The sequence below is a fragment of the Chryseobacterium shigense genome (assembly GCF_900156575.1).
GTDB classification, from domain to species: Bacteria; Bacteroidota; Bacteroidia; order Flavobacteriales; family Weeksellaceae; genus Chryseobacterium; species Chryseobacterium shigense.
The window spans coordinates 576,713-634,383 of sequence record NZ_FTNY01000004.1 but is presented as its reverse complement, the minus strand read 5'-3'; the positions used below and the strand labels follow the sequence as shown (position 1 = coordinate 634,383).

Here is a 57,671-nt window from a genome sequence, read left to right as displayed (position 1 = left end):
AATCGCCTAATATTATTTTAGATGATGCCGATTTTAAGGATGCTATTCCTCAGGCTGTTTATGGCGCTTATATGAATAGCGGGCAGGCTTGTATTGCTCCCACCCGTTTATTAGTTCCTCAATCGAGATTAGCGGAGGTGAATGAATTGGCAAAAGAGGCTGCACGTCAGGTTGTAGTTGGAAATCCGGCGAGCGAAAACACGAATGTTGGTCCAATGGTTTCTGAGCGACAGTATGAACGTGTGCAAAGTTATATAGAAGTAGGAATTCACGAGGGAGCAGACCTTTTGGTGGGAGGTATGGGAAAACCTGAAGGCCTTGAAAAAGGCAATTTTGTAAAAGCTACTATTTTCACGAATGTCAGAAATGATATGCGTATTGCACAGGAAGAAATTTTTGGGCCGGTTTTATCTATTATCTCTTACGAAAACGAAGAAGAAGCCATTGCCATTGCTAATGATACTCCTTATGGATTGGCGGCTTACGTTACTTCTTCCGACGAGAAGCGTGCCTTAAGGGTTGCTTCTCAGATTGAAGCAGGAAGAGTTTGTGTGAATGGATTTAAGCATGATGCCTTAGCACCATTCGGAGGATTTAAACAGTCCGGAATTGGGAGGGAATTCGGATCGTTTGGTCTGGAAGAATATCTGGAACCCAAATCAATTCTGATCTAAATAATTATTAAAAATAGTATATTGAACAGTCAAGTCAGAGCCGCTCTGACTTGACTTTAATTGCAATGAAGAATGTCTGAAAATATAGATTATATCAATTATTCCTGCTACTTTACTGTTTTTCGTGAAGGGGAGCAGTTTGTTTCCTATAATGCTTTATCAATGGTGATTTCCGGTGAAATGGAACTTAATGATGGGGCTCAGCGACAAATATTTCGCAGTGGAGATATCTATCTGGTGAGGAAAAATCAATTATTGAAATTTTTAAAAAAGCCCGGTGAAGAAGCAGAATTTAAATCATTGTCCCTCAGATTTGATGACGACCTACTCAAGACAATGAGCTCGGAAGAGGAATTTGTTCTCCCTGAAAAATTAAAAATGCCTTCCTTTATTGAGGTCTCCGAAGTAAATCACCTGAAATATTTCATGGAGTCTTTACTGCAATACAAGGACTTGCTGGAAAATAAATCTCCTGAACTGGCTTTATTAAAACAAAAAGAAGCCTTAATTCTTTTATTTGAACATGATCAGTCGTTGAAAAATATGCTGTTCGATATTGCAAATCCTTATAAAATAGATCTTGAAAACTTTATGCAGAAGAATTATCATTTTAATGTAAAACTGGACCGTTTTGCTTATCTGACAGGAAGAAGTTTAGCCACCTTCAAACGCGATTTTGAAAAAATATTTGGCACTGCCCCTAGAAAGTGGCTGCTCGAAAAGAGACTTCAGCAAGCGCATTATCTTTTAAAAAAAGGAAGAAAAGCGAGTGATATTTATCTGGATCTTGGTTTTGAAGATCTTTCTCATTTTTCATTTGCTTTTAAAAAGCAGTATGGTTTGCCACCTAGCATTCTTTCTATATAATGTTGATCGTAATATAATAGGATAAAGGCAAAGTTAGAGGCTGCGGAAATAGAGTATTAATTTAATAACGATTTTAAAAAAAAGAGAGTCTGTGTTTTACAGACTCTCTTTTTTGTGGAGTTGGAGGGATTCGAACCCTCGTCCAAACAAGCAATACATAAGATTTCTACATGCTTATTCTACCATTGATTTTCGACTGAAGGCAGAGGGCAGACACCCAACATTCAGCTTATCTTCTAAGGTTTTCGAGTTTCAGCCGAAGCGTCTGAAACCTTATTTCTACATTCCTATATCTCAGGATCAAACGCCGTAGAACGGAGCATTTGTGAGATATCTTGCTTCCTTACTATCTTCGGGAAAGCGCTTGAATCTTACTTTATTCGGATTAAGCTGCAAGAGCGAACTCTTCGTTGCCAGTTAAAGTTGTGTAGCAAGGGATTTAAGAGATCGCGCTACGGTTCTCTGCATGCTTACTTACCCATTGATCTTGCTGTCGAAACCAGTCAACCCCATGAATTAAGTAGATGCAAAGATAAAGTTTTTTGTTTATATACCGTTCATAATATAGACTACTTTTGGGAATTATGCTGACGTGGGAAAGTCTGGCAATGTTTTCTCAAATGAAATATTGGCTAATTGATTGATTTTAAGGAATTAAAATGAATATTGGTTTGTGGAGTATTGGCGACTTATCCACATTGTAAAGTTTTTTTGTGGATAAGTTATTTACATTTTTTTAATTAAATCGGAGTTAAATTTTGAGGTTTCATAAAAAATGTCTAGTTTTGCAACCCAAAATGAGATGTAAAGTATGTTAATAATTCCAGTAAAAGATGGTGAATCCATCGACAGAGCATTAAAAAAATATAAAAGAAAATTTGATAAAACGGGTACAGTTCGTCAATTAAGATCTAGACAAGCGTTTATTAAGCCTTCTGTAACTTTAAGACAATCTAGACTGAAAGCCGCTTATAAACAAAGAGGGCTTAGCAAGGAAGAGCAGGCTTAAGAATTTTTCTTAACCACATAATAATTCACTTCTTAAATATTCTTATATTTGAGAGGTGAATTTTTGTTTTTACACCTTATGTAATGTTGAATAAATATTTAGAATATTTGCAGTTCGAAAAGAGGTATTCACCTCACACCGTTACAAGCTACAAAAAAGATCTTGAGGACTTTTCTCATTTCTATCTCAAAACAGAATCTTCCGAAGATATTTCCCGGGCAGATAAAAAAGTCATCAGAAATTTTATCGTGGAATTAAGCGAAAATAATATTTCAAAAAGAAGCATCAACCGAAAATTATCATCGCTCCGAAGTTTTTATTTATTTCTTTTAAAAATAGGGGAGATTAAAGTTTCTCCCACCGAGAGTATTGCTTCTCTTAAGTTTTATGCTGAAAAACAGATTCCTATCTCACAGGAAGAAATGCAGACCCTGAGCGACGACGTCCTTTCCGGGAACCAGGATACCCTTGAAAAATGTATTATTGAAGTATTATATCAGACCGGAATCCGTAAAGCCGAGCTTTGTGGCCTGATGTTTGAGTATGTTAATTTAGACGGAAACGAGCTAAGAGTAATAGGAAAAGGAAATAAGGAACGTTTTATTCCCATCTCCGAAGAACTCTCGGATCTGCTTAGAAGTTATCTTGAAATAAGGAAACCTGAAAACGGGCATCAGGCATATTTTTTGGTCAACAAAAAGGGTAAAAAACTCTCAGAAAAATTTGTTTATGTGGTAGTTAATAAGTACCTTAGTCTTGTAACAACTAAAGAAAAAAGAAGTCCTCACATCCTTAGGCATAGCTTTGCTACGCATGTTTTGGATAATGGGGCGGAGATCTCCAAAGTAAAGAAGATATTAGGGCATTCCAGTCTTGCAAGTACTCAAGTCTATACGAATGCCAATATTGAACAATTGAAAAAAGTGTTTAATCAGGCTCATCCTAGAGCATCTAAAAAAGAAGAATTATGAAGATCACAGTTCAATCAATTGGTTTAACACCACACGAACCATTAGAATCACACATTGACAAAAAAGTAAGCAAATTGGAAACCTTTTATGATAAAATTCATGAGTGCAAGGTTTTCTTAAAAGTAGAAAATACCTCGGATCGAAGTAACAAAACTGCTGAACTTATTTTGGCCGTTCCGGGAGACGATATCGTAGTAAAAAAGACATCTGAAACTTTTGAAGAAAGTTTAGACCTTTGTGTTGATACAGCTAAAAAGCTACTAATCAAGAAAAAAGAGATGGCGTAGAAAAAAAAGATAAAAAAAGTCATAAAAAAGTTTGAGAATTCAAAAAAACCGTTCTATATTTGCACTCGCAAAAAGGGAACAGCGTTCTTTTGAATTCTTTTTAATTATGCCTCCATAGCTCAGCTGGCCAGAGCACGTGATTTGTAATCTCGGGGTCGTGGGTTCGAATCCCTCTGGAGGCTCATTTAATATAAACTTTTGGGAAGATTCCAGAGTGGCTAAATGGGACTGACTGTAACTCAGTTGCTTCGGCTTCGCAGGTTCGAATCCTGCTCTTCCCACTATTTTATATTAAAAAAAGTCTTGCAGGTTTCAAGAAGTTTTCTTAGATTTGCAGACCGTTACCAATGATTTTGGAAACAAAATTGCGGAAGTAGCTCAGTTGGTAGAGCGTCAGCCTTCCAAGCTGAATGTCGCGAGTTCGACCCTCGTCTTCCGCTCAAAAAATCAGACTCAAAAAGAATGATTTTTTTAAAATAAATGAAAAGCTCAGAGTAGAATTTTCTCAAAAGCTTTCAGGCGTGAAATTAAAATTGCCTCCATAGCTCAGTTGGCTAGAGCAGCTGATTTGTAATCAGCAGGTCGTGGGTTCGAGTCCCTCTGGAGGCTCAATTTTAATATAAACTTTTGGGAAGATTCCAGAGTGGCTAAATGGGACTGACTGTAACTCAGTTGCTTCGGCTTCGCAGGTTCGAATCCTGCTCTTCCCACTATTTTATATTAAAAAAAGTCTTGTAGATTTAAAAGAATTTTTCTAGATTTGCAAAGCGTTTACCAATAGTTTTGGAAACAAAATTGCGGAAGTAGCTCAGTTGGTAGAGCGTCAGCCTTCCAAGCTGAATGTCGCGAGTTCGACCCTCGTCTTCCGCTCAAAAAAAAATCACGCTGATTAGTGTGATTTTTTTAGTTAGTGCCGACTTAGCTCAGCGGTAGAGTGCTTCCTTGGTAAGGAAGAGGTCACGGGTTCAAGTCCCGTAGTTGGCTCTCAAATTTCCCGAATTTCTTTCGGGATTTTTTTTTATCCCAAATGTAGATTTAAAAAAAAGAAGAATCCATACAGGAGCTTTGCGTAAACACAACAAGTTCTTTTTCCTTACAAATGCTTGCGATCTCAGACAAACCGGAATGATAAAATCCGGGAGAAAGTATTCTTCGAAATTAAGCTCCGAATTTTGTAATCCCCCTTGCCGTTAACCCATAATCATAAAATTTTCGTTAAATTCGTATCAAATATATTTTTGATGAATATTCTTTTATTGGAAGATGACCTTATTCTCTCTGCAGAACTCTGCAGGTTTTTAGAGTCAAACAACTTTACCTGTGACAAAATCTATGATGGTGAAACCTTTCTCCGTCAGATTAAAAACAATACCTATGACCTGTATCTACTGGATATTAATGTTCCCAAAATAAACGGACTTGATGTTTGCCAGACCATCCGTTCTTTCGATAAGAATACACCCATCATCATTATTTCGGCTTACGGAGATATTTCTGATAAAAAAGATGCATTCACACGGCTTGCCGATGACTATCTGGTAAAACCTTTTCAGTTTGAAGAACTCTTGCTGAGAATGAATTCACTGCTGAGAAGAAAATCACCCTCCGATACTGCTGATCAGGATATCATCAGGGTAGATGACCTGATTATCAACAAAACTGAACAAAAAGTCTATAGGGCAGGCAATGAGATAGCCCTTACCCTGAAAGAATTTCAACTGCTGGTTTATCTTGCCGAAGCGCAGGGAAGAACCGTTTCCAAACAACAGATTACCGAACATGTATGGGAGCATAATTTCAATACGAATACCAATACGGTAGAAGTCTACATCAATTTTTTGAGAAAAAAAATCGATAAAGATTTTAAACTCAAACTGATTCATACGCGTTCCGGTTTTGGATATTACCTAAGTACATTGTAGATGTCTTTAAAGAGAAAGATAGCATTAACGATTAGTATAGCCTTTTCCCTGCTTTTTGCAATGGTGATGGCAGTGATCTATATGTCCTTTAATGATTTTAGAAGAGATGAATTTAAAGAAAGATTCAGGCAGCGTCTGGAATTTACCTCTCACTTCATTTCCAAGTCTAAAGACTTTGAAGAAGAAGCACCCGTCTTTTTTAATGAAAACTCAGATAATATCCTTCTCAATGAAACCATCCTGATTTTTAACAGCGATAAAGAACTAATCTACAGCACCATCAAAGACCGGAATGTTACCTGGGATAGTGCCCTTCTCAAAGAGCTGGATGAAAAGAAGATTATATACACTGAGAAAACGGTTCCTGAAATCTACGCAGCCCTTCGGAATATCAATGGCGAAAATTATTATATTCTCACCAGTGCTTTTGATACCAACGGAAAATCAAAACTGGAATATCTTAAGTATCTTTTGATTACAGCTTATGTGATGAGTACCCTTTTGATCGGCTTTTTCAGTTACTATTTTATGGGGCAGTTTTTGCGTCCTTTAGAAGATCTGAATACTGAAATTTCAGAGGTTACAGCCCATAAACTAACCAAGCAGATTCCGGTCCAGGAGTCTAATGATGAAATCAATGTCTTAGCTAAATCCTTTAATACCATGATCGCGAGGTTGGATGATGTCTTTCAGTCGCAAAAAGATTTTACAGCAAGTGCCTCTCATGAAATCAGAACGCCTATTACAAGAATGGCATTTCAGCTTGAAAACCTGATCAAATTCGAACAACATTCTCCGGAAACCCTGATTTCTTTAAAGCAGATCCAGCGTGATGTTTATCAGTTATCTGATCTCACCAATTCTCTTTTGCTGCTTACCAAATTCGACAAAGAGAACATTCAGAGTATTTATGAGGAAGTGAGAATTGATGAAGTGATCTTTGAAGCCTTCGAAGCGGTAGAAAAAAGTTATCCTACCCTGAAGCTGGATTTCCTCATTTCTGAAGATACCTCAGAAAACGGACTTCTGACCATAGGAGGTATTCATTCTCTCCTGGTAATTGTCTTTATTAATCTCTTTAAAAATGCTGCCGTATATTCTGACGATACGGAAGTGGATGTTTTAATCACGGAAAACAACGAGCAGCTTACGGTGGATGTGATGTCCCACGGAAATACAATTCCTGAAGAAGAGCAGGCAAAACTATTTGAAGCTTTTATGAGAGGAAATAATTCTCAAAATATTTCAGGGTCCGGTCTCGGTCTAAGGATTGTCAAAAGGATCCTTGAATACCATGGAGCCATCATCATCTATTCTTCCCCGGCTGAAAATCTCAACAAATTCAGTGTGACTTTTACTAAATAGTCCTGATTATCAATTACCTGTTTTTTTGGCAATACTTTTACCAGAGCGAATAGTATATTATTTTTAAACAATAGTTTAAGAATAACCCTTTTACGGGATTGCTAACTGCCAATTAATGTTAATTTTTAGTTAAACCAGAAATTAAATTTAACATAAAAATTCAACACTCAGGGATAAAAAACTGAATAATAACCCAATTAAAACTTTTGAAAATCATAGTATTCATGGGAAATTTAATTTTTTTTTAATGGTTCTTTAAGTTCGTTTTAATCGTATAAAAGCAATTTTGTATTTTAAAAAGAAAATAATGAACAAAATTGCAGGGCTGTTGATTGCCATTTCCTCATTCATGGCAGGGCAGCAGCAAATGTCGCTTTCAGACTGTGAAGAGGCATTTCAAAAAAACAATCTCCAGCTGCTTGCAGAGCAGTACAATATCAATATGGCTGATGCAGATATTCTGCAGGCTAAGATTTGGGAGCTCCCACAGTTGAGCGGGCAAATCAATGCCTATAATCCTGAAGGCAAAAAGGTTTTTGATATAGGAAGCGCTAAAGGAGCTCAGATTACCCAGCTTATCTATATGGGTGGGAAAAAGAAAAATGAAATCGCTTTCTCGAAATCAAACAAAGAGCTTGCCCAGCTTCAGTTTTCACAACTTCTGGTAGATCTTAGAACCCAGCTTCATGCTACTTATTTCAATCTGTATTACGAGAAATTGAAACTCGGGAACACCAATAAGCAGCTTGGCTATATGAACGATCTGCTCAGTGCTTACCGTGTTCAGTCTGCCAAAGGAAACGTTTCTCTAAAGGATGAAGTCAGACTACAGAGTTTAGTCATTCAGCTTAATAATGACAAACTGGGGATCAATAAGAATATTCTGGAATTTGAGCAGAATTTAAAAGTACTTACCGGAATCTCCGATGATATAGAACCACAGCTTTCTGATGCCGATGCCAAAGAAATTCTTGCTGCACAACCTTTCGGAGACGAAAATGAATTAAAGAAAAAGGCACTGGAAAATAATTCCGACTATCTCTATTTTCTAAAACTAATTGACAACAGTAAACTGTATTCCCAGTGGCAGAAATCCCTTAATGTTCCGGATCTGAATGTAGGCGCCGGATGGGACCAGAATGGGGGAACCTTTAAAAATGAAGTGAATCTTATGTTGGGAATTCCTTTGCCGTTATGGAAGTCCAATCAAGGAAATGTGGAAAAAGCCAATTATGCGATTCAGCAAAACCAGAAAAATGCAGAATACCAGAAACTAAATCTTGAAACTAAAGTTCAGGCTGCTTATAAAACATGGAAAAGTCAATATGATCAGCTTGCAGAAATTAAAGCCACAGATCTTAGCAATATGGAACTGGTGTATGACGGAATGCTGAAAAATTTCAGAAAAGGGAACGTCAACCTCATAGAGTTTACAGATTTTATGGACAGCTACCGGGAAACAGCGCTCCAGATCTACGATATGAAGAATGAGATCATGCAGTCTGCAGAACAACTTAATCAACTAATACAAACGAAAATCTTCTATTAAGCAATGAAAAAATATATAATCCCTGTACTGATAGCCCTGTCTTTGTTGTCATGTGCAAAAAAAGAAGAAGAAAAAGCGCCACAGGCCAAAAAAGGTTTTGAACTCAGCAACACCATGCTCAACTCTATCTCTTTAGCTAAAGCAGAGAGAAAAAACATAGAAGACCAATATAGTTTTTATGGAAAAATTTCTGCAGACAAGAACAGCTATATTGATGTTTATCCATTGGTAGGCGGAAATGTTTTGAGCGTAAACGCTGAACTTGGAGATTATGTGAAAAAAGGGCAGGTGCTGGCCACCATCAGAAGTACGGAGCTGGCTGAAGTTCAAAAAGATGTAAGTGATGCAAAGACCGATATGGTAGTGGCTCAAAATAACTTACGCGTTGCCAAAGAAATGTACGAAGGCAAACTGAATACAGAAAGGGAAGTCCTTGAGGCCAAAAGCGTATTGCAGAAAGCCCAGGACCAGATGCAGAGAGCCACGGCAGTAAGTACAGTTTACAATGTGAAGAAAGGAAATATTTACAGTGTGGTAGCCCCCATCAGCGGATATATTGTTCAGAAGAATATTAATAAAGATATGCAGCTGAGAAGTGACAGAAGCGAAAATATTTTTGATGTAGCCAACACGACAAATGTATGGGCGATCATGAACGTTAATGAAGCTGATATCGAAAAAATAAGCCTCGGAATGAAAGCACAGGTTTCCACGCTGTCTTATCCGGATAAAATTTTTGACGGAAGAATTGATAAAATATTCAAAATCATCGATCCGGAAACCAACTCCATGCAGGCAAGAGTCGTATTGGATAATGCAAACGGTCTTTTGATTCCGGAAAGTAAAGCAACCATTAAAGTGTCAAGTTCCGAAAACAATACAGCACTTACCGTACCATCAAAAGCAGTGATTTTTGATGACAACAGAAGTTTTGTGGTGGTTTTCAAATCCAGAACCGATATAAAAGTTAAAGAAATAAAAATAGTAAAGCAGGTAGGGGAGATCACCTACATCGCAGATGGATTGTCCGAAGGAGAACAAGTAATTACCAACAATCAGTTGCTGATTTATCGATCTCTGAACAGTTAACAGTTGTCTACAATGAATTAAATGTATTGGGTTCTGCTGAGTAGAACGACTTTGCAAACTTAAGTTAGGTTCACTAATAAATCTATTTTGCGCTTCCGGCGTTTGAAATTTTCACCATCAAATCCAATATTTCTTTCAACGGCTTTTTTAGGTCACCAATTTAATCTATCATGAATAAATTCATTAAAAATATAATTGCTTTCTCGCTAAAAAACAAAGCATTTACCTTTATCTGGGTAGCTATTTTGGCCATTGCAGGTTTTATAAGCTTCAAAAATATGCCCATTGAAGCCTTCCCCGATGTGACCAATACCCAGATTGTTATTATAACCCAATGGAATGGACGAAGTGCAGAAGAAGTAGAACGTTTTGTCACGACCCCTATCGAATTGGCCATGAGTCCGGTTCAGAAGAAAACAAGTGTGAGAAGTACCACGATGTTTGGTCTCTCTATTGTTAAAATTCTTTTTGACGACGGGGTGGATGATACTTTTGCCAGAAATCAGGTCAATAACCAATTAAGAACCGTAAGCCTTCCTGATGAGGTGGATCCGGAAGTTCAGCCACCCTACGGGCCTACCGGGGAAATTTTCAGATATACACTGGAAAGTAAAACAAAAGATTCCAGAGAGCTGTTAACCCTGCAAAACTGGGTGATCGACCGGGCGCTGAGAGGAGTTCCGGGCGTAGCAGACATCAATGTTTTCGGAGGACAGGATAAAGTTTTTGAACTAAGTATCGATCCGAGAGCTTTGGATAAATATAATCTTACTCCTCTTCAGGTCTATGACGCTGTAACGAAAAGTAATTTAAATGTAGGGGGTGACGTTATTGAAAAAAATGGTCAGGCTTATGTGGTAAGAGGAATAGGTCTTGTAAAATCTGTTGCAGACATTGGAAATATTACCATTCAGAATGACAGTGGAAATCCTGTATTGGTAAGATATGTAGCAGATGTTCATGAAAGTTCCATGCCTAGAGTTGGGCAGGCAGGCCTTAATAAACATGAGGATACCGTAGAAGGAATCGTTGTGATGAGGAAAGGGGAAAACCCACGTGAAGTTCTCGTTGGGGTAAAAGCCAAGATTAAAGAACTTAATGAAAAAATACTTCCGAAAGATGTCAAAATGGTCACATTCTACGACCGGGACAACCTGATGGACTTTACAACTCATACTGTAATGCACAACCTGATTGAAGGAATCATCCTCGTTACAGTAATCGTTTTGATCTTTATGGCAGACTGGAGAACGACATTTATTGTTTCTATTATCATTCCTTTATCATTGCTGTTTGCATTTTTATGTTTAAAACTGGCCGGGATGAGTGCGAACCTGCTTTCATTGGGAGCGGTAGATTTCGGGATTATTATAGACGGAGCCGTCGTCATGGTGGAAGGGCTCTTTGTGATGCTCGACCATAAAGCCCTTAAATATGGAACAGAAAAGTTTAATAAACTTTCAAAAGGAGGCTGGATCAAACAGACCGGAACAGGTTTAGGAAAAGCCATCTTCTTTTCAAAATTAATCATTATCACCTCGCTGATCCCTATTTTCTCTTTCCAGAAAGTAGAAGGTAAAATGTTCTCACCATTGGCATTTACATTAGGATTTGCCTTAATAGGAGCATTGATTTTTACACTCACCCTGGTTCCTGTTCTATCCCATCTTCTACTCAATAAGAATGTTAGGGAAAAGAACAATCCATTTGTGAATTTCTGGGACAGAATTGTATTGAAAGGATTCAACTATACTTTTAAACATAAAAAAATGAGTTTAATTGTTGCGGTATCTTTTATGATGGTAACCTTATTTTCAGGAAAATTCTTAGGAACAGAATTCCTGCCGCAGCTGAATGAAGGCTCATTATGGATCACTGCAGAAATGCCGATGAGTTCATCACTAAAAGAATCCTTGAAAACAGCTGACCTTCTAAAAAAAGACATCATGAGCTTTTCTGAGGTGACTGATGTTCTGGCTCAAACCGGAAGAAGTAACGACGGAACAGACCCGAATGGATTTGGATTCGTACAATTTGCTGTCAATCTTAAACCTAAAGATGAATGGAAACGTAAGATCAGCTACGAAGAATTGATTGAGGAAATCGATAAAAAACTCAGAAGTTACCAAGGCATTACATTTAATTATTCCCAGCCTATTTCAGATAACGTTGCAGAAGCGGTAGCCGGTTTCAAGGCAGAGAATGGAATTAAAATCTATGGTGATAATCTCGAAACCCTTGATAAATTGGCTGATCAAGTTTTAAAACAGATCAAAGATGTAGACGGGGTAAAAGATCCGGGAATCATTAAAAATATCGGTCAGCCGGAAGTAAGCGTAGTGCTGGACAGAGATAAAATGGCTGCTTACGGTGTGATGCCGGATGATGCACAATCTGTACTGGAAATGGCTTTCGGAGGTAAAACGGCTTCAGAAATGTTTGATGGCGAAAGGAAATTCCCGATCCGTCTCCGCTATTCTCAGGAATACAGAAAAGATGAAAACGATATTGCTTCTCTGATGGTTCCTACACAGGACGGTGCCAAGATTCCGCTGAAAGAGATCAGTACCATTGTAAAAGACAACGGAGCAGCATTCATTTACAGAGATGATATTAAAAGATATATCGGCGTAAAATTCTCAATCCGTGACCGGGATTTAGGAAGTACCATTGCCGATGCCCAGAAAAAAGTGGCCCATGTGGATTTGCCTGATGGGTATTCCATTGGCTGGACAGGTCAGTTTGAAAATCAGCAGAGAGCTTCACACCGATTGGCGCAAGTAGTTCCGATCAGTATTTTGGGTATTTTCTTCTTACTGTTCATCCTTTTCGGAAACATGAAAGATTCATTGCTGGTATTGGCCAACGTTCCTTTTGCATTGATTGGGGGAATTATTGCCCTTCATATCACCAGAATGAACTTTGGAATTTCTGCCGGAGTTGGAATGATTGCCCTACTCGGAATCTGTATACAGAACGGAGTAATCCTGATCACAGAGTTCCATCAAAATGTTAAAAGTGGATTAAGTTTGGATAATGCCATATTAAATGGGGTAAAATCCAGAACGCGGCCCGTTATTATGACTGCACTGATGGCTTCAATAGGATTAATGCCTGCCGCATTGTCTACCGGTATCGGATCAGAATCCCAGAAACCTTTGGCGATCGTGATTATCGGAGGATTGATTACAGCCACTGTATTAACCCTGCTGATCTTCCCGATTATATTCTGGATCTTTAACAGGACGAAGAAGTCCCAGCAGATTTAATATTTCTTCTATCTATATAAGCGAAGCGCGGAAAACATTGTTTTCCGCGCTTTGCAGTATTGAAATAATAACTATGAGTCTTTTAGAATCCTAGCCCTACAGCAAAAGCTTTTACGGTATTAGGATAATCAGAAACCGCTGTAGCAGCTCCGTTGGTAGTGTTGATGGAATACAGTTTCGTTGAGGTTCCAACGGTAGCCATTAAATAAGCTTTTTGGCTTACACTTCCGATATCAAAACCATTGGCATTGGTAATATTAATTCCTAAAGAACCTGTTTCCACTAAAGTTCCGTTGTTCGGCGGATTTTGCTGATACAGCTTATCCGTATTATGGTCGATTACAAATAGAGTAGTAGCAGTTGTTCCTGCAAAATTGTTGGTATAAGCTGCTGCGCTAATCATGGCGCCTACAGGATTTAGAGTGGTGTCAACAGCGGTGATACCTCCGGTAACAGGATCTAAACGAAGATTTTGTCCAGTGTTACTCACGACACGTATTTTGTCAACAACCGGATTAAAGTCAAATCCAAAATCTGTTCCTGCAAGTAAAGTAGCAAATGGTGAACTTCCTATAGCGGTAGCGGCGCCCGTTCCCAAATTAATAGTATAAATTCTGCTTGAGCTTCCCAGAGCATACAATTGTGCATTTAAAGGACGGAAATCTATACCTAAAATACTCTCTCCCGTTTGTAATCCGGTTACAGCTTTGGACACAGGCATCGGACTGTTCGGATTAAATATCTGAAGATTGTTCGAATTGTCAATAGCATAAGCTACCGCTTCAGTAGGAATCGCAAGATCAATAACAGCCTGTTGAAGAGAGCCTATAAAAGTTGTTTTGCCGCTGTTTAAATCTAAAATGTGCAGCTTATCACTTAAAGCAACCAATGCGGTACTGTTATCATACTTAATGTCAAAAGCAGCCTGTCCGGAGAATGTCGCTCCAAGATTTCCAACTTCTACCAAAGTTCCGTTATTGGGAGGATCTTGCTTAAAAAGTTTTCCTGAAACGGGATCAATGTCATATAAAACAGTAGAAGAAGCTCCGGCTTTGCTGTTGGTATAAGCTACTCCGGCAATGCTCGGTGTTCCTGTACCAGTTATATTCGTATCGGTAGCGGCAACAGCTCCAGTTTCTGGATGCAGTCTTAAATTTTGCCCTGAATTACTTACCAAACGGATTCTGTCAACCGTTGGATTAAAATCAATAGAAGCTATCGTTCCGGAAACAGCAGGAGTGAAAGCAGTAGAACTTACTACTCTTGCAGAGGCAGAAGTTGTATTGATAATATATAATTTACTGGCATTGGATAAAGCGTAAAGTTCTCCCGTAGCAGGTCTGAAATCGATACTCATTAATTTTTCACCTGAAGGAATTCCGGTTACGGCTGTTTTCGCAGCAAATGTTTTGGGATTATTCGCGTTAAAAGAAACGAGTTCGTTCATTCCTGTTAGGCCATAAGCCATAAGATCAGGCCCGGTAACGTTGGTTTCCGGAGTCATCACTGGATCGTCGGAATCATCGCACGAAAAAAAAGTGGTCACGGTCATCAGGACCAAAAAGAAATGTAATAATGTTCTCATAATATTATTTTTAATGGTTTATATCATCTACGAGAAAACATATAAAGCGGTTTTTATCCCCTTAATTTTAATGATAAAAAAATATTTTAGGCTTCTATACTCTTAAGAATTAATTACATAGTTTACAATTTCAAATAAAAACGTTGGAGATGATTTTTTTCAATCCGGAAATTTGTGTAAATTTGCAGTCTCAATACATTGAAATATAAGGTTTGTGCTTCTTTGATTTGAATATTGAAATTTTTTTAAGGAAAAAGGTTTTGGTATTTAAAAAATCATTATATTTGCACACCGAAAAATTGAAAAATAATAAAATAAATAATTTTAAATCATGGCAAAGGAAACGTTTAATCGTAACAAACCACACTTGAACATTGGTACTATTGGTCACGTTGACCATGGTAAAACTACTCTTACAGCTGCAATTTCTGCTGTACTAGCTAGCAAAGGTCTTGCTGAGAAAAAAGACTTCTCTGCAATTGACTCTGCTCCAGAAGAAAAAGAAAGAGGTATTACTATCAATACTGCTCACATCGAATACGAAACTGAAAAAAGACACTATGCTCACGTTGACTGTCCAGGTCACGCGGATTATGTAAAGAACATGGTAACTGGTGCTGCTCAAATGGACGGAGCTATCGTAGTATGTGCTGCAACTGACGGTCCTATGCCTCAGACTAGAGAACATATCCTACTTTGCCGTCAGGTAAACGTACCAAGAATCGTTGTTTTCATGAACAAAGTTGACATGGTAGACGATGCTGAGTTATTAGAGCTTGTTGAAATGGAGCTTAGAGACTTACTATCTACTTACGATTTCGACGGAGATAACTCTCCAGTAATTCAAGGTTCTGCATTAGGTGCTCTTACAGCTGCTACTGCTGCAACTCCTGATACTGAAGACAAATGGTTCAAATCTGTTGAAGAATTAATGGATGCAGTTGATAACTGGATCGAGCAACCACCAAGAGATACTGACAAGCCATTCTTGATGCCAATCGAAGACGTATTCTCTATTACAGGTAGAGGTACTGTTGCAACTGGTAGAATCGAAGCTGGTATTATCAATACAGGTGATCCTGTTGATATCATCGGTATGGGTGAAGAGAAATTAACTTCTACCATTACAGGAGTTGAGATGTTCAGAAAAATCCTTGACAGAGGTGAAGCTGGAGATAACGTAGGTCTATTGTTGAGAGGTATTGAAAAAACTGACATCAAGAGAGGTATGGTAATCGCTAAGAAAGATTCTGTTAAGCCACACAAAAAATTCAAAGCATCTGTTTATATCCTTTCTAAGGAAGAAGGTGGACGTCACACTCCATTCCACAACAAGTACCGTCCTCAGTTCTACGTAAGAACTACTGACGTTACAGGTGAGATCTTCTTACCAGAAGGTGTAGAAATGGTAATGCCTGGTGATAACTTAGAGATCACTGTAGAATTGTTACAGCCAATCGCTCTTAACGTAGGTCTTAGATTTGCGATCAGAGAAGGAGGTAGAACAGTTGGTTCAGGTCAGGTAACTGAAATCTTAGACTAATCATCTTAAAATAAATAAAGCTTCCGGAAGGAAACTCTCGGAAGCTTTTTATCTACGGGCATCGTCCAATGGTAGGATACCGGTCTCCAAAACCGTTGATCAGGGTTCGAATCCTTGTGCCCGTGCAAATATTAATTATGAGTTCATTTGTTGATTTTTTAAAAGGTTCTTATAACGAATTCAGACATAAAGTTGAATGGCCAAAGTGGGCTGATCTTCAGTCTTCCACTATTGTAGTAACTATAGCTACGGTGATTTTGGCATTGTTTACCTTTGGAGTTGATGAGTTGTTTTCAAAAGCAATCAGCAACATAATTGGAATGCTAATTAACGTGTTCAACTAAAAAAGTATTTTCCCATAATGAGCGAATTGAAATGGTATGTGCTGAAAGCAATCAGCGGACAGGAAAATAAAGTGAAAAACTATATTGAGACAGAAATCAAACGTTTAGGGTTTGAGCAGTACGTTACTCAGGTGGTTATTCCTATGGAAAAGGTAATTCAGATAAGAAACGGTAAAAAAGTTCCTAAAGAGAAGCCTTACTATCCTGGATACTTGATGATCGAAGCTGATCTGATGGGGGAAATTCCTCACGCGATTAAGAACATTCCCGGAGTGATATCTTTCTTAAGTTTAACGAAAGGAGGAGATCCCGTTCCAATGAGAAAGTCTGAAGTAAACAGAATGTTGGGAAGAATGGATGAGTTATCAGAATTCGCTACTGACGTAGAAATTCCATACATTGTAGGTGAAAACGTTAAAGTAATTGACGGTCCTTTCAATGGATTTAATGGAACTGTTGAGAAGATTCTTGAGGACAAAAAGAAAATCGAAGTTTCTGTATTGATCTTCGGTAGAAAAACTCCAATGGAGCTTAGCTATATGCAAGTAGAAAAAGTATAATTCATACTTTTGAAATATATAAAGACCGCTTTGAGCGGTCTTTTTTTATATTCGGTTTTCGCCCAATGGTAATTTACCAAAAGGATATTGGTGTCTGTGTGTTTATTGTGAATTTGATAAAAATTACCCTTTATTTTGTTTTTAGTTTATGTTTTCATGGGTTTTGGTAGATATTTAGCGTTTTAATAAATGTTTATTTCTTGATTTGTTTTTTGTCTGGCATGCTTCTTGTAAAACAGTAAGCAATTAACCCTTACAGCTTTATATTTTTTACTTTGTACAATGCATAGCAGAAGTACTTACGTTTCATATGTTGTTTAGTATGAAAAAAGATAAGGTTTCAAGTAGGGAATCAGTAAAGACAAACACAATACACAAGTCCAATGACTAAAATTATTTCGACAGTACTTTTTATAAGTGCTGTATATTTAAACGCGCAGGTGGGGATCAATACTTCCAAGCCTGAAAAAGATCTCACGGTAAACGGAACCATGAAGACATCAGAAATGATTTTCAAAACTCCTTTAGAAAAATTAGGAGCTGACGAAAATTATACATTTGTCATCAAGTCTCCGGCTCCGGAAAATAAAATTACGGCCTACAATGATTCTTTTGTGCCTAATTCACCGGCACCTATTAATTTAATTCAGTTTAAAATTACGTGTGACCCTTCAGATAAGGATTGGGTCAATCAGTTTGACACGAAAATCAACTCTAACAAATTTCTTGTAGTGATTTCTTCATTCGGATTTACACAAGCTGTAAGAACGTATTCTGCAGATTGGCTTACCCCTGTTCCACAGATCTTTGCCTATTCTTCCGGCGGAACATGGAAACTAAAGGCGGACTATCAGGGATTTGCTCCGGATAATTCTTTCCCTACAGGGGAATGGACACTTAATCTGCTGGTTTTTGATAAAGCCTATGCAAAAGAAATGAATACTACGCAAGACCTGGGAACTTCTACCACAGGTGCAGCTGCCACTCCATTAATTCAATAAAAAAGATAGACATCATGAAAAAAATCACCACATTATTCCTTGTGGCTGGGGCTTTATTTGCCGCAAACGCACAGGTGGGTATTAATACTACTACGCCGCAGGGAACTTTAGATGTAGCAGGAGAAACATTGGTGGAATTCTACCTTGTAGATACGGTAAATTCACCGGCAAGAGGAAATTATTTTTTGCTGACCCGTTCAAAAGATACTTCCCCTGTTGGAAAAATCAAGATGCTGGATATTTCACTTCGTAATGTAGCCCCTGTGAACACCTATAATGTTGTTCTTAAAAATGTAAACCAGGATGAAGTTATTAATCTCAATATTGGCCTGGAAGTTAGCAAATATGTTGTTGCCATTACAGGAGCTGTTTTTACAAGTGCTGTTTCAGCGGCAAACACAGCAACCAGTCCTAAATCGTTTGGAGCTTATTCTACCGAAGTAACTCAGGTAACGAACGGTGGGAAAAAGTATCATGCTATTAATTTGAGCTTTAAAGGAGCTGGTACGGTGTCTTCAGTGAACGGTACCTGGACCCTTACCCTTAATGTGTTTGAAAAATCACTCGTAAAAGAATGGGGAACCTTCACGGGATCTGTATCCGCTTCCGCTTCACCTGTTTATTCAGGAGTTTCCGCTAATACGCCTTTAGGACTTCAATAATGATGATTATGAAAAAAAGAATTTATATTATAATGAGCATGTGTCTGGCAATGTTGATCAATGCTCAGTCAGGAAGGGTAGGAATAAAAACCACTGATCCTAAAGAAACACTGGATGTGAACGGAAAAACATATACTAATTCACTCTATCTTAGAAATCCGGGAGAACCTACAATGACCGGGGGAAGCTTTCTGGCGACTTCTGAAAATTCACTACAGCTATATGATCCTAAACTGGAAAGCAGTGGACTGTTCAATTATCTTAAACTTTCTCTTACAGGAATATCCGGAGCAGGAATTACAGATTATGATACGAAAATTGATGCAGATAAGTTTTTGGTCGTAGTCCATAATTATTCATTTAAAATGAATGATGGGACTACCAATGTAGCTCTTGACTACGGAGATAACGGAACCAACGACAACAGACAGGGATCTCCTGATGTAACAGCATTTAAAAGTAAAGGAACTTGGCACATCAGAGCTAGGTTTACGGACAGTAAGCTTATTGCGCTAACATCTGCCAATCCGGGAAGAACCTATAATAATTTTACAATAGACCTCTATCTGATGGCCTATAAAAGACTCATCACGAAACAGAATATCGGCGATATTAATTCTGATCTCGGAGGAACTAATGGTTCAGCGAGTACGGTCAACAAGCCATCTGGCTTTTAGCAGGAGAAATAAATTGTTTACATAAAAGAAGTTGTCTGAAAGACAACTTCTTTTATGTTTTAACCTTTCATCCTGAGTTATTTTTGGATGAGAAATTCCCCGACAGATCTTTTATATTTCAAGAGTAGAGATCTTTTGGTGAATCAGAAATTTAGCTTTTAGTCTGTGGAAGGTTTCTTTTTAAAAATCTTTCCTTTTGTAGAATGAATTTTAGCTTCTGATTTGCTTCTTTCCAGCCATCAGATTGATGCCGATTCATCGCCTGAAAAAAACTCAGAGGATATCTTTTGGCTGCCTTATTTTATGATGAACTGATTTGTAACCAGAAGAATAGAAATTATCATTACCCAATGGATCTCAAAAAGAGAATGAAAGCATTATCGATTTTCGTTTCTGGTTAGGGTAAATAAAAAAATATTGGTAATTCTTTCTAAAAATCAACACATTCCATTGGCTAATTCAAAAATATTTCATAATTTTGCAGTCCGAAAAGTAGATTTACTGTATGTGAGTCGGTGATCTGCTGAATAAATAATGCTTCCAAACTCATTAATTATTCAAACTAAAAAAAAATAAAATGGCTAAGAAAGTCTTTAAAATGGTAAAGCTTCAGGTGAAAGGTGGCGCAGCTAACCCTTCTCCACCAGTAGGTCCAGCATTGGGTTCTGCAGGTGTGAACATCATGGAGTTTTGTAAGCAATTTAACGGAAGAACCCAAGATAAGCCAGGGCAAGTTTTACCTGTAGTAATTACAGTATACGAAGACAAATCTTTTGAATTCGTTATTAAAACTCCACCTGCAGCGATCCAGTTGATGGATGCGGCTAAAATCAAAGGAGGTTCCGGTGAACCAAACAGAAATAAAGTAGGGGCTGTATCTTGGGATCAGGTTAAAAAGATCGCTGAAGATAAAATGGCAGACCTTAACTGTTTCACAATAGACTCTGCTCTTTCTATGGTAGCTGGTACTGCTAGATCTATGGGATTAAAAGTAACAGGAACTAAACCAACTAACGCTTAAAACTTACTGAAATGGCAAAATTAACTAAAAAGCAAAAAGAAGCTTTAAGCAAAGTAGAGAAAGGTAGAATCTATAACCTTGAAGAAGGTGCAGCTCTTGTAAAAGAAGTAAACACTACGAAGTTTGATGCTTCTGTAGATATCGCTGTAAGATTAGGAGTAGACCCAAGAAAAGCAAACCAAATGGTAAGAGGGGTAGTATCTCTTCCTCATGGAACTGGTAAAGACGTTAAAGTTTTAGCGCTTGTTACACCAGATAAGGAAGCTGAAGCTAAAGAAGCTGGAGCTGACTATGTAGGTCTTGACGAATATTTACAAAAAATAAAAGAAGGTTGGACAGATGTTGACGTTATCGTTACTATGCCAGCTGTTATGGGTAAATTAGGTCCATTAGGTAGAGTATTAGGACCAAGAGGTCTAATGCCAAACCCTAAATCAGGAACTGTAACCATGGAAATTGGTAAAGCAGTAACTGAAGTAAAGGCAGGTAAAATTGATTTCAAAGTAGATAAATACGGGATCATCCACGCAGGTATTGGTAAAGTATCTTTCGATGCTGATAAAATCAAAGAAAATGCTCAGGAACTTATCTCGACATTGATCAAAATGAAACCAACTGCTGCTAAAGGTACTTATGTGAAGAGTATTTATTTATCTTCTACCATGAGCCCAGGTATTGCAATTGATAGTAAATCTGTTAACTAATAATAATCCTTAAGACAATGACAAAAGACCAAAAAGTTGTAGCAATACAAGAGATCAAAGACTTGCTTCAGGATGCGAAAGTAGTTTATGTAGCAGATCTAGACGGTTTGAACGCTGCTAAATCTTCTGATTTCAGAAGACAGGCTTTCAAGCAGAATATCAAAGTAAAAGTAGTGAAAAATACACTTTTACAAAAAGCAATGGAGCAAATGGAAGGAGTAGATTACTCTGAAATGTTTGAAACGTTCAAAGGAAATTCAGCATTGATGATTTCTGATACGGCAAACGCTCCTGCAAAATTAATTCAAGGGTTCAGAAAGAAAGAAGATAAGCCAGCTTTAAAGTCTGCTTACCTTCAGGAAACTTTCTACGTTGGAGACGAAAACTTATCTGCACTTGCCAACATCAAGTCTAGAGAAGAAATGATCGGAGAAATCATCGGATTACTTCAATCTCCAATTCAAAGAGTTGTTTCTGCTCTTCAAAACAAATCTGAAACAGTAGAAGCTAAAGCGGAAGAAGCTGCTGCACCTGCTGTAGAAGAAACTCCTGCTGAGGCGGCTCCAGAAGCTCCTGCTGCAGAAAGCACGGAAGAAACTCCAAGTGCTGAATAATTACTCTCAAAAAATTAAATAAATAATCAACAAAAACATTACAACAATGTCAGATTTAAAAAATTTAGCTGAAACGCTAGTAAACCTTACTGTAAAAGACGTAAACGAATTGGCTACTATCCTTAAGGATGAGTACGGAATTGAGCCAGCTGCTGCTGCTGTAGTAGTTGCTGCAGGTGGTGGAGAAGCTGCTGAAGAAAAGACTGAATTCGACGTAATTCTTAAGTCTGCAGGTGCTTCTAAATTAGCTATCGTTAAATTGGTAAAAGATTTAACTGGTGCTGGTCTTAAAGAAGCTAAAGATATCGTAGACGGAGCTCCTGCTGCAATTAAGCAAGGAATCTCTAAAGACGAAGCTGAAGCTCTTAAGAAGCAATTAGAAGAAGCTGGTGCTGAAGTAGAATTGAAATAATTCAATTTACTATAAAATAAGAAGCCCGGACAGTAATGTCCGGGCTTTTTTGTTGTGTTATATTGTGGATATGGAAATATTTCACAATCGTATTTAAATATGGGTGGTAAATACAGTTTCATATTTGATTATAATTGTTAATTTTATACTTATTGATATTTTTTAATGTTTATTATTTGTTAAATAGTTTATTTAAATAAATATTTTACATTAAAATATTGTTTTATTTGAAAAATAACTATATTTGTATCGAAAAAAACACACACAATTTGAAACGAAGTTACTTTATTTTCTACGGCTCTGCTGTAGCATATTGTATCAGTATGCTGGCTGTATTGCAGGTTGGAAACCTTAATATTACATCTTCAACAGTACGGAACTATACTGTCCAAAAATGTTATTCAGGAATAAGTGATTCCCGATACATGGCAAGCAGCTCTGAAGAACATTCTGGATATGGTCAACCTGTAATTAATTATTTTTTATCAGAACCAAGCACTAGTAGGGAATGGCACAAAAATGTGTTGACCTTTGAAAATGAGCATCTTTATGAAGCGGCTAATTTCACATCCAGTCATTTTGCTGCACTTCATTATTCTCACGAAAGGATCGTCTCCTTTATAGAATCAGATCAGTTGTATCCTACATACTTAACCCCTTTATTGACTGGTGTACTAATTGCAGAATACCAAAAAACCAACAAGAATCCTGCTATAGATTCTAAAAGTACAAGAGGCTTTAATAATATCATTGAGTTTCCTGACAAATTATCTTAAGCATACCCTGTAGACCAATATCCCATTTATTCTCTTTAACCGGAAAACCCCAAATTTTCTCCTTCTTATACAGGTGTGAAAGGATCTCTGTACTTATACATAAAAAAATAAAACACACAAAAAGACAAAATTCACTAAAAATGAAAAACAAATTATTTACGATCGCAGCAATGTCTCTCTATTTTGGAGTAAGCGCACAAGTGGGAATTAATACAAATCAACCACAGGCAACCCTTGATGTGGTAGGGTTTCCTTTAAACACAGGCAAATTAGACGGTATTATTGCGCCCAGGCTTGTAGTGAGCCAGTTGGGTGCTAAAACCTATACTACTGCTCAAACTGGAGCTTTGGTTTACGTAACGGTTATTGATACTGTTCCTTCCAATCCTCAGACGGCCAGTGTCACGGCCCCTGGTTATTATTATTTCGACGGAGCAGTATGGCAAAAACAGACCGGGACAGAATGGCAGGTTAAAGGAAATGCAGCAGGTGAAATTTCTACATCAGCGGAAACTTTAGGAGTTGCTCCGGTTTCTGGTAATTATCTGGGACCTAAAGGATCTGCGGATCTTGTTATGATCAGTGCTAACAAAGTTCATGCAGTTCTTAATACTGCAGGGGGACTTTCAGGAGGCGGTGAAAATGCTTCCAATCTTTCATGGGGAAGTTCGAATACGGTCAATAGCACTTCAAATAATATAGCTCTTGGAAGAGGAAATACCGCGACGGCTTCAGCGGCTAATTTTCCCGGAATCGCAATAGGTTCAGGAAATACTGCCACCGCAGGGGGACAAGTATTTGGTGCAGGAAATTCAGCCGTATCTTCGAATAATTTTGCTTTTGGAGGTTTTAATAAAACCGGAAACTCCGTAGCTGTTGCGGTAGGTTATTCCAATGATGCTTCAAATGGTGGTTTTGCATTTGGTGCCAACAATAATGTGACCTTAAATAATTTTGCTTTTGGAAGCAATAATACGGTAAGTGGGACAGGTTCTGTTGCCATTGGAATTAACGGTACCTCAGTGGCTGCCCAATCAACCTACGCCAATACTTCTCACGTATTTTCAGGACAAGGGAATGTAGGAACAGTGATTACAGATGTTGGGATCAATGTCACGCCTAGCTCAACCAATTATGCAGATCTTGAAATAAGTAAGGCTCTTCAGATAAAAGCTTCTGCTGCAAGACCAACGTGCGATTCAAGTAATGCAGGATCAATACTTTATGAAGTGACCACTACACTGGGAGTAACCAGTGGTACTTTTATCGGTTGTAGACAGACTGGTAATGCTGTGTACGGATGGCAAAATCTATAATCAATAAACACAAACCTTAACAAAAAATAAAACAAGAAATGACAAAAAAATTATTCGAAAAATTAGCGTCAGTATTTCTGGTGTTGCTCATATCAGCATCAGCATTTGCGCAAAAGGGCTATGAACCTATTCGGGGAATGGGGGTAGAAGCAAAGCCCGTTAACAATTCAGGAATCTGTCTGGCTTGTTACAGTGGGAGCATGAATCCTGTTGTGGATGCAAACCTTGATAACAGCGTAAGCATGGGGAATTTTGCTTCCCTGTTGAGTGGAAATGGTATTTCAGTAAAAAATACAAACACCACTTATCCGGCAGGATACATCACAGGATTTAATGTGGATCTTGGAACAAGCTTTATTACAGTAGACCTGTTGAGTTCACTAAGAATCAGTACCTATAAAAATGGTGTGCTTCAGGAGACAACAACCAGCAGTACCTTATTATCTGTACCTGCATTTGGAGGAAGTAAAAACAGAATTTTTCTACATTTAAAAACAACAAAAGAATTCAATGAAGTAAGGTTGTATCAGACCAATGTTCTGTCTGTCTTCAGTGCAATGAATGTCTATTATGCGTTCGCATTTGATCCGGCTAAAGTTCCTGTTGATAATAATGGAATTTGTGATGACATCATTGCGGGAAGCGGTGTGGATGGAAATGTGTCGGGAAGCAGTAGCTTCATAGCCCCGCTTTCTTTTGTTCAAAACAGAGAAAGAATAGGAGATGGAGATAAAAACTCTTATGGATCTATTGTGCTGCCTGTTGGGCTTCTTGGCTCTTATTCAGTGGGCGTTTTAGATAAAAATCAGGTATATCCTGCAGGAAACAAAGCTGGTTTTGTCATCTCTCCTAGTGATGAAGGAAAGCTTATAAGTGCAGAATTCCTGAAAAATATTACCATAGAAACTTATTTATATGGTCAGTTACAGGACTCAAGAACATTGTTAGATGGAGGAGGATTAATCAATATTAAAGTATTAGGTTTTGGTTCAGGGAAGCAAAAGGTTACCCTTACCTCTTCCAAGCCTTTTAATGAAGTGCGTTTAAAAGTGACACAAACCTTAGGAGTTAATCTGGGAACTCTAAAAGTATACTATGCATTTGAAGAGCCTGCATCTTGTGACTGTAATGATAAAATTCAGACAAGCGGTTCTGCCATTACCGGTAACTTGGTAACGGGAACTAGCTGGACTTCAGGCCCAGGGTTCCTTGGTCTTATTTTAGCAAAAATGACAAACCCGTCAGCTATTGTAGATACCAATACCTCTAATTATGCTACTGCTACTCTTCCTGTAGCTTCATTCCTGAGTCTTTTCTCTTCTTATGTCACCGTAGGGACTAATACTGTACTTCCTGCCAATACCTATGCAGGATTCACTTTGGAAAAAGCAGCGAACCTGATTGGAGTAAGTGTACTTGAGAATATCTCAGTGACGTTTTATAATAACAATACCGTAACGGATGTTTTTACAAGTACAGGAAGCTTGATCAGTGGTAATTTCTTTACTACAGATTCTAACAAATTTTATGTGGGAGGTAAGGCGACAAAACCTTTCAACCGTATCAAGGTTACTTTCTATAGCGGTACAGGAGTACGTATTCCACAGAATTACTATATTTTTAATGCATTTGCAAGCAGAGATGATGATAATGATGGAGTTCCCAACTGTTTTGATCAATGTTCAAATGGTAATGACAGCATTGACCTCAATGGAAACGGTATTCCGGATTGTGCAGAAGGATGTACTGCTGTGAACGATAAATCTCCTACATTAGATACAGATGGTGATGGTATTAAAGATGCTTGTGATCTTGATTCTGACAATGATGGAATTCCGGATGCTCTGGAAGATCTTGATGAGAATGGAAAATTTGAAGATGATGATACAGAAGGAGTTTTCGGACCTGTACAAGTCCTGGGAGATGGAATTTCTGCATATCTGGATTTAGATTCTGATAATGATGGTATTTTAGATTTATTTGAATCTGGTATTCCTGCATCAGTGATCAGTCAGATTGATACAGACCGTAACGGTATTATAGATGGCAATATTGCGGTAGGAAATAACGGTATTGCCGATATCTTGGAAACGTCTCCGGATTCAGGAATATTAAGATACCCTCTTAAAAATACAGATGGTGATGATAAGCCTGATTTTATTGATTTAAATTCAAATGGAGCTGATTATGATCTTTATGCTATTGGTAAAGATAATCTTGATGATTTCGGAGTAGGATTTATTTCCAGAATTAATGATCTTGATAAAGATGGTATTCAGGCTGTAGTAGATACAGATCTTGTGAGAAGAGGAGCACCGAATTCTCCACTTTCACCTTATGCGTCTCTGTTGAAAAGTGGTCAGGCATCAGCTAAAGCAATCGTTGATTCTGATCTTACTGAAAAGGCTAATGATATCAAAGTATATCCTAATCCTGTAAAATCAGGGGAAAACCTTAATGTGAAGTCTGAAGAAGCGGGTACTTACAGCGTATTCTCTGCTCAGGGGCAGCTGATCAGATCTGATAAATTCTCGGGTAATACTGAAATTAACACGGCTTCACTGCCGGCAGGGATCTATGTTGTGAAAGTAGAAACTAAGTCAACAGTGAAATCTTATAAGATTATTGTAAAATAATTTTTCAGATACTATAAAATCAATGGTCGCCCTTATAGGCGGCCATTTTTTTGTTTAAATAGTTTAACAATCTCAAAATGAGAGGTTTTATTTGTCTATGTGTGGAAATTTTTGTAATTTTGTCCCTCTTTTGGCGCGAATAATTGTACATAAACCTATAAAATATTGTAAATCAGCTCTTTCATACAAATGGTGAAAGAGGTTTCTTGTGTATAGGTATAGCGGCTATTCAGCCTCAAAAGTTAATAAGAATATTTTGCATTACGCTGTGAAAAGATATACCAGCGTTGCAGTTAGAAGCTAGATCAAAGATTTTTTAGAATAAAGAACAAAGAATAAAGACTGATAATTGCGCCAAAATTTTCTCACTTATTCTTTCTCATTTATCTTTTCTCTTTTTGCCTTCTTCTGATATTTTTTAATGAATCAAAATATTTTTTAACCCTTTCTTAAAAGTTTTATGAGTAAAACAACAGCAACTACAAGGGGGAATCAGAGAATTAACTTCTCATCAGCGAAAGGAAAAATTATCACTCCTGACTTCCTGGATATCCAGTTAGAGTCTTTCAGAGATTTTTTCCAGCTTGATACCCTTCCAGAAGACAGAACAGACGAAGGTTTATACAGAACCTTCCAGGAAAACTTCCCAATTACCGATTCCAGAAATCAGTTTGTATTGGAATTCCTTGATTATCTGGTAGATTCTCCACGTTATTCAATTAACGAGTGTGTGGAAAGAGGATTGACGTATTCAGTTCCTCTTAAAGCAAGACTTAAATTGTATTGTACAGACCCTGAGCACGAAGATTTCCAAACGGTGGTTCAGGATGTGTATTTAGGCCCGGTTCCTTATATGACGCCTAGTGGATCTTTCATCATCAATGGTGCTGAGAGAGTTATCGTTACGCAGCTTCACCGTTCACCTGGTGTATTCTTCGGACAAACGTACCACGCTAACGGAACTAAACTGTACTATTCAAGAATTATCCCTTTCAAAGGATCTTGGATGGAATTTACAACCGATATCAACAGCGTAATGTACGCGTATATCGACCGTAAGAAAAAATTACCATTAACTACCTTGCTAAGAGCGATCGGTTATGAATCTGATAAGGATATCCTTCAGATCTTCGACCTTGCTGAAGAAGTGAAAGTTTCTAAAGCGGCTCTTAAGAAAGTAGAAGGAAGAACATTGGCTGCGAGAGTATTGAACACTTGGTTCGAAGATTTCGTAGACGAAGATACAGGAGAAGTAGTTTCTATTGAAAGAAATGAAATCATCCTGGACAGAGAAACTATTCTTGAAAAAGAACATTTAGATCTTATTCTTGATGCTGGAGTGAAATCTATCCTGATTCACAAAGAAAACAGCAATGAATTCTCTATCATCCAGAATACATTACAGAAAGACCCTACGAACTCTGAAAAAGAAGCAGTAGAGTATATCTATCGTCAGTTAAGAAATGCAGATCCACCCGATGAGGAAACGGCAAGAGGAATCATTGAAAAATTATTCTTCTCTGAGCAAAGATATTCACTTGGTGAAGTAGGACGTTACAGACTAAACAAAAAGTTAGGTCTTAATATCCCTACAACCACTGAGGTTCTTACCAAAGAAGATATCATTGCCATCGTAAGACACTTGATCGAATTGGTAAACTCTAAAGCAGAGGTTGATGATATTGACCACTTGTCTAACAGAAGAATCAAGACCGTTGGAGAGCAGTTGGCAGGACAGTTCGGTGTAGGTCTTTCAAGAATTGCAAGAACGATCAAGGAAAGAATGAACGTTAGAGATAACGAAATATTTACTCCGCTTGATCTTGTTAATGCTAAAACTTTAACATCTGTAATTAACTCGTTCTTCGGTACCAACCAGCTTTCTCAGTTCATGGACCAGACCAACCCACTTTCAGAGATCACGCACAAGCGTAGACTTTCTGCACTAGGGCCTGGTGGTTTATCAAGAGAAAGAGCAGGTTTCGAGGTTCGTGACGTTCACCATACCCACTACGGAAGAATTTGTCCGATTGAAACTCCGGAAGGACCAAACATTGGTTTGATTTCATCTCTGGGGATCTATGCTAAAATTAACAGCTTAGGTTTCATCGAAACTCCATATAGAAAAGTAGAAAACAGCACAGTAAATCTTAATGCTGATCCTATTTATCTGAATGCAGAAGATGAAGAAGATAAAGTAATTGCTCAGGCCAACGTTGAATTAACGGATGGTGGAGAATTCTTAACAGACAGAATTATTGCAAGACTGGATGGTGACTATCCGGTAGTGGAGCCTTCTCAGGTAAACCTTATCGACGTTGCACCAAACCAGATCTCCGGTATCTCAGCTTCATTGATTCCATTCCTGGAACATGATGATGCGAACCGTGCATTGATGGGATCCAACATGATGCGTCAGGCCGTTCCTCTATTGAAGCCACAAGCTCCAATCGTGGGTACAGGTCTGGAACAGCAGGTGGCTAAAGATTCAAGAATCTTGATCAATGCTGAAGGAAGAGGAACTGTTGAGTATGTAGATGCTGATCAGATTACCATTAAATATGAAAGAAGCGATGACGAAGATTTAGTACAATTCGAGTCCGCTACGAAAACATATAAATTAACCAAGTTCAGAAAAACCAACCAGAGTACAACCATTACCCTTAGACCAAACGTAAGAGTAGGTGAAACAGTGGAAAAAGGACAGGTACTTTGCGACGGTTATGCTACCGAAAACGGAGAATTAGCGCTTGGTAGAAACTTGGTAGTAGCCTTCATGCCTTGGAAAGGATACAACTTTGAGGATGCCATCGTAATCAACGAAAAAGTTGTACGTGAAGACTGGTTTACTTCAATCCATGTAGACGAGTACTCTCTGGAAGTTCGTGATACCAAATTAGGGATGGAAGAATTAACAGCAGATATTCCTAACGTTTCTGAAGAAGCGACTAAAGATCTTGACGAGAACGGGATGATCAGAATTGGTGCTGAAGTGAAGCCTGGAGACATTATGATCGGTAAGATCACTCCAAAAGGTGAATCTGACCCAACTCCTGAAGAAAAACTTCTTAGAGCCATCTTTGGTGACAAAGCTGGTGATGTAAAGGATGCTTCATTGAAAGCAGACTCTTCATTAAGAGGGGTTGTGATCAACAAAAAATTGTTCTCCAGAAATATTAAAGACAAAAAGAAGAGAACTGAAGAAAAACTTAAACTTGAAGAAATTGAAAACACTTACAAGGCTAAGTTTGATGAGTTAAGAAACACTTTAATTGAAAAATTAAATACACTGGTAGGAGGTAAAACTTCTCAGGGAGTTACCAACGACCTTGATGAGGAAATCATCGGTAAAGGTGTGAAATTCACTCACAAATTATTGACTTCAGTTGAAGATTACGTTAACGTAAGCGGTGCAGACTGGACGGTAGATAACGATAAGAATGAATTGGTTAAACAATTAATTCACAACTATAAAATCAAGTTCAACGATATCCAGGGAGTTAAAAACCGTGAGAAATTCGCAATTTCTATCGGAGATGAGCTTCCAGCTGGAATCATGAAGTTGGCTAAAGTATATATCGCTAAGAAACGTAAGTTGAATGTAGGAGATAAAATGGCAGGACGTCACGGTAACAAAGGTATCGTTTCAAGAATCGTTCGTGAAGAAGATATGCCATTCCTTGAAGACGGAACACCAGTAGATATCGTATTGAATCCACTAGGGGTACCTTCTCGTATGAACATCGGTCAGATTTATGAAACAGTTCTTGGATGGGCTGGTCAGAAATTAGGAATGACGTTCGCTACACCAATCTTTGATGGAGCAACTCTTGATCAGATTACGGAGTACACAGAGAAAGCAGGTCTTCCTAAATTCGGTAACACTCACCTTTATGACGGGGGTACCGGAGAAAGATTTACTCAGCCGGCTACTGTAGGGATTATCTACATGCTGAAACTGGGACACATGGTTGATGACAAGATGCACGCACGTTCTATCGGTCCTTACTCATTGATTACTCAGCAGCCGCTAGGAGGTAAAGCTCAGTTCGGAGGTCAGAGATTCGGAGAGATGGAGGTTTGGGCTCTTGAAGCATTTGGAGCTTCCAACATCTTGAGAGAAATCTTAACGGTGAAGTCTGATGACGTGATTGGTAGAGCAAAAACTTATGAAGCTATTGCAAAAGGTGAATCGATGCCTGAACCAGGTATTCCGGAATCATTCAATGTATTACTTCACGAGTTACAAGGTCTTGGATTAGACGTAAGATTAGAAGAGTAAGATATCAGATGTCAGACACAAGATGTCAGACTATGACACTCTAAGAATTTTATAATCCTTGAATTTGGAATGATGATTTCGTCTGAAATCTGAAATCTGAAATCTAAAATCTAAAAAAAATTATGTCAAATAAAAATAAATCAAGTAGATTTAATAAAATAACCATCGGTTTAGCTTCACCAGAATCGATTCTTCAGGAATCAAGAGGAGAAGTTTTAAAGCCGGAAACCATTAACTACAGAACGCACAAACCTGAAAGAGACGGGTTGTTCTGCGAAAAGATCTTTGGTCCTGTAAAGGATTACGAATGTGCTTGTGGTAAATACAAGAGAATTCGTTACAAAGGGATCGTTTGTGACCGTTGTGGAGTAGAAGTTACAGAGAAAAAAGTCAGAAGAGAGAGAATCGGACACATCAACCTTGTTGTGCCTATCGCTCACATCTGGTATTTCCGTTCTTTACCAAACAAAATCGGTTACCTTTTAGGAATTCCTTCTAAGAAATTAGACATGATCATCTACTACGAAAGATATGTAGTGATTCAGCAGGGGATTGCTAAAAAATTAGATGGTTCTGATTTCGATAACATGGAGTTCCTTACAGAAGAAGAGTACCTTGACATCATGGACACTCTTCCTGCGGAAAACCAGTATCTTGATGATTCTGATCCAAACAAATTCATCGCCAGAATGGGGGCTGAAGCTGTTGAAGATCTTCTAAAAAGAATCAACCTTGATGCATTGTCTTTCGACTTGAGACACAAAGCTCACAACGAAGGTTCCAAGCAAAGAAGAACTGAAGCTCTTAAAAGATTGAACGTTGTAGAAGCATTAAGAGGTGCTAATACAAGAATGATCAACAGACCGGAGTGGATGATTATGCGTGTACTTCCTGTAATACCACCAGAACTAAGACCATTGGTTCCATTGGATGGAGGACGTTTCGCTACTTCTGACTTAAATGACCTTTACAGAAGAGTTATTATCAGAAACAACCGTCTGAAAAGACTATTGGAGATCAAAGCTCCGGAAGTAATCTTGAGAAACGAGAAGCGTATGCTTCAGGAATCAGTAGATTCATTATTCGATAATACAAGAAAATCTTCTGCTGTAAAATCTGAATCCAACAGACCATTGAAATCACTTTCAGATTCATTGAAAGGTAAACAAGGTCGTTTCCGTCAGAACTTACTAGGGAAAAGGGTTGACTACTCTGCACGTTCCGTAATTGTTGTAGGGCCAAACTTACAGCTTCACGAATGTGGTATTCCTAAAGATATGGCAGCAGAACTTTACAAACCGTTTATCATCAGAAAACTGATTGAAAGAGGAATTGTAAAAACTGTGAAATCTGCAAAGAGAATCATCGACAGAAAAGAGCCTGTAGTATATGATATCCTTGAAAACGTGATGAAAGGTCACCCTGTTCTACTAAACAGAGCACCTACCCTTCACAGACTGGGGATCCAGGCATTCCAGCCTAAGATGATCGAAGGTAAAGCAATTCAACTTCACCCGTTGGTAACAACAGCATTCAACGCCGATTTCGATGGTGACCAGATGGCAGTACACTTACCATTAGGTCCTGAAGCGATCCTTGAAGCTCAGTTATTGATGCTAGGTTCTCAAAACATCTTGAACCCGGCAAACGGTTCTCCAATCACGGTACCTTCTCAGGACATGGTTCTTGGTCTTTATTTCATGACCAAAGAATTAAGCTCTACAGAAGATATGAAAGTGAAAGGTGAAGGCCTTGCATTCTATTCTCCTGAAGAAGCCGAAATCGCTTATGCTGAAGGTAGAGTTTCATTGAATGCTAAAGTAAGATGTAGACTACCGGTTAAAGAAAACGGAGAGATTTCAACAAAATTGATCGAAACTTCTTTAGGTAGAATTCTATTCAACCAGATTGTACCAAAACAATCAGGATACGTTAATGAACTATTGACGAAGAAATCACTGAGAAACATTATTGGTAGAGTTTTAGCTGATACGGATTTCCCTACAACAGTGAAGTTCCTGGATGCCATGAAAGACTTAGGATATTCAAACGCATTCAAAGGAGGTCTTTCATTCTCATTAGGTGACATCGTAGTACCTGTTGAGAAGAAAAAGATGATTGCTACGTCAATTGAAACAGTAGACGAAATTAGAGCCAACTATAACATGGGTCTGATTACCGATACAGAACGTTATAACCAGGTAATCGACGTTTGGACCAATACCAACGCCGGATTAACTGAAATGATTATGGGTAGAATGAAAACCGATCAAGGTGGATTCAACTCTGTATATATGATGCTTGATTCTGGTGCGAGGGGTTCTAAGGAACAGATCCGTCAGTTATCAGGGATGAGAGGTTTGATGGCAAAACCGCAAAAAGCAGGTTCTACCGGTGCGGAAATTATCGAAAACCCGATTCTTGCAAACTTTAAAGAAGGTCTTTCGATCCTTGAATACTTTATCTCTACTCACGGTGCCCGTAAAGGTCTTGCAGATACCGCTCTTAAAACAGCCGATGCTGGTTACCTTACCAGAAGACTGGTAGACGTTGCTCAGGACGTTATCGTTACTGAAGACGACTGTGGTACCCTAAGAGGTACTGAAGTAACTGCCCTTAAGAAAAATGACGAGATCGTTGAAAAGATCTCTGAAAGAATCTTAGGTAGAGTTTCTCTTCATAACATCTATGATCCGGAATCAGATGAGTTAATCGCTGAAGCAGATCAGGTAATTAATGAAGCATTAGCCAAGAGAATCGAAGCTGCAGGATTAGAATTTGTTGAAGTACGTTCTCCACTTACTTGTGAAACTAAAAAAGGAATCTGTGCTAAATGTTATGGTAGAAACCTGGCAACCGGTAAGATGATCCACATGGGTGAAGCAGTAGGGGTTATTGGAGCACAATCTATTGGGGAACCTGGTACTCAGCTTACGTTGAGAACTTTCCACCAAGGGGGGGTATCCACGAACGTTTCAGAAAACCCATCTATTGTTGCAAGAAGAGACGGTATCGTAGAATTGGACGAAGTAAGAACCATTACTTCTGAAGATGAAAACGGTAATACCGCGGAAGTAGTCGTTTCACGTACAACAGAATTTAGATTGGTTACCGATAACGAACAAAGAACACCAATGATGATTGCTAACGTACCTTACGGTTCTCAGTTGGTCGTGAAGTCTGGTGATAAAGTGAAGAAAGGTGATCTGATTGCAAAATGGGATCCGTACAACGCGGTAATTATTGCTGAAACTGCTGGTAAAGTAGAATACGAGGATATTATCCAGGGTATTTCATTCCAGCTTGAAATAGATGAACAAACAGGATTCGAAGAGAAAGTAATCTCTGAATCCAGAAATAAGAAAGCCGTACCTACCTTGAAGGTGGTAGATTCTAAAGGAGTTGAACAGAAAGGGTACAACTTACCGGTAGGAGCCCACTTAATGGTAAACGATGGTGAAAAAATTAAGGCTGGTAAAGTCTTGATCAAGATCCCAAGAAAATCTGCAAAAGCAGGGGATATCACCGGAGGTCTTCCGAGAGTTACCGAATTATTCGAAGCGAGAAACCCTTCAAACCCAGCGGTTGTTACTGAAATCGACGGGGTAGTTTCTTACGGAAAAATTAAGAGAGGTAACCGTGAACTTATCGTTGAAGCAAAAACTGGGGAAAGAAAAATTTATTTAGTTAAATTATCTAACCAGATCTTGGTTCAGGAGAATGACTTCGTAAGAGCTGGTTCGCCACTTTCTGACGGTTCAATTACTCCGGACGATATCTTAAGAATTAAAGGTCCAACAGCTGTTCAGGAATATCTGGTTAATGAAATTCAGGAAGTTTACCGTCTTCAGGGGGTAAAAATCGACGATAAGCACTTCGAAATCATCGTAAGACAGATGATGACCAAAGTATCTATCGTAGATGGAGGAGATACTCAGTTCCTTGAAGGTGCATTAGAGCATAAATTCGACTTCCTGGAAGAAAACAACAGAGTATTCGGACTTAAAGTGGTAACTGAAGCTGGTGATTCTAAAGAATTCAAACCAGGTCAGATGATTACTGCAAGAGAATTAAGAGACGAAAACTCTAAATTGAAGCGTGAAGATCAAGCTTTAGTTGAAGTAAGAGAAGCTTTACCTGCTACAGCAACGCCTGTACTTCAAGGGATTACAAGAGCAGCTCTTCAAACTAAATCATTCATGTCTGCAGCATCATTCCAGGAAACGACTAAAGTTCTGAACGAAGCAGCAGTAGCTGGTAAAGTAGACTTCTTAAGTGGTCTTAAAGAAAATGTAATTGTAGGACACAGAATCCCTGCAGGTACAGGTCTTAAAGAATACCAGAATGTAATTGTAGGTTCTAGAAAAGAATTCGAAGACCTTAACTAAAATTAATGATTTGAAATTTGAGGTTTGGATTTATTTTTATATTTTCACAATCTCAAATTTCGAATTTTAAAAACATATTTTATAACAATGGACAACAATCAAAATCCACAAGACGGAAACATCAACATCGAATTAAACGAAATGGTAGCTGCTGGAGTATATGCTAACTTAGCATTGGTAAACCACTCTCCATCTGAGTTTGTAGTAGATTTCATCCAGTTAATGCCGGGTGTTCAGCAAGCTAAAGTAAGATCAAGAATCATTCTTGCTCCACTTCACGCTAAAAGAGTATTATCTGCTCTTCAACAGAACATTGCTAACTACGAGCAGCAGTTCGGAGAAATCAAAGAAGTTGAGCCTTTCGTATTAGGAGGAAACAACGTACAAGCATAAGATTTTTCTTACAATACATAAGAATGCCCCGGTTTTGCCGGGGCATTTTTTGTTTTATCCCTAATTTTAACTTATCTATTCAATCGTCCCAAAACGAGAGATAAAAAAGAAGGATCATGACAAAAATATATATTATCTTTTTTTATTGAATATTTTAAATGTAAAATATCAATAGTGTTTAAAATATTCTGATTAATGAATCGATTGTTAAATTTTCAACAGTGATAATGAAAGAATGTTGTTTTTATAACATTTGAATACTTCAATTTTATATATTTGTCTTGAAAATGATATGGCAGATATGATTAATAATCAATTTATTCTTGAGAAATTCAGTTTCTTGGGTGAGGACTTCTTAAATGAAATGCACGCAAGTGCAGTTATTACTGATATAAAAGCAAAAACAGAAATTATCAGGGAAGGACAGAAAAATAAGTATGTTCCTTTTTTGATCAAAGGTTCAATCAAGGTGTTTACCCTGAATGATGGAAGAGAATTGATCTATTATTATATAAAGCCTAATGACAGCTGTCTGATGACTTTTTCATCGATATTTACAGATTATACAAGCAGAGTATACGCTGTGGCCGAAGAAGAGTCTGAAGTGATCCTGATTCCTGTTTCCGTGATTCATGAGTGGCTGATCCGCTTTCCCGAAATCAATAAAGTTTTTTATCATGAATACGACAAACGATTTTCAGATGTCATGAATATGGTCAATGATGCCGTATTCCACAGACTTGATAAAAGAGTTCTGAACTACATCAAACAACAGATTTCAGCGACAGGAAACAATCCACTGAAGATTACCCACCGTGAAATAGCCAGTAATTTGGGTACTTCCAGAGAGGTAGTGAGCAGAGTGCTGAAGAAAATAGAAAATGAAGGCGAAATTTTCCAGACTAAAGAAGGAATCAAAATTCCTGTCAATGAGAATGTTAGATCAATCTAATAAATGATGTTTGAATGTTTTTATATTATTAATTGATAAAAACAATTTGTTCGGTGACTTTTATCACACACTTTTGAATTTATAACTCAATAAGTTTGTCATATCATAATTTAATTCAAAATGTATATGACAAAAACTCTCTTATTTTTGTCGGTATTGGCTTCAGGTCTTGTCTCAGCACAGGAAGATCTGCTAAAAGATATTGACACACTCAAAACAGATACAGAAATTTCTCAGCCAGCCTTTAAAGCGCTGCAAATTGTCACCGGACAGTCCACAAAGCTTTCTGCTAAAAACGAATGGTACATTGTGGTGGCTCACCGTTTTGGGGATATAAGTACCGGATTCAAAAACTTTTTCGGCCTTGATGATGCGTCTACAAAACTGGGAGTTATCTATGGTCTTACAGACGCCGTATCAGTGAGTCTTTCCAGAGAAACGAATATGAAAACATTCGAGGGCGCGGTCAAGTATAAACTGGTAAAGCAAACTGAAAACTTTCCGGCAGATATTGTAGGCTATAACGTCATGGCTTTAAATACAGATCTCGATAAAGACAACTATCCTTATCTTAAATTCGGTGACCGGCTGGCTTATCTTACTCAGGCTTTAATTTCAAGACGTTTCAATGATAAGTTTTCGTTACAGCTGACACCTTCTTTCATTCATAAAAATTTGTATGATCCGGCCATTGAAGATAAAAATCAATTCCTGGCAGGATTAGGAGGCCGTTATAAAATTTCCAAAAGAATTTCTCTCAACGCAGAGTATTTTGTGAATTTTGACAATCACAGTTTTTATAAAAATCCCTTGTCTTTAGGGATGGATATAGAAACCGGGGGACACGTGTTCCAGCTCTTATTCTCCAATTCCCAGATCAATTCAGATATCGGCTATCTCTCCAATGCAGTAGGGAAGTGGGGAAAAGGACAGATATTCTTTGGGTTTAACCTTTACAGAGTTTTTTAAAATGAAGAAAATACTATACTTATTGTCATCAGCTGCTTTATTAACTGCTTGTGACAGCAGAACCTATGAGGAAATATCTGACAATACTCCCATTACAGCCCCTGTGAGATACACTGAGGTGAAAGCTATTATAGACAATAGTTGCATCAACTGTCATTCTGCAGGGAGTTTCAAACCACTAGCTACCTACACGGATGTTAAGAATAATATAGATGGAATTATCGACAGGATACAAAGACCTAACGGAGATCCTGGTAAAATGCCGCAGGGTGGTTCCTTATCTCAGACTCAGATCAATACCTTCATCAAATGGAAAGCTGATGGGCTTACCGAAAATTAAAAAATATTGGATATGAAAAAATTAATATTCTTGAACGCTGTTCTGTTTTTTGCAGGCTTTGTTTCAGCGCAGAAATACAGCTCCCAGAAAGGAAATGTAACCTTCGAGGCATCTCTGCCTCTGTTTGAAGATGTGTATGCAAAGGATGATAATAATATAGTCGTTCTGAATGCGGACAATGGAGAAATAGCCTCGGTCTCGGCGGTGAAAAATTTTCATTTTAAAACCAAATTAATGGAGGAGCATTTCAATGAAAGCTATGCCGAAACGGCAAAATACCCTAAAACAATCTTTAAAGGAAAAGTGGTTAATTTTGACAAAACAAAACTTACTGCTTCCCCACAGAAATACAACGTTCAGGGAACCCTGAATTTTCACGGGGTAGATAAAGCTGTTTCTTCTGTAGCGACTATTTATGCCAAGGATGGAAAAATCTATATGCAAGGCGGTTTTGTAGCAAGACCTGCAGATCATAACGTCACGATCCCCAAAATGGTAAGCAAGAAGGTGGCCGAAAATGTGAATGTACAATACAATTACGTAATGGCAAAACCATGAAAAACATTATCATTATCCTAAGTATTTTCCTTGGTTTTTCTGCGATCTCAGCGCAGGAAAAAGCCAAATCAATATTTGATATTGCCAGAACAGGAACAGTAGATGAAGTGAAACATCTTATGAAACAGGATCCGGATATTATCAATACAACCAACGAGAGTGGTTTTTCGCCGCTCATTCTGGCGTGCTACAGAGGAAATACCGAAGTTGCGAAATTTTTGATGGATCATGTGAAAGACATCAATTATAAAAGCCAGGAAGGGACTGCATTGGCAGGACTTTCTGTAAAATATAATAAAGATCTGACCGCTTATTTATTAAGTAAAAATGCCGACCCGAATATTGCAGATTCTACCGGATCTACGCCTCTCTTCTGGGCGGTAAAGTTTGGAAACAAAGAGCTGATAGAATTGCTGCTTCAACACAAAGCAGATCAATCTAAAAAAGATTCAATGGGAATGACACCTTTTGAATATGCATTACAGACCAATAATAAAGAAATCATCAACCTCTTAAAAAATTAAAATGAAAAAAGTTCTACTAGTACTTAGTGTAGCCCTTGCCAATCTGGTATGGGCACAGTTTTCGACAGGAACGGTCAATTTATCGGCCGGTATGACTATAAAAATTAATACCAATCCTACTACAGTTACCATGACGCTTACAGGACCGGATACATCCTATTTAGGAGTAGGTTTTGGAGGTAACGGGACAAGCGGAGGAATGGTAACAGGAGTCGACGGATTTATTTATAATTCAAACTCGACATCCAATACCAATATTGATTATACTTTTGCAGGAATAGGACAAACTCCTAATGCAGATGCTGCACAGGACTGGACGATTACCTCAAATACGACGAGTGGAGGAACCCGCACCATTGTGGCCACAAGATCCCTTGCAGGAGGAAATGGAGATACTGTTTTTACAAATAATACCAACGCCATCAATATTTTCTTTGCTAAAGGATCTTCTACAGCTTTGGCTTATCATGGCGGAGGAACGTCCAACAGAGGATATGCTGTGTTAACAAGAGCAGTACTGGGCACAAGCGAGGCCATTGCTGAAAGTAAGAAAGTAATTCTATATCCGAATCCGGCTACAGACAGGGTACAATTTAAAAATGCAGATAAAATCAAATCTGTTGATGTATATGAATCGACGGGAAGAAAAGTTAGATCTTTGGAACTTAATGGTGACGCTATCACTGTTTCCGATTTGAAACCGGGAAGTTATTATCTGGAGATTACTTTAAAAGATGGCAGTTTGACTTATGAAAAACTGATTAAAGAATAAGTAAATAATCTGAAACGAAAAAATCTCTTACGATGTGAGAGATTTTTTTTGTGGAAAATTTAGAAATGATTTGACTTTCAGCTTTGTCAGAATTTCAAATCGTTCTTTTATTCTATGCAAACAGTTTTTTCCATTTGGCAATCGTATTTCTGCTAATTCTGAATTGATGGGCTATCTCCTGATTGTTGAGTTGATGCATTTTTTGATAGTCGATTATTTTTTTTATACTTACTTCATCATAAGATCTCAGTCTCTGATTGAAAGCCAGTATCTCTTTTTTTTGATAGTTGAAAATCAAATTGTTGAGGTTGATCAGTTCCAGAGAATTTTTTATTTCTTTGGCCAGTAAAGGGATAAGTTCTTTTCTTCTGTGAGGAAATTTTCTGTCAATGAGATCAAGATAAATTTTATTATAATTAGGATGTGTCATTTTTTTTAAAATTTATTTTAATATTCTGTATTGGAATCGGTATGTTTTGCAACCCACTTGTACAAAGTAGTTTTAGGTATTCTGTATTCGGTAATAATTTCTTGTTTGGTTTTTTGTCCGGTATTGATAAGCTCTAAAATAAAATCGATAATTTCTTTGGTATAGATGTGTTTCCTAAAGGCAGGTAAACGATTGATTATATCCTTTTTGGAAGGATCATTTTTTGTAGGAGAAGAATACAATATCAGATGCTGCGAATACAGTCTGAAAAAGTCATATTCCAATAATTTGCTCCATCTTAATAATTGATGGCTGTCTATACTCTCTGCTTGGTACATCAACTGTATTTCCTTATCGGTTGCATTTAAAAAATTACCGATCCTATCTTGTGGGATCTGCAGATCCTCAACCCTTGCCTGAAGGTATTTTCCGATATGAATATGCTTGAAATTTTCATTATTATTCTGCTTCATAGAAAATTACATTAATTAATAGTTAAGTAAAATTTAGTGACGGCCTTCATCTTTGAAAAAATGAATGGTCCCAATCATTATTTTTTGAATCTGTTATTCTGAATTGTATCATACAAGGCAATGTATCCTGGATGTTCAGTATGCATAATCCTGTCCCAAAACCTGAAATACAGTCCATAATTTCCATGAAACTTGCTGTGGTGAAGATTATGGTATACGGAAGTATTGAGAATGCCAAATAAAAAAGAGTTTCTGAACCATTGAGGAGCAATTTCGTACCCCAGATGTCCATATGCATTAATGATAAATGAAAATAACAGGTACGTATAAAGAGAAAAAGGATGAAGTGGAATGATGAATAATAATAAAGGAATAATCAGGCCTTCACCCACAGCTTCGATCATGTGAAAGGAATAGGAGCTAAAGGGATTCGGGTTGTTGGATTTATGGTGGACAAGATGTACATGCCTGAATATTTTTTTATGATGCAGTAAACGATGGAGCCAGTAAAAATAGGTGTCGTGAATAAACATTCCGATAGGGATACTTGCTATCAACCAAAGAATGGAATACTCCGAAACAGTATGATATAGTAAGGTAGAATTGACAATGGGAGTGTTGACAATGAGGACAACAAGAAATGTCATGATGATGGAAGATACTAAAGAATGATAAATTTCCCTTCTAATATCGTTTCCGGAAATAGATTTATCCTGTATTTTGGCGGAAGCTAGTGATTTTTTATAGATAATATGGAATATCAGATAAAAAGCGCTGGAGATAAGAATATATTTAAGCATGTCAATCAAGCTAAAACTGAAAAAATTCTCTAGTAAGGCCATAATTTTGTGTTTTTTGTTATAGAGTTGTTTTCTTTAATTCATCATGTATCACTTGGCTATTAGTGCTTTAATAAAAAGGAAATACCCTCCTGAATCTTATTTAGTCTATGAAAATTGCTTAAGAAACAGAAAGGTATTTATATAAGGAATTTGTGTTTTATATTTTAAAACCAGAGATTCTTTACAGAATCTCTGATGAATAACTGAAAATTATTTTACCCAATATTGAATAATTCTACCTTCGTAATTACCGGATCTCAAATTCAAATTATGAGGTCTCCAGTTGGCCCATCCTGCATTACAGAAGCTTGCTCCTCCGAAATCATCCGTACTGTTTGAACATGTACCGATATGGTGATTGAGCTGTGTTTCTGAGTTCATGTACAATCCAAACATATCATTGACATAATATTTATTGAAAGTATAAGTTTGTCCTGTAGGATAAGTATACGTCAAATTATTGGCGGCTGTATTATTTCCTGCATATCCATTACCTCCATAGATCCCTGTAAAGAAATTAGCAGCGCTATACAATCCCGGAATATTGGCAATAAAATCACCACCATTCAGTTTATAGAGAGTATTTCCTGTAACAGGTTTGCCAAAATCAAAGCCAAACAATTTACCTGCAGTAGTGTTGCCAAAGCTGCTGTAGTTCGATGTAGCAAGGTTTCCGTCAGTAACGACTGCATTCATGTAATTGATTTTTGACCAATTATCATTCACTGGAGATACGGTGGTACTTTCTACCTCGGCTAATGTAGTCCCTGTATGTCCTTTTTCTTTGATAGAAAAACGGTATTCTTTAGCACCTGCACCACTGCTTCCTATATTATTTACCGTGGCAGAAGATAGTGCAAAGGCATATTCATTGAATATTCCGGTTTCTGTGGTGACAGGATTTCTTACCGTTTGTGTAGCCCATGATTCATTCTGTGTTCTTTCTACCACCAAGATCTGTCTCTCAGAAAGAGATTTAATCAGGGTCCATCCTCCGTTGAACATATCACAGTAGGTTTTAAATTTGTTACCGCTGGCATCTTTTACCCAGTAATAGCCATCTGTTGTTTTTCCATCATTGTATATCTCCAGACATCGGTTGGCAGGATTGGCAAAAGTACCTGTAGTAGTACTGAAAGGCACAGAGAATGTACATGTTTGAGGATTAGCCCCGTTGGTCGTGAAAGTATAAGTATACGTTCCTGCGCTAGTTGGTGTTCCTACTCCATGCAGTGTAATGCTTGTACTGCTGCTGTTTACGGACTCTGTGGTGGTGAAACTTACACCATTATTGGTAGAAGTGTTAATGCTTACTGTACCGGCAGTATCTACGTTAGAAAGAGAAATTGTAACCGTATTGGTATCGTAGACCAGTTGTATTCCCTTGCTGTACGTACCATTAACTACAGCACCGATACAATTAATACCATAGCTTACCTGCGAACCTAAAACACTTACTGTTTTGGAGGTACATGCAGTATCCGTTACCCCGTCATACACAAATGAAAGAGTATTCGTTTGAGGGCCTACACTTGGCGTACCGGAGCCATCTAAAGTAATGCTGAAAGTACCCGTGTTAGGAAATACTCCCGACTTTTCGAAATAATACCCATTCGTGGTTTTTGCAATAATATTGTAAGTACCTACCTTGGTTACTGTAATAGGCATCGTGATATAATTACTTGCGTTTAATGATGTTCCTTGTGTATAGGTACCGAATACTTTAATGTTGGTACAGTCTGTAGTATACACCGCTTTTTGGTAAGTACCACATAAGCTGAGCCATGTTGCATTGGTTGACTGGTAGTAGTTGTAGCATTTTTCATCGGTATTGTAGATTGTAAGACCGTCTTCCGTGGATACTGCACCAATAGCATCTCTTTCAGTGGTGGTTAATCGCGGAATTAGAACACCGGTGTTATTGCTTTTGGAGACAACATCCAAAGCAGACTTGGGATTGGGTGAAGTGGTATTGATACCAACCTGACTGAACATTCTTGCTGAAATACATAGGAGCAAAAATATATTGAATATTTTATTTTTCATCTTAATAAGGTTTAATTTTTTTTAATGAAGAACACTATTATGCTCTTCTTCTATTGTTTTTTTTATCTACTGAAAAGATTCTTTTGGGGGAGGCCTGATACTTAATATGATCATTTTACTATTCTCAATGGGAGCATGATTATAGCTGGAAGGCAATAGCTTCTCTGAAAAAAATAATTTTTGAATGATCGTATAGAAAGCTTCAATGTCTGGTATGTAGTGTTGAGGTAAGACGATACATTGAGTTTTTTGATGTGAAATAGCCTGTAATTCTTTATTTGAATCATTATTGCTAATTATATCATCATAATAGTTTATTTTTTTAATTTGTGTTTTTTGCTTAGCCTTAGCCGGAACTCTTTTTTTTTGAACCAAAAATTTGGATCTTGACTTTATATTTTTCTTTTTTATGACAGAAAACTTCGCGTTATGAATGAGTTCTTTCCCATAAACAGATGTTTCTTCGGAAATATAGATTTGTCCGGTTTCTGTTTTTTTTTCTATCTTTTTGTTAAGTGTTGAATCCCCCCTTTCACGGGCATTCCCAACAAGGGATATGAACAGCATAAAGCTGAATAATATTCCTCTATGGTTAATGTGTGTATTCAATTTATGAGGGGTTAGCTAATTATTTTTTTTCATTTTACAAAATTACCTACATTAGCAAATCAAAATAATTGAACATAAGTTGATTTTGAATATATATTCAAATAATGTATTGTTTTGTTAATCAATTGTTTAGGTAAAACAAAATTGAAAAATAACTATTTGATAGATCAAAAGAATGAAGAATTTCTATCTGAATGAAATTGAGAACCTGAAAAAAAGGTTTATACATCTGTACATTATTCTCATGTGTAGTATACTCACACTGAACATTATTGTTTTCCAATTTTTCATTTATAATCCAACTATCGTCCTCTATCTTTTGGGAGGATTATTTATTCTTTCTTATACTTATATTCTGGTCAGAGGAAAATATAAGTCAGATCAGATTATTCATGGATATATGATTATTGCTCCATTGTATAATTTTTACATTATGCTTACTTTTTGGAGTAATTCTATCGGTAATGTGGTTTCTTTGTTTCCGCTTCCTTTAGTCGCCTATGTTTTTTTTCAGAAAAGGGAGACGATTCTGTATTCTATTTATTTAGTTCTCAATATTCTTGTTTGCTTTTTAGTCTATGAATATTTTGACCTCCAATTTCCAAAATACTCGAGGGCGGAGGTCGTCATCTCCGATGTATTTCTTTTTGGATTTAATCTTCTTGTTATCATTTTATTATTGATCTACAGCAATAAGATCAATAAGCTCAAAGTTCTGATTGATATTGAGGATGAAAAATTGATGAATACAAGTGGGGAGAATACTAAAGTACCTGTTCTGCAAAAAACACCGGAAACCCCGATGATGAATGATGAAGCCTCTGAAAAATTGTTTCAGCAACTGGAAGATTTGATGAGGAATGATGAAATATTTAAAAAGGCCAATCTGAATATATCCATGTTGAGTACTTCTTTAGATGTCAACTACAATTATCTCTCCAAAATAATTCGTTGTAAAGGCTATCAGAATTTTAGCAATTATCTAAATGTATACAGGATTAACTACGTGAAAAAGCTTATCGATGAAAGCAATCTGCAAAAAGTGACCTTAATGTATATTTATACTGAAGCCGGATTTTCCAATCAGGCGACTTTCAACAGAGTGTTTAAGCAGATAGAAGGCATCACACCCAGCGAATATATTCACAAATCAGACCAGATAGGGAAAGAGAATTAGTGTTAATAATAAATAGAATAGTGGTTGGGCTCACAAAATTCTAAACCATGGTTTTAATGATTTTTTAACCCGCTAAACTTTCATCTGAAGTTTTGACAGAGTACCTTTGTCGAAAATTTCTATAATGGAACGAGGACTGCATTTTTTACTGCTTATTTTTTCTTTGACACTTTGTGCACAGAAATCACCGGTGGACACAGCTCAGGTTAGGATTCCCAACCGTTATAACAGTGTAGATGCGCAAACGAAACCTTATGTCATCATGATCTCAACGGACGGCTTCCGTTATGATTATGCAAAAAAATATAATGCACAAAACCTATTAAAACTTTCTGCTGAAGGTGTTCAGGCCAAAGCAATGATTCCCAGCTATCCAAGCATCACTTTCCCTAACCACTGGAGTCTGATCACCGGATTGTATCCATCCCATCACGGCTTGATTGATAATTTTTTCTACGATTACAAAAGAAAAGAATTCTATGCCATGAGTGATAAAAAAAATGCAGAAGATGGAAGCTGGTATGGTGGAATCCCTCTTTGGGGGCTGGCTGAGAAACAGGGAATGATTTCAGCTTCACTGATGTGGGTAGGTTCCGCCAGCGATGCAGGAGGAAATAGGCCCACTTATTATTATCCTTACCATGAAAAATTTACCCCTTCTGAAAAAGTTAATAAAGTAATAGACTGGCTGAAGTTACCCATGGATAAAAGGCCTCATTTTATTTCATTATACTTTCCTGAGGTAGACGGAAGCGGACATCATTTCGGACCGGAAGCAAAGGAAACGGAAGAAGCGGTTCACTTAGTAGACAACGCAATTGGAGAACTGGTTCAGAAAGTCAACCACCTAGGATTGAAAAACGTCAACTTTGTTTTTGTCTCTGACCATGGAATGATCAAAGTAGACAGCAGTACTCCTTTAGAGATCCCGGCCATTCTTTTCAATAAAGACAGATTTGATTTTTTTAATTCCCAGACCTTATTAAGAGTGGTTGTCAAGAATCCTGAGGAAGTAAAATCCGTTTACAAAGAACTTAAAGCCGGAAAAACAGATGACTATGAAGTCTATTTAGATAAAAGGCTTCCGGAATATTTGCATTTTGGAGCAAAAGACGATCAGTATGGCAGAATTGGTCAGATTCTTCTTATTCCAAAAGCTCCCAGAATATTTTTGGAAAAAGGAAAGAAAACATCCGTTGGAAAACATGGCTACAATGCCAGACTCGTACCCGAAATGAAAGCTACATTTTTTGCCTGGGGTCCTGAATTTAAAAGTAACCTCGTTGTTGATGAATTTTCTAACGTCAATGTATATCCATTAGTTGCCGAAATATTAGGATTGAAAATAGAGCAGCCTATCGATGGAAAACTTAAAGTTTTAAAGCAGATTTTAAAGGAGAAAAAATAAATTGAAGCTAAAAGGGATATCAAAAAACCGATAGAATCAATTAAAAATTAAAGTTTCGGCGCACCGCAGGTGCGCCGAAACTTTTTTTTATCACATTCAAAGTGAAAGTCAAAAAAAATCAAGAATTAAATTGAGCAGAAAACTCCTTCGCAAAGTCCTCTAGTTTTACGGAACCATCAACTACAGATCCATGCTCTGCAAAATCCTTCTGAACAACCCCTGTTCTTATTCCTCGTCCCATTTCAGTATATAATTCAGCCATTTCCTGTGGAAGACCTGCCTGTACCATTCCGTTTAGAGCGTCCTCATCAGAGAACTCCACCCAGGGCAGTTCAGGTTTCTCTATAGAATTTCCCAGAATTTTTGCAAAATCAGAAGCTTTTCGGGAATCACTAACAATATATCGGATGTTTTTTCCCTGTTCATTGTTGACAAGTTCTTCAGCTGCGGCCTTAGCAATATCAATAGGGTGAACTACAGGAATTTCTATGTTTTCCGAATAATTACCACCAATAATTCCTGCATTTTTAACCAATGGAATATCATTGAAGAAATTAGTGTAAAAATAGCCGGCTCTTAAAAACGTGAATGAGGTATTCTCTAACTCATTGTAAATTTTTTCGATATGATGAAGACTTTTAATAGGACCATTTTCTACAGGAGATTCAGCACCTACACTACTTAGCATTACTGCTTTTTTTACGTCGGCTTTTCTTAATGCTTCCGCATAGTTTTTTCCTACGTTGATTGTATTTTGAACGATGTTGTCCGGGCTTATGGCAGGAGGGGTCATCACAAAGACAGCATCTGCTCCGTCAAAAGTTTGGGTTAAGAAATCAATATCGGTAATGGATCCGATAGCTGGGGTCGCTCCCAATGATTCAATATCGTGTTGTCTTGTCTTATTACTGCTAATTACCGTAACGTGATGTCCTTGTTCTACAAGTTGTTGTGTTAAAGGTTTGGCTACATTTCCCAATGATCCTGTGATGATGATTTTCATAATAAATATTTTTTTATTTCCTGAGACAAAGTTATATTTGTACTTACTTTTATACAAGTACTTACCCTAAAGTATGTATCCTATGGCAGCTATTAAAGAAAATTCAACGATTCAGGAAAACAGGAAAATAGTGCAGGATTGTCCTGTAATGTACGTGATGGAGAGGATTGGAGGTTTTTGGAAACCCATTATTCTGTTTAACCTTTGTACAGGAGAAAAAAGATACAGTGAATTGAAAAGAGCAATTCCTGCAGTAACGGAAAAAATGTTAATTCAACATCTTAAGCAATTGGAAACAGACGGGCTGGTGATCAGAACAGCAAAACCTGTAGTGCCCCCAAATGTTTCCTATAAATTGAGCGAAGCAGGAAATGAGCTGGCTCCCGTTATAGATGCCATGGCAGCATGGGCTTTTCAGGACATGGAAAGAAAGGGACAATGTGAAAAATAAAACATATTGACCAGGAAAACAGAATATGGGATCACGGGGTGAATCTATTTGATAGAAACTGTCTTTAATTAAAACAGAAAAGACTGCCCGAAGACAGCCTTTTCGTTAAAATATACGGGTCATTACAAAGATTGCATATCGATTACAAAACGGTATTTCACGTCACTTTTAATCATTCTTTCATAGGCCTGATTGATATCCTGCATTTTGATCAGTTCAATATCTGAAACGATATTATGTTTTCCGCAGAAATCAAGTAATTCCTGTGTTTCCGCAATACCACCGATTAATGAACCAGCAACAGAACGGCGTTGGAAAATCATCGGTCTTGTACTTACTTCGGTTTCACTGAATTCACCTACAAATCCTACCAGAACCAAAGTTCCGTTCAGAGTAAGCGTCTGCATATAAGGATTAACATCATGCTCATAAGGAACCGTATCGATGATGAGGTCAAATTTTCCCTTTACAGTGTCCATCTGAGAATCATCCGTAGAAATCACCACATGATCAGCTCCCAATTGCTTGGCATCTTCTGTTTTTCCCGGAGTTCTGGAGAATAAGGTCACATCAGCACCCAATCCTTTTGCTAGTTTGATCGCCATATGTCCTAGTCCGCCTAAACCTACCACAGCCACTTTAGAGTTGGGTCCGACATTCCAGTGTCTCAAAGGAGACCATGTAGTGATACCCGCACATAAAAGGGGCGCTACTGCAGCCAGATCTAAATTTTCAGGGACACTCAACACAAAATGTTCATCCACCACTACTTTCTGGGAATATCCACCAAAAGTGTGACCTCCCAAATGCTTGTCTTTGCCATTATAAGTTCCTGTAAATCCATTCAGACAATATTGTTCAAGATCCTGTTTGCAGCTGTCGCAGTGTCCGCATGAATCTACCATACATCCTACGGCTGCAAGATCACCTACTTTGAATTTAGAAACGTCACTTCCCACATTGGTAATTCTTCCTACGATTTCATGCCCGGGAACTACAGGATACAAAGATCCGCCCCAGTCATTTCTTGCAGTATGGAGATCAGAGTGGCATACCCCGCAGTATAGAATTTCAATTTCTACATCTTTAGGGGTTGTTTCTCTTCTTTCAATATTCATTTCTTTCAGATCTGCCGTGGTAGACTCAGCTCCATAGGCTTTTACTGTTAATGTGCTCATTGGTTTATTCGATTTAAGTTAATTAAGTTGAGTTATAAATTGTTGTACTCCTCGTCACTTACAGGTTCCAGCCATTCCACAATACCGTTTTGAGTATTGGGATTTATCGCGATATGCGTAAACTCACTGTCTGCAGCTGCCCCATGCCAGTGGATGATCTCGGGAAGAATATTCACCACATCTCCTGCACGCAATACCTGAGCTGGTTTTCCTTTTTCCTGATAAAATCCTGTTCCTGAAGTTACGATTAAAATTTGTCCGCCGCCGTGAGAATGCCAGTTATTTCTGCATCCGGGCTCAAAGACAACATTTCCGATCTGGCAGTTCAGATCATCTTCATTGGGTTTTAAAATCTGCACCCATGCTGTTCCTCCGGAAAAATAGGCCTCAGGGACTTTTTCTCCTTTTGGAAAAATGTTGGTATTCACTGTTTCCATAACGGTACAAAATTCGATACTTTTAAATAAACACAGCTTATACAGATTACCGAAATACCTACCAATTTTACAGACATCATAAGAGGTACGTCAGAAAGTGGTAATTTTGAATAAGATTAAAAAGATAGTCAATGGAAGATCAGGAAGTTGATCAAGTGAAAAGCGTTTCAGATTACAATAAAATGGTTAATAATGAAACCCTGCATCCGCTGGTAAGTGTGGTTGATTTTTCAAAATCAGACCCTATTTGTCAGTACAGGAGGACGTATACCTTTTATACGGTTTTTCTGAAAGATGTCATCTGCGGCGATATGCATTACGGCAAGCATAGCTACGATTATCAGGAAGGAACGCTGGTCTTCATTGCTCCAGGGCAGGTAAGCGGAGTAAACAACGACGGAAAGTCAATACAGCCGGGCGGATATGCATTGCTGTTTCACCCTGATCTGATTAAAGGAACAAACCTGGGCAAAAATATCAATGATTATAGCTTCTTTTCTTATGACGTTCACGAAGCTTTACACCTTTCAGAAAAAGAAAGAGAGATTATTTTGGAATGTTTTAAAAATATAAGACTTGAACTGGAACAGTCCATAGACAAACACAGCAAATCATTGATCGTAAATAATATTGAATTGTTCCTGAATTACTGCATGCGTTTCTATGACCGTCAGTTTATAACAAGGGATCATGTCAATCAGGGAGTGATCGGAAAATTTGAAAATCTCGTGGACGACTATTTTACATCAGATAATCCTAAAAATATAGGCTTTCCGATGGTCAATTATTTTGCAGAAAAGCTTAATCTTTCTGCCAACTATTTTGGTGATCTGATCAAAAAAGAACTGGGAGTTTCTGCTCAGGAATTTATTCATAATAAACTGATTGATGTGGCAAAAGAGCAGATTTTAAATCCATCAAAATCCATCAGTGAAATTTCTTACGATCTTGGGTTTAAGTATCCGCAGCATTTTACAAGATTGTTCAAAGCTAAAGTCGGAGTTTCACCCAGTGAATATAAAACATTAAACTGATCATTTTAAAACACGGTTAAAACAGGTATTTTCACCAGTACCACATTTTTTATCCAGAATCATTTGTGAACATTCGTGTAAAAAATCAGTTGAATTTGTGTTTAAATCTGCCTTTGCTGAGTATTAATGCCTTTTCTCTCCAAACTATAAAATTATAAAAATCTTAGCGTTTCACGCTTTAAAGCTGAAGGCAAGAATTTCCCCAATAAATTTTCCCATTTCAAAAAACTAAATTAATTTTAATAGATAAAATTTTTCAAAGTTTTTTAAAATGACAGTTCCACAGACCAAAACTCACATTTTTCAAACCTCCTTTGGGAAAATGATCGCATTAAAAGAGAACGGTGTCATTAAAGCCAAAAGCATCCGGTATGCCCGTTCCGAAAGATTCAAAAGACCTGTGCCGGGAAAGCCTTTGGAATCAGAAATGATATTTCCGCATAAAACACCGGTTTGTCCGCAGACCATAAGTCCGCTCGTAGAAAAGATGATCGGTCCTACCCCAATCGAAAATTTTGAACCGGATGAATCTACCCAGTTTCTTTCCGTATTCCGCCCTGAAACCTTTACAAACCATGAGAAACTTCCCGTTGTAGTTTGGATTCATGGGGGTTCTCATGAGATCGGATGTGGTGACCTGCCTACTTCTGATCCCAGTGAATGGGTGAGAGAACAGCAGATCATAGTGGTTACCGTTTCCTACAGGCTTGGAATTTTCGGTTTCTTGGGCGGTGATGAAAACAGACCTCCTAATCTCGGATTGTTTGATATCATTGAAGCATTAAAGTGGATCAAAACCTATATTTCAGATTTCGGGGGTGATGCTGAAAATATTACTCTTTTAGGACAGTCTTCGGGAGGTGATGCTATTGCCCATCTGATGATCTCGGAAGGAATAGACGGCTTGTTTCAGCGGGTGATTATCCAGAGTGCCCCTCTGGGATTACGCCATACCAGACAAAAAATGTCTGCAGAATTCCTGAAGAAAACAGAATTTCTCAGGGGTGAACCTGATGCTTTAAAAATAGCGGACGAATATAGAAAACAGGTGCCGGCTGTCATAAAATACGGATTGAAAGCAGCAATGCCTTTCGGAACACAATATGGCTTTCCTCCTTTATGTCAGGAAAATAAAGCCATTGATACATGGAAATTAAAGGCTGGTCAATATGATGTTCTTATCGGTTTGAATGATAATGAAACTGCATTTTATCTCAAAACTTCCGATGCTTTAAACAAATATTTTGGAAAAGGAATCGGATTAAAAATATTGGATAAGGCCGTAAGAAAAACAACTGAATTCATCTACGGAAAACCCGCAGAAGAATTTGCTGAAAATTACGCCAGGGCAGGAGGGAATGTTTATTTATTCAGGATCCATTCAAAGTCGGAATATCATCATATTGGTGCTGCTCACTGTATAGACCTTCCTCTTATTTTTGGAAACGAGCAGGCATGGAAATCGGCAGGGCTGTTGAAAGACATTCCGTGGTCGTTTGTGCATGAAAACGGGATAAAACTGAGAGCGCTCTGGGCCGAATTTGCCAGAACTGGAAACCTGTCAGCTACCTCTGAAAGACCTGAAATTCTGATGATTCGAAAAGTTGAGTTTTAAATCTCAGGATCAATAAAAAATGATAGGACCGGAAACTGAAATAAAGCAGAGGAAGATGCTTTAAGTTTTTTTCCTTGTTAATCGATAATGCAATTGATGACTTGGTTTTTGTGAAATGTATACGTTAAATCAGTGAAATGTGAGTAATTGTTTAATGATATAGATATTTTATTTATATTTGATTAACCAAACTTTAAACATATTAACTATGAAAACGAAAAAACATCTGAACGCACGAAAACTTGACCGCCATGAGCTTAAGAATCTAAAAGGAGGGGATATCAACCGCGATAGGGTATGCTGTACTTCCAATGAAGACGGCTATTGCTGTGAGTGGGCCATCAACATACAGAATTGCCGTTATATATTCTGTTAAAGAATTACTGCGTCAGTACAACTAAAAAGCATCCCCGACTGGAAGTTAGCCTTCTGATCAGGGATGCTTTTTTATATTGATTTCAGGACTTACTCAGAAATCCATACACTCACATTTCCTGCCGGAACCGGGAAATTACCCCATCCGTTTTCATCGATCGTTACTTTTTCATTACTTCTGTTAAGCAGATCATAGAATTCTTTTCCGGAATAGCGTTTCCCCATTTCCATAGGTTTAGTATACGCATCTTTGTTGCTTAGGACAACAGCGCACCCCGAATGTTCATCATCTCCCTCACGGGTCCAGCCCAAACAGTTGGCATCTTCAAAATAATCCCGCTGAGCTCCGTACGCATGATCTTTTCTTGCCGTAAGAAGTTCTTCAATACCGTCTACTTTCTCAAGAAAAATTTCCTGATCATTACCATCTCCTCCTTTATCCGTATAATGAGCACCATAAAGGTCAGGGTAGAAAACACATGGATATCCACTTTCACGAAGCAGAATCAGGGCATAAGCTAATGGCTTAAACCATGCTTCTACGGGAGCTTCAAGATCCTGCAGAGGTTGGGTGTCATGATTATCCACAAGACTTACAGAATGCATAGGATCTGCCTGCGTAAGGGTTTCGTCAAAAATTCTTCGGAGATCGTAAGAGCCTCCCTCGTTGGAAGCAGTATGGAAGTTGTTTTGAAGTGAACTGTCAAAAAGACTCATGCATCCTTCCGTTACTTCGATATATTTCTGAAGAAGATTAAGCTGTCCAGGAGCCCAGTATTCTCCAACTGCAAAAATATTTTTGCCCGAATTGGTACGCAGCATTGTCAGCCATTCCTTATAAAAATCAAAAGAAATATGTTTTAAAGCATCCAGTCTCACTCCATCAAAATCAGTAAGGTTGAAATACCATTCCGCCCAGCTGTTGAGTTCTTCCCGTACAAAAGGATTTCGGTGCTCGATGTCGTTATACATCAGATAGTCGTAATTTCCTTTCTCATCATCAATCATCTCTTCCCAGTCATTACCATATTCAGACTGTATTTTGAAAATATGGGACTCCATTCCTTCAGCATAATCTACACCGCTGAAACAGTTGAAATTCCATTCAAAATCAGAATATTTTTTTCCTCTTCCGGGAAAGGTGAATTTCGTATAAGATTCAATTTCCATGACATCGGAAATAATCTTTTCCCTGTTGTTTTCGTCTACTTTTACCGCTTTAAACTTTTCCAGTTCGTCGCCTCCGGCCTTATGCCCGAGAACAATGTCAACGATAATGTTGATATCTTGTTTTTTTAAAGCTTTAATGGCTTTAACATAGTCATCATGAGTACCGTATTTGGTGGGAAGACTTCCTTTCTGATCAAATTCTCCAAGGTCATAGAGATCGTAGGCATCATATCCTACTGAATAACCTCCATTCGTTCCTTTATAAGCCGGGGGAAACCATACTGAGGTGATTCCTAATTTTGCCAGATGGGAGGCCTGTTTTTCTGCTTCTTTCCATAATTTGCCGTTTCCTTCAGAGTACCAGTGGAAAAATTGAATCATCGTCGCGTTCATAAATCGTAATTTGGTTGGTTTCCTACAAGATAGTGAAAATTTTTCACCTATTGGTTCTCAAATTCTTCAAACGGGATTTTTAGTTGAATAGAAACCTGTTTTTTTTCTTCCGTGTTGAGATGGGAGAGGGAAAGTCCCAATAATCTCACAGGTTTATCGAAAGGTCTGAGCTCCCAGAGTTTCTTTCCCGTGTTGAAATATTGTTCAGGAGAAGTAAAATAGTCTTCCTTTGTGAAACTTCTTGTAAAAAGGGAAAAATCTTTATATTTAATTTTTAAAGTTAGGGCTCTTCCCAAAATATTATTCTTTTGGAGTCGCTGATGAAGCTCCTGGCTCAGATGCTCCAGTTTTTCATTGATCTCCTGATCATCAAACAGATCTTCAAAAAAAGTTCTTTCTACGGCCACACTTTTCTGGATACGATGAGGTTTCACCTCGGAATTATGAATACCCCGGACAACATTGTAGTAATAGCCTCCTGACTTTCCAAAAAGTCTGACCAGCTCTTCGATTGATTTTTTCTTTAAATCTTTTCCTTTATAAATGCCTAAACTAAACATTTTGTTAGCCGTAACCTTTCCTACGCCATAAAATTTTTCTACCGGAAGCTCTTCAAGAAAACCTTCAATTCTATCGGGGTGAATGGTCTTCTGCCCATTCGGTTTATTGATGTCGGAAGCTACTTTTGCCAGAAATTTATTCACGGAAATTCCCGCAGAAGCAGTTAAACCCGTCTGTTCAAATATTTTCTGGCGAATCTCTTTGGCGATCTGATTGGCAGATTCTATATCTTTCTTGTTCTCCGTAACATCAAGATAGGCTTCGTCCAGAGAAAGAGGTTCCACCAGATCCGTATATTCATGAAAAATTTCCCTGATCTTTTTTGATATTTCTTTATACCGGGCAAAGCGGGGAGGCACAAAAATTAGATGCGGACATTTTTCCTTGGCTGTTTTGCTGGGCATGGCAGAGCGCACTCCATATTTCCTGGCTTCATAGCTTGCCGCTGAAACTACCCCACGATGTTCTCCTCCCACAGCAACAGGCTTTCCCTTGAGTGAAGGATCATCATGCTGTTCTACGGAAGCATAAAATGCATCCATATCGACATGAATTATTTTACGGGTGGGAAAAGAAGAATCCATACCGCAAAGATATGGATTCATTTATTTTGAATTAAATTCTAATTAGGTTTTCATTCTCATTGTAACGAGTAATGATTCAAAGCCTGCTTTTTCATAGGCTTTTACAGCAGATTCGTTTTGAGCGTAAACATCCAGCCTTATTTCATGAATATCTTTAGACTTTGCCCAGCTGATCAGTTCATCCAGAATCAGCTTGTTGACACCCTTTCCTCTGTGTTCAGGCTTTACATACATAAAACCAAGATAAGCGTAGGTGTCAAAATTAGAATAATTATTTTCCGGTCGCTTGATTTTTGCATATCCGGATGCAATGATTTCATTATTCTCTTCCGTTACCAGTACCAGTGAGTCCTGAGATTGTACCAGATGAAGAAGATCGTAATAGTGAATCTCTCCATCTTTCAGTGTACTGTTAAAGGGTCTTTCTGCAGTAACAATTCCCTGCTCAAATTCTAAAAGGATTTCTAAATCCTGTTCTGTAGCTACTCTGGTAATCATTTCAAAAGACGGTTTATCGTTTCCTGGATCTCCGGATCTTCCGGTGAAATAGCATAATATTTTGCAATAGAAGATTTCTGATCTACGATCATATACCTTGGAATCCAGTTCAGGTCAATATAATTATTAAAATTGTTTTTCCATCCTGAAGCAAACCAGTAATTATCCTTATCTTTCATATTGAATCTGTCAAGGCTTTTGTCAAAACCTTCTTTTGATCTTTCCAGTGACAGGAAAACGAAATCTACATTGGGGTTGTTTTTCTCAAGTTCTTCTGCTTTTGGAAGTGCTTTTAAACAATCTCTGCACCATCCGGCCCAGAAATCAATCACTAAAACTTTTCCCTTATGCTGATCCAGAATTTGTTGAATGGTGACATTTTTACCTTGCTCATCTTCGAGCTTTTGTACCAAAGCTTCTTTAGAGAAACTGGTTTTTAGCACTTTCGGTTGCTCCTGTGCAGAGCTCACGCCGAAAACACCGATCATAAAAATTAGGGCTAACTTTTTCATTTTTTCAATTTCATATACAAATCTAAACAATGAAATGCAATTGGAGATTGATTTTTTCTGAATTAGGAAAAATTTATGAGATCGAAATTTTCTATAAAGAATTATTGATAGTTTTTTACCAGACCTTTCACCACAGCGATGACATTCGGCATAGCTTTATTGGCTGCGTTCAGAACTTCCTCGTGAGAAACGGCAAAGGCAATGTCAGGTCCACCAAGATCAGTAATAACAGAGATGCAGAAAGAATCCATTCCCATATGTCTGGCAACAATGACCTCGGGAACAGTGCTCATTCCCACCATATCACCACCGATGGCTTTGATCATCCCGTACTCTGCGGGCGTTTCAAAAGTAGGTCCCTGTAAAGCTACGTACACCCCCTGATGAATTTTAATATTATTTTCGATGGCCGCTTTTTCAGCCACTTCGATCATTTTTTTATTGTACGGCTCGCTCATATCTACAAAACGTGGCCCGAAAGAATCAATATTTTTACCCCGAAGCGGATGTTCAGGCATCATATTGATATGATCCTTTAGAATAACAATATCTGCAACATTATAAGCTGGGTTGACGCCACCGCATGCATTTGAAAGGATAAGGTTTTTAATGCCTAAAAGATGAAAAACTCTGATGGGAAAAGTCACGGTTTCCATAGAATGGCCTTCATAATAGTGAAAACGCCCACTCATCATCAGGACTTTTTTTCCTTCCAGAATTCCGTAAATTAATTTTCCGCCATGTCCAGCCACTGTGGTCTGGGGAAAATTGGGGATTTCAGGATATTCTAAAATGTGAATGGCTTCTACTTCATCCTGCAGTTTTCCCAGCCCGGATCCTAAAA

At 37.9% G+C, this 57,671-nt stretch carries 52 protein-coding genes, 8 tRNA genes and 1 other RNA gene (2 of these 61 running past the window's edge); 46 read left to right on the top strand and 15 right to left on the bottom strand.

The features are described from left to right. Together BW964_RS16440 and BW964_RS16435 are read left to right on the top strand one after the other, a co-directional pair. A protein-coding gene (locus BW964_RS16440) for an aldehyde dehydrogenase family protein (RefSeq protein WP_228437939.1) crosses the window boundary here: on the top strand, positions 1-674 show its 3' portion. Its footprint begins 718 nt before the window's first position; only the last 674 of its 1,392 coding nucleotides appear in the window; its start codon lies off the left edge, out of view; its stop codon occupies positions 672-674. A gap of 72 nt (positions 675-746) precedes the next feature. Then, the gene (locus BW964_RS16435; RefSeq protein WP_076508760.1) at positions 747-1,541 is read left to right on the top strand and encodes a helix-turn-helix domain-containing protein; all 795 of its coding nucleotides are present in this window, start codon (positions 747-749) and stop codon (positions 1,539-1,541) included. Between the two features lie 112 nt (positions 1,542-1,653). On the opposite strand, the gene ssrA is transcribed toward BW964_RS16435, so the two are convergent. Next, positions 1,654-2,052, bottom strand: a transfer-messenger RNA (tmRNA) gene (gene ssrA / locus BW964_RS16430). A gap of 300 nt (positions 2,053-2,352) precedes the next feature. On the opposite strand from ssrA, the gene rpsU reads away from it, so the two are divergent. From rpsU to BW964_RS16355, 15 genes are all read left to right on the top strand, one after another. Continuing rightward, complete coding sequence (gene rpsU / locus BW964_RS16425; protein WP_034723363.1) at positions 2,353-2,550, top strand: 30S ribosomal protein S21; 198 nt, start codon at positions 2,353-2,355, stop codon at positions 2,548-2,550. Between the two features lie 83 nt (positions 2,551-2,633). Continuing rightward, positions 2,634-3,521, top strand: a complete 888-nt coding sequence (locus BW964_RS16420; protein WP_076508758.1) for a tyrosine-type recombinase/integrase — start codon at positions 2,634-2,636, stop codon at positions 3,519-3,521. Then, positions 3,518-3,808 (top strand): HPF/RaiA family ribosome-associated protein, encoded by a 291-nt coding sequence (locus BW964_RS16415; protein WP_073329672.1) that lies wholly within the window; start codon positions 3,518-3,520, stop codon positions 3,806-3,808. The genes BW964_RS16420 and BW964_RS16415 overlap by 4 nt, the downstream gene beginning before the upstream one ends. 108 nt (positions 3,809-3,916) lie before the next feature. After that, a tRNA-Thr gene (locus BW964_RS16410) sits at positions 3,917-3,990 on the top strand. Between the two features lie 18 nt (positions 3,991-4,008). Continuing rightward, positions 4,009-4,089, top strand: a tRNA-Tyr gene (locus tag BW964_RS16405). A gap of 86 nt (positions 4,090-4,175) precedes the next feature. Next, positions 4,176-4,248, top strand: a tRNA-Gly gene (locus tag BW964_RS16400). A 95-nt stretch (positions 4,249-4,343) separates the two neighbouring features. After that, positions 4,344-4,417 (top strand) — tRNA-Thr (locus tag BW964_RS16395). Between the two features lie 20 nt (positions 4,418-4,437). Then, positions 4,438-4,518, top strand: a tRNA-Tyr gene (locus BW964_RS16390). Positions 4,519-4,605: 87 nt separating this feature from the next. Further along, positions 4,606-4,678 (top strand) — tRNA-Gly (locus BW964_RS16385). 42 nt (positions 4,679-4,720) lie between these two features. Beyond that, positions 4,721-4,792: transfer RNA gene (locus BW964_RS16380), tRNA-Thr, on the top strand. 257 nt (positions 4,793-5,049) lie between these two features. Then, entirely contained in the window at positions 5,050-5,730 is a 681-nt protein-coding gene (locus BW964_RS16375) for a response regulator transcription factor (RefSeq protein WP_076508757.1), read from the top strand. Further along, positions 5,731-7,095 (top strand): ATP-binding protein, encoded by a 1,365-nt coding sequence (locus BW964_RS16370; protein WP_076508755.1) that lies wholly within the window; start codon positions 5,731-5,733, stop codon positions 7,093-7,095. Between the two features lie 307 nt (positions 7,096-7,402). After that, positions 7,403-8,644 carry a TolC family protein gene (locus tag BW964_RS16365; protein ID WP_084175944.1) on the top strand — a complete coding sequence of 414 codons (1,242 nt, stop codon included), beginning with the start codon at positions 7,403-7,405 and terminating at the stop codon, positions 8,642-8,644. Between the two features lie 3 nt (positions 8,645-8,647). Next, entirely contained in the window at positions 8,648-9,733 is a 1,086-nt protein-coding gene (locus BW964_RS16360; RefSeq protein WP_076508754.1) for an efflux RND transporter periplasmic adaptor subunit, read from the top strand. 170 nt (positions 9,734-9,903) lie between these two features. Then, positions 9,904-13,002 (top strand): efflux RND transporter permease subunit, encoded by a 3,099-nt coding sequence (locus BW964_RS16355; RefSeq protein WP_076508752.1) that lies wholly within the window; start codon positions 9,904-9,906, stop codon positions 13,000-13,002. Between the two features lie 82 nt (positions 13,003-13,084). Here BW964_RS16355 and BW964_RS16350 read toward each other — a convergent pair whose 3' ends face one another. Continuing rightward, entirely contained in the window at positions 13,085-14,587 is a 1,503-nt protein-coding gene (locus BW964_RS16350; RefSeq protein WP_076508750.1) for a DUF4394 domain-containing protein, read from the bottom strand. Positions 14,588-14,918: 331 nt separating this feature from the next. On the opposite strand from BW964_RS16350, the gene tuf reads away from it, so the two are divergent. From tuf to BW964_RS16235, 23 genes are all read left to right on the top strand, one after another. Next, positions 14,919-16,130 (top strand): elongation factor Tu, encoded by a 1,212-nt coding sequence (tuf, locus tag BW964_RS16345; protein ID WP_034749673.1) that lies wholly within the window; start codon positions 14,919-14,921, stop codon positions 16,128-16,130. Positions 16,131-16,184: 54 nt separating this feature from the next. Next, a tRNA-Trp gene (locus BW964_RS16340) sits at positions 16,185-16,255 on the top strand. A gap of 12 nt (positions 16,256-16,267) precedes the next feature. Continuing rightward, positions 16,268-16,474 (top strand): preprotein translocase subunit SecE, encoded by a 207-nt coding sequence (gene secE / locus BW964_RS16335; protein WP_034702507.1) that lies wholly within the window; start codon positions 16,268-16,270, stop codon positions 16,472-16,474. 17 nt (positions 16,475-16,491) lie between these two features. Continuing rightward, the gene (gene nusG, locus BW964_RS16330) at positions 16,492-17,034 is read left to right on the top strand and encodes a transcription termination/antitermination protein NusG (protein ID WP_073329689.1); all 543 of its coding nucleotides are present in this window, start codon (positions 16,492-16,494) and stop codon (positions 17,032-17,034) included. Between the two features lie 383 nt (positions 17,035-17,417). Then, positions 17,418-18,035, top strand: coding sequence for a hypothetical protein (locus BW964_RS16325; protein ID WP_076508749.1), 618 nt, complete (start codon positions 17,418-17,420; stop codon positions 18,033-18,035). A gap of 14 nt (positions 18,036-18,049) precedes the next feature. After that, the gene (locus BW964_RS16320) at positions 18,050-18,697 is read left to right on the top strand and encodes a hypothetical protein (RefSeq protein ID WP_076508747.1); all 648 of its coding nucleotides are present in this window, start codon (positions 18,050-18,052) and stop codon (positions 18,695-18,697) included. A gap of 8 nt (positions 18,698-18,705) precedes the next feature. Then, a complete protein-coding gene (locus BW964_RS16315; protein WP_076509006.1) occupies positions 18,706-19,374 on the top strand; it encodes a hypothetical protein in 669 nt (222 codons plus the stop codon). 577 nt (positions 19,375-19,951) lie between these two features. Next, positions 19,952-20,395 carry a 50S ribosomal protein L11 gene (gene rplK, locus BW964_RS16310; RefSeq protein WP_073329698.1) on the top strand — a complete coding sequence of 148 codons (444 nt, stop codon included), beginning with the start codon at positions 19,952-19,954 and terminating at the stop codon, positions 20,393-20,395. 11 nt (positions 20,396-20,406) lie between these two features. Next, complete coding sequence (gene rplA, locus BW964_RS16305; protein WP_073329701.1) at positions 20,407-21,099, top strand: 50S ribosomal protein L1; 693 nt, start codon at positions 20,407-20,409, stop codon at positions 21,097-21,099. Positions 21,100-21,116: 17 nt separating this feature from the next. Beyond that, positions 21,117-21,713, top strand: coding sequence for a 50S ribosomal protein L10 (gene rplJ, locus BW964_RS16300; RefSeq protein WP_076508745.1), 597 nt, complete (start codon positions 21,117-21,119; stop codon positions 21,711-21,713). A gap of 46 nt (positions 21,714-21,759) precedes the next feature. Next, the gene (gene rplL / locus BW964_RS16295; protein ID WP_034749652.1) at positions 21,760-22,125 is read left to right on the top strand and encodes a 50S ribosomal protein L7/L12; all 366 of its coding nucleotides are present in this window, start codon (positions 21,760-21,762) and stop codon (positions 22,123-22,125) included. Positions 22,126-22,394: 269 nt separating this feature from the next. Next, positions 22,395-22,901 carry a hypothetical protein gene (locus BW964_RS16290; protein ID WP_123911992.1) on the top strand — a complete coding sequence of 169 codons (507 nt, stop codon included), beginning with the start codon at positions 22,395-22,397 and terminating at the stop codon, positions 22,899-22,901. A gap of 140 nt (positions 22,902-23,041) precedes the next feature. After that, positions 23,042-24,217, top strand: coding sequence for a hypothetical protein (locus BW964_RS16285; protein WP_076508742.1), 1,176 nt, complete (start codon positions 23,042-23,044; stop codon positions 24,215-24,217). 38 nt (positions 24,218-24,255) lie between these two features. Continuing rightward, positions 24,256-26,853, top strand: a complete 2,598-nt coding sequence (locus BW964_RS16280) for a T9SS type A sorting domain-containing protein (RefSeq protein ID WP_084175941.1) — start codon at positions 24,256-24,258, stop codon at positions 26,851-26,853. A 460-nt stretch (positions 26,854-27,313) separates the two neighbouring features. Beyond that, positions 27,314-31,135: a DNA-directed RNA polymerase subunit beta gene (gene rpoB / locus BW964_RS16275; RefSeq protein ID WP_073329716.1), complete on the top strand. Its 3,822-nt coding sequence runs from the start codon at positions 27,314-27,316 to the stop codon at positions 31,133-31,135. Between the two features lie 122 nt (positions 31,136-31,257). Beyond that, positions 31,258-35,523 carry a DNA-directed RNA polymerase subunit beta' gene (rpoC, locus tag BW964_RS16270; RefSeq protein ID WP_076508738.1) on the top strand — a complete coding sequence of 1,422 codons (4,266 nt, stop codon included), beginning with the start codon at positions 31,258-31,260 and terminating at the stop codon, positions 35,521-35,523. 87 nt (positions 35,524-35,610) lie between these two features. Continuing rightward, positions 35,611-35,916 carry a DUF3467 domain-containing protein gene (locus BW964_RS16265; RefSeq protein ID WP_034723398.1) on the top strand — a complete coding sequence of 102 codons (306 nt, stop codon included), beginning with the start codon at positions 35,611-35,613 and terminating at the stop codon, positions 35,914-35,916. Positions 35,917-36,208: 292 nt separating this feature from the next. Beyond that, on the top strand, positions 36,209-36,868 hold the full coding sequence (locus BW964_RS16260) for a Crp/Fnr family transcriptional regulator (RefSeq protein WP_228437936.1): 660 nt from the start codon (positions 36,209-36,211) through the stop codon (positions 36,866-36,868). Positions 36,869-36,994: 126 nt separating this feature from the next. Further along, positions 36,995-37,837, top strand: a complete 843-nt coding sequence (locus BW964_RS16255) for a DUF5777 family beta-barrel protein (RefSeq protein WP_076508736.1) — start codon at positions 36,995-36,997, stop codon at positions 37,835-37,837. A 1-nt stretch (position 37,838) separates the two neighbouring features. After that, positions 37,839-38,177 carry a lipoprotein gene (locus tag BW964_RS16250; RefSeq protein ID WP_076508734.1) on the top strand — a complete coding sequence of 113 codons (339 nt, stop codon included), beginning with the start codon at positions 37,839-37,841 and terminating at the stop codon, positions 38,175-38,177. Between the two features lie 12 nt (positions 38,178-38,189). Next, complete coding sequence (locus BW964_RS16245; protein ID WP_076508732.1) at positions 38,190-38,735, top strand: YceI family protein; 546 nt, start codon at positions 38,190-38,192, stop codon at positions 38,733-38,735. Beyond that, positions 38,732-39,259, top strand: coding sequence for an ankyrin repeat domain-containing protein (locus BW964_RS16240; protein ID WP_076508730.1), 528 nt, complete (start codon positions 38,732-38,734; stop codon positions 39,257-39,259). Before BW964_RS16245 ends, BW964_RS16240 begins: the two co-directional genes overlap by 4 nt. 1 nt (position 39,260) lies before the next feature. Then, complete coding sequence (locus tag BW964_RS16235; protein WP_076508728.1) at positions 39,261-40,031, top strand: T9SS type A sorting domain-containing protein; 771 nt, start codon at positions 39,261-39,263, stop codon at positions 40,029-40,031. Positions 40,032-40,143: 112 nt separating this feature from the next. On the opposite strand, the gene BW964_RS16230 is transcribed toward BW964_RS16235, so the two are convergent. From BW964_RS16230 to BW964_RS16210, 5 genes are all read right to left on the bottom strand, one after another. Continuing rightward, positions 40,144-40,461, bottom strand: coding sequence for a hypothetical protein (locus BW964_RS16230; RefSeq protein WP_076508726.1), 318 nt, complete (start codon positions 40,459-40,461; stop codon positions 40,144-40,146). A 17-nt stretch (positions 40,462-40,478) separates the two neighbouring features. Continuing rightward, entirely contained in the window at positions 40,479-40,934 is a 456-nt protein-coding gene (locus tag BW964_RS16225) for a transposase (protein WP_076508724.1), read from the bottom strand. A gap of 77 nt (positions 40,935-41,011) precedes the next feature. Then, entirely contained in the window at positions 41,012-41,776 is a 765-nt protein-coding gene (locus BW964_RS16220) for a sterol desaturase family protein (RefSeq protein ID WP_076508722.1), read from the bottom strand. 210 nt (positions 41,777-41,986) lie between these two features. Continuing rightward, entirely contained in the window at positions 41,987-43,822 is a 1,836-nt protein-coding gene (locus tag BW964_RS16215; protein WP_123911993.1) for a fibrinogen-like YCDxxxxGGGW domain-containing protein, read from the bottom strand. A gap of 66 nt (positions 43,823-43,888) precedes the next feature. Next, positions 43,889-44,431 (bottom strand): hypothetical protein, encoded by a 543-nt coding sequence (locus BW964_RS16210; RefSeq protein ID WP_123911994.1) that lies wholly within the window; start codon positions 44,429-44,431, stop codon positions 43,889-43,891. Between the two features lie 175 nt (positions 44,432-44,606). Between BW964_RS16210 and BW964_RS16205 the strand changes: the two genes are divergently transcribed. Together BW964_RS16205 and BW964_RS16200 are read left to right on the top strand one after the other, a co-directional pair. After that, a complete protein-coding gene (locus BW964_RS16205; protein WP_076508716.1) occupies positions 44,607-45,608 on the top strand; it encodes a helix-turn-helix domain-containing protein in 1,002 nt (333 codons plus the stop codon). 124 nt (positions 45,609-45,732) lie between these two features. Continuing rightward, positions 45,733-47,016, top strand: coding sequence for an alkaline phosphatase family protein (locus BW964_RS16200; protein ID WP_076508714.1), 1,284 nt, complete (start codon positions 45,733-45,735; stop codon positions 47,014-47,016). A 118-nt stretch (positions 47,017-47,134) separates the two neighbouring features. Here BW964_RS16200 and BW964_RS16195 read toward each other — a convergent pair whose 3' ends face one another. Next, a complete protein-coding gene (locus BW964_RS16195; protein ID WP_076508712.1) occupies positions 47,135-48,019 on the bottom strand; it encodes an NAD(P)H-binding protein in 885 nt (294 codons plus the stop codon). 82 nt (positions 48,020-48,101) lie between these two features. On the opposite strand from BW964_RS16195, the gene BW964_RS16190 reads away from it, so the two are divergent. Continuing rightward, positions 48,102-48,470 carry a winged helix-turn-helix transcriptional regulator gene (locus BW964_RS16190; protein ID WP_076509002.1) on the top strand — a complete coding sequence of 123 codons (369 nt, stop codon included), beginning with the start codon at positions 48,102-48,104 and terminating at the stop codon, positions 48,468-48,470. Positions 48,471-48,592: 122 nt separating this feature from the next. Here BW964_RS16190 and BW964_RS16185 read toward each other — a convergent pair whose 3' ends face one another. Continuing rightward, the gene (locus BW964_RS16185; RefSeq protein WP_084175937.1) at positions 48,593-49,648 is read right to left on the bottom strand and encodes an NAD(P)-dependent alcohol dehydrogenase; all 1,056 of its coding nucleotides are present in this window, start codon (positions 49,646-49,648) and stop codon (positions 48,593-48,595) included. Between the two features lie 32 nt (positions 49,649-49,680). Then, on the bottom strand, positions 49,681-50,085 hold the full coding sequence (locus BW964_RS16180; RefSeq protein WP_076508710.1) for a cupin domain-containing protein: 405 nt from the start codon (positions 50,083-50,085) through the stop codon (positions 49,681-49,683). 131 nt (positions 50,086-50,216) lie between these two features. Here BW964_RS16180 and BW964_RS16175 point away from each other — a divergent pair, with 131 nt between their 5' ends. From BW964_RS16175 to BW964_RS22405, 3 genes are all read left to right on the top strand, one after another. After that, positions 50,217-51,119 (top strand): helix-turn-helix domain-containing protein, encoded by a 903-nt coding sequence (locus BW964_RS16175; RefSeq protein WP_076508708.1) that lies wholly within the window; start codon positions 50,217-50,219, stop codon positions 51,117-51,119. A 271-nt stretch (positions 51,120-51,390) separates the two neighbouring features. After that, positions 51,391-52,734, top strand: coding sequence for a carboxylesterase family protein (locus BW964_RS16170; protein WP_084175934.1), 1,344 nt, complete (start codon positions 51,391-51,393; stop codon positions 52,732-52,734). A 208-nt stretch (positions 52,735-52,942) separates the two neighbouring features. Beyond that, the gene (locus BW964_RS22405; RefSeq protein WP_123911995.1) at positions 52,943-53,110 is read left to right on the top strand and encodes a TIGR04149 family rSAM-modified RiPP; all 168 of its coding nucleotides are present in this window, start codon (positions 52,943-52,945) and stop codon (positions 53,108-53,110) included. 89 nt (positions 53,111-53,199) lie between these two features. On the opposite strand, the gene BW964_RS16165 is transcribed toward BW964_RS22405, so the two are convergent. The 5 genes from BW964_RS16165 to BW964_RS16145 form a co-directional block, all read right to left on the bottom strand. Beyond that, positions 53,200-54,672 carry an alpha-amylase gene (locus BW964_RS16165; RefSeq protein ID WP_076508706.1) on the bottom strand — a complete coding sequence of 491 codons (1,473 nt, stop codon included), beginning with the start codon at positions 54,670-54,672 and terminating at the stop codon, positions 53,200-53,202. A 47-nt stretch (positions 54,673-54,719) separates the two neighbouring features. Beyond that, a complete protein-coding gene (gene dinB, locus BW964_RS16160) occupies positions 54,720-55,817 on the bottom strand; it encodes a DNA polymerase IV (protein WP_076508704.1) in 1,098 nt (365 codons plus the stop codon). 42 nt (positions 55,818-55,859) lie between these two features. Next, the gene (locus BW964_RS16155) at positions 55,860-56,315 is read right to left on the bottom strand and encodes a GNAT family N-acetyltransferase (protein WP_076508702.1); all 456 of its coding nucleotides are present in this window, start codon (positions 56,313-56,315) and stop codon (positions 55,860-55,862) included. After that, positions 56,312-56,827, bottom strand: coding sequence for a TlpA family protein disulfide reductase (locus BW964_RS16150; protein ID WP_076508700.1), 516 nt, complete (start codon positions 56,825-56,827; stop codon positions 56,312-56,314). The genes BW964_RS16155 and BW964_RS16150 overlap by 4 nt, the downstream gene beginning before the upstream one ends. 101 nt (positions 56,828-56,928) lie before the next feature. Beyond that, on the bottom strand, positions 56,929-57,671 hold the 3' portion of the coding sequence (locus BW964_RS16145; protein WP_076508698.1) for a purine-nucleoside phosphorylase. Its footprint extends 73 nt past the window's final position; only the last 743 of its 816 coding nucleotides appear in the window; the start codon falls outside the window, past its right edge — the gene reads right to left on this strand; it ends in the stop codon at positions 56,929-56,931.

Coding starts and splice junctions, on each gene's coding strand:
- BW964_RS16435 (WP_076508760.1), top strand. CDS start 747: ATGTCTGAAAATATAGATTATATCAATTATTCCTGCTACTTTACTGTT.
- rpsU (WP_034723363.1), top strand. CDS start 2,353: ATGTTAATAATTCCAGTAAAAGATGGTGAATCCATCGACAGAGCATTA.
- BW964_RS16420 (WP_076508758.1), top strand. CDS start 2,634: ATGTTGAATAAATATTTAGAATATTTGCAGTTCGAAAAGAGGTATTCA.
- BW964_RS16415 (WP_073329672.1), top strand. CDS start 3,518: ATGAAGATCACAGTTCAATCAATTGGTTTAACACCACACGAACCATTA.
- BW964_RS16375 (WP_076508757.1), top strand. CDS start 5,050: ATGAATATTCTTTTATTGGAAGATGACCTTATTCTCTCTGCAGAACTC.
- BW964_RS16370 (WP_076508755.1), top strand. CDS start 5,731: ATGTCTTTAAAGAGAAAGATAGCATTAACGATTAGTATAGCCTTTTCC.
- BW964_RS16365 (WP_084175944.1), top strand. CDS start 7,403: ATGAACAAAATTGCAGGGCTGTTGATTGCCATTTCCTCATTCATGGCA.
- BW964_RS16360 (WP_076508754.1), top strand. CDS start 8,648: ATGAAAAAATATATAATCCCTGTACTGATAGCCCTGTCTTTGTTGTCA.
- BW964_RS16355 (WP_076508752.1), top strand. CDS start 9,904: ATGAATAAATTCATTAAAAATATAATTGCTTTCTCGCTAAAAAACAAA.
- BW964_RS16350 (WP_076508750.1), bottom strand. CDS start 14,587: ATGAGAACATTATTACATTTCTTTTTGGTCCTGATGACCGTGACCACT.
- tuf (WP_034749673.1), top strand. CDS start 14,919: ATGGCAAAGGAAACGTTTAATCGTAACAAACCACACTTGAACATTGGT.
- secE (WP_034702507.1), top strand. CDS start 16,268: ATGAGTTCATTTGTTGATTTTTTAAAAGGTTCTTATAACGAATTCAGA.
- nusG (WP_073329689.1), top strand. CDS start 16,492: ATGAGCGAATTGAAATGGTATGTGCTGAAAGCAATCAGCGGACAGGAA.
- BW964_RS16325 (WP_076508749.1), top strand. CDS start 17,418: ATGACTAAAATTATTTCGACAGTACTTTTTATAAGTGCTGTATATTTA.
- BW964_RS16320 (WP_076508747.1), top strand. CDS start 18,050: ATGAAAAAAATCACCACATTATTCCTTGTGGCTGGGGCTTTATTTGCC.
- BW964_RS16315 (WP_076509006.1), top strand. CDS start 18,706: ATGAAAAAAAGAATTTATATTATAATGAGCATGTGTCTGGCAATGTTG.
- rplK (WP_073329698.1), top strand. CDS start 19,952: ATGGCTAAGAAAGTCTTTAAAATGGTAAAGCTTCAGGTGAAAGGTGGC.
- rplA (WP_073329701.1), top strand. CDS start 20,407: ATGGCAAAATTAACTAAAAAGCAAAAAGAAGCTTTAAGCAAAGTAGAG.
- rplJ (WP_076508745.1), top strand. CDS start 21,117: ATGACAAAAGACCAAAAAGTTGTAGCAATACAAGAGATCAAAGACTTG.
- rplL (WP_034749652.1), top strand. CDS start 21,760: ATGTCAGATTTAAAAAATTTAGCTGAAACGCTAGTAAACCTTACTGTA.
- BW964_RS16285 (WP_076508742.1), top strand. CDS start 23,042: ATGAAAAACAAATTATTTACGATCGCAGCAATGTCTCTCTATTTTGGA.
- BW964_RS16280 (WP_084175941.1), top strand. CDS start 24,256: ATGACAAAAAAATTATTCGAAAAATTAGCGTCAGTATTTCTGGTGTTG.
- rpoB (WP_073329716.1), top strand. CDS start 27,314: ATGAGTAAAACAACAGCAACTACAAGGGGGAATCAGAGAATTAACTTC.
- rpoC (WP_076508738.1), top strand. CDS start 31,258: ATGTCAAATAAAAATAAATCAAGTAGATTTAATAAAATAACCATCGGT.
- BW964_RS16265 (WP_034723398.1), top strand. CDS start 35,611: ATGGACAACAATCAAAATCCACAAGACGGAAACATCAACATCGAATTA.
- BW964_RS16260 (WP_228437936.1), top strand. CDS start 36,209: ATGGCAGATATGATTAATAATCAATTTATTCTTGAGAAATTCAGTTTC.
- BW964_RS16255 (WP_076508736.1), top strand. CDS start 36,995: ATGACAAAAACTCTCTTATTTTTGTCGGTATTGGCTTCAGGTCTTGTC.
- BW964_RS16250 (WP_076508734.1), top strand. CDS start 37,839: ATGAAGAAAATACTATACTTATTGTCATCAGCTGCTTTATTAACTGCT.
- BW964_RS16245 (WP_076508732.1), top strand. CDS start 38,190: ATGAAAAAATTAATATTCTTGAACGCTGTTCTGTTTTTTGCAGGCTTT.
- BW964_RS16240 (WP_076508730.1), top strand. CDS start 38,732: ATGAAAAACATTATCATTATCCTAAGTATTTTCCTTGGTTTTTCTGCG.
- BW964_RS16235 (WP_076508728.1), top strand. CDS start 39,261: ATGAAAAAAGTTCTACTAGTACTTAGTGTAGCCCTTGCCAATCTGGTA.
- BW964_RS16230 (WP_076508726.1), bottom strand. CDS start 40,461: ATGACACATCCTAATTATAATAAAATTTATCTTGATCTCATTGACAGA.
- BW964_RS16225 (WP_076508724.1), bottom strand. CDS start 40,934: ATGAAGCAGAATAATAATGAAAATTTCAAGCATATTCATATCGGAAAA.
- BW964_RS16220 (WP_076508722.1), bottom strand. CDS start 41,776: ATGGCCTTACTAGAGAATTTTTTCAGTTTTAGCTTGATTGACATGCTT.
- BW964_RS16215 (WP_123911993.1), bottom strand. CDS start 43,822: ATGAAAAATAAAATATTCAATATATTTTTGCTCCTATGTATTTCAGCA.
- BW964_RS16205 (WP_076508716.1), top strand. CDS start 44,607: ATGAAGAATTTCTATCTGAATGAAATTGAGAACCTGAAAAAAAGGTTT.
- BW964_RS16200 (WP_076508714.1), top strand. CDS start 45,733: ATGGAACGAGGACTGCATTTTTTACTGCTTATTTTTTCTTTGACACTT.
- BW964_RS16195 (WP_076508712.1), bottom strand. CDS start 48,019: ATGAAAATCATCATCACAGGATCATTGGGAAATGTAGCCAAACCTTTA.
- BW964_RS16190 (WP_076509002.1), top strand. CDS start 48,102: ATGGCAGCTATTAAAGAAAATTCAACGATTCAGGAAAACAGGAAAATA.
- BW964_RS16185 (WP_084175937.1), bottom strand. CDS start 49,648: ATGAGCACATTAACAGTAAAAGCCTATGGAGCTGAGTCTACCACGGCA.
- BW964_RS16180 (WP_076508710.1), bottom strand. CDS start 50,085: ATGGAAACAGTGAATACCAACATTTTTCCAAAAGGAGAAAAAGTCCCT.
- BW964_RS16175 (WP_076508708.1), top strand. CDS start 50,217: ATGGAAGATCAGGAAGTTGATCAAGTGAAAAGCGTTTCAGATTACAAT.
- BW964_RS16170 (WP_084175934.1), top strand. CDS start 51,391: ATGACAGTTCCACAGACCAAAACTCACATTTTTCAAACCTCCTTTGGG.
- BW964_RS22405 (WP_123911995.1), top strand. CDS start 52,943: ATGAAAACGAAAAAACATCTGAACGCACGAAAACTTGACCGCCATGAG.
- BW964_RS16165 (WP_076508706.1), bottom strand. CDS start 54,672: ATGAACGCGACGATGATTCAATTTTTCCACTGGTACTCTGAAGGAAAC.
- dinB (WP_076508704.1), bottom strand. CDS start 55,817: ATGGATTCTTCTTTTCCCACCCGTAAAATAATTCATGTCGATATGGAT.
- BW964_RS16155 (WP_076508702.1), bottom strand. CDS start 56,315: ATGATTACCAGAGTAGCTACAGAACAGGATTTAGAAATCCTTTTAGAA.
- BW964_RS16150 (WP_076508700.1), bottom strand. CDS start 56,827: ATGAAAAAGTTAGCCCTAATTTTTATGATCGGTGTTTTCGGCGTGAGC.